The organism is Serratia sp. 2C06, assembly GCF_050037615.1.
GTDB lineage: Bacteria > Pseudomonadota > Gammaproteobacteria > Enterobacterales > Enterobacteriaceae > Serratia > Serratia ureilytica.
In genome coordinates this window covers 57,672-115,342 of sequence record NZ_CP188299.1, presented here as the reverse complement: position 1 = coordinate 115,342, position 57,671 = coordinate 57,672, and the positions used below count along the sequence as shown (strand labels likewise).

The following is a 57,671-nucleotide window of genomic DNA, read 5'->3' as shown; positions in this document are numbered from 1 at the left end:
CGGCGACAGGCGATGGCTCCAGTTGGCGGAGGTGTCCAGCCAGCGCTGCAGGTGCTTCAGGCGGCAGTTTTCCAGCACCCGCATCAGCTGCGCGTCGCTGTATTCCGACGCCAGGCTCGGGTAGCTCAGCGCTTCGCGCAGCGTGCCGATCGGAATGTAGCTGCGCTGCGGCAGGAACAGCATGTTGGCGTTGCCCTCTACCCCGATGGCGCCCGCGCCGTAAGGCCAGATACCGGCGATGGCGCGCAGCAGCGTCGACTTGCCGCAGCCGGAAGGCCCGACGATCAGCAGGCGATCGCCGCGTTGCAGCGTCATCTCGGCGCCGGTCAGCAGCGGCTGGCCGTCGGGCAAGTGCAGGCTGAGGTTGTCCAGCGTTAACGGATGGGCGGTCTCCTCCCGCAGTTGAATGCCGCGCGGCTGATGGTGAACCTGATCGACGGCGGCGTTGAAGCCGGCCAGACGGTTAACGCAGGCTTTCCAGGTCGCCAAATCGTTAAATGCGTCGATAAACCACGACAGCGCGCCCTGCACCTGGCCGAAGGCCGAGGCGATCTGCATCAGGCCGCCCATCTGGATGGCGCCGGAGAAGTAGCGCGGCGCCGCCACCAGCAGGGGAAACACGATGGCGAACTGGCCGTAGAAGTTGGTGGCGATGTTGAGCCGCCGGGTGATGCGCATGATCGCCCACCAGTTGCTGCGAATGGTGTCGAAACGGTCGCCCAACTGCTGCGCCTCGCGCGGTTCGCCGTGGTACAGCGCAATGGCGTCGTTGTTTTCGCGGATGCGGATCAGGCCGAAACGGAAGTTCGCCTCATACCGTTCCTGGTTGAAGCCCAGCATGACCAGCGGTTTGCCGACCCACCAGATCAGCAGCGATCCCAACACCGCATACAGCAGCGCGAACCACACCATATAGCCGGGCAAGGTGATGGCGTGTTGCCCGAGCGCGAAGGTCATCGGCCCGCTGACGTGCCATAAAATGTCGATAAAGGAAAACAGCGTCACCAGGCTGGAGAGCAGCCCGAGCGACAGCGACAGGGTATATTGGGTCAGCACGTTGAGATCTTCAGCGATACGCTGATCGGGGTTATCGACGATCTGCTGCTGCTCGGTGTGGTAATACGCCTGGTGCGCCAGCCATTTTCCCATGAACCTTTCCGTCATCCAGCGCCGCCAGCGCATCTGCAGCCCCTGAGTCAGGTAGATCTTGTAGACCGCCAGCACGATGAAGATCAGCGCCAGATAGGTAAAGCGCCACAGCTGCGCCTTGAATACCGGGTAGTTTTTGTTCTGCAGCGCGTCGTAGAACACCTGGTTCCACTGGTTGATCTGCACGCTGATATAGACCAGGCCGAGCGACAGGACGACGATGGCGATCAGCATCATCCAGGCGCGCCATCGTTCCTCCGACACCCAAAAAGGTTTGATCAACTGCCAAATGGCGTGTTTCTGCAAGGGGGTTGCGTTCATAACGGCTCGATAATTGCGGTATTTTGTTCAGCATGGGCTGCGGGCCGGTAACAAACAAACCGCGACTGTAAGCAGTTTTGACTCCGCTAACCGTTTGAAATAAGGCGGCTGAATCGCCGGCGGCGCGCAGGTGAGCGCAATTGCGGCATACACTCCGGCGCCGGGCGGTTATACTGGCGCCGAATTTTTGCAGAAAGGATAAACGATGAAGGCTTGGTTTCCCCTGTTGCTGACCTGCGGCGTCTTCGCCAGCGCCCGGGCCTGGGCGCACATTGACGAGCCGGACATCGCCGCCGACTGCCAAAAGGTGGCGAGCTACGCCGAACTGGGAAAAAAGGCCTATCAGCGCCAGGATTACGCCAAAGCCGCCGACATTTTTCGCGATCAGGCGGCCTGGAGCGAGTTTTGCGGTCTGAGCGAGCTGGCTGTCGCCACGGCTTACAACAACGTGGCGCTGTCGCTGATGCACGCCGGCGAATTGCTCAAGGCGCAGGCCTATCTGGCGCTGGCGCCGCACGATGACAAATCGCAGCACAACATGAGTCTGTTGCGCCAACGCCTGGCGCAGCGGCCGCAGCCGCAGGGGCCGGGCGGCGTGTACTGGCAATACGCCGGGCGCGGGGTGTGGAGCGAAGTGGTGGTGAAGCCGCAGGGCGAGCGCTGGCTGATCGATTTTTCCGGCTACGCCATGCCGCAGATGGGGCTGTATTACGGCCCGAACATGGGCGACTTCACCGCCGAGCTGCCCATTGAGCACGGCAAGGCCGTCTACCATCAACATGACTCGGAAAGCGCGCAGGTCTGCGACGTGACGATGGCGTTTGGCGAGCAAGCGCTGGAGATGCATACGCGGGGGGATTGCGGGTTCGGCCACAATGTGCGGGCGGAAGGGCGGTTCGTGCGGGTCGAATGACCCGCCCCGGTGGCCGGGGCGAGAAGGGTTACGCCAGCGCGGCGGCGCCCAACAGATTCTTCCAGGCTTCCACATTGCCCAGATAATTGCCGGCCGGCAGCAGATGCAGCTGGCCCTCGCTATCCTGCAGCGCAAAGGTCGGGAAGCCCTGGCCCTGCACTTTGGCCAGCAGCGCCCGGCTTTCCGCGATGTGTTGCGCGGTCGGCGCACCGCTGTTGAAGCGCATTTCGGCGATAAACGCCGCCGAAGGCAACCCCAGCTCTTTCGCCAACGCTTCCAGCACCGGCGTGTCGGCGATGCGTCGCCCTTCCTGATAGTGCGCCTGCTGAATGCGGTGCAGCATGTCCAGCCCGCGTCCCGCCAGTTTTTCCGCCGCCAGGATAGCCGTGATCGGCGGCTCGGAATCCATCACCGCCGTGGTGTCGCGCAGCAGGCCGTTGAAATAGGCTTCGCCGAAAGGCTGGCCCGTCATCTCGGCGATGCGCTTGTCGTGCGGAATGACGTAGTTGCGCCATTCGTCGGTAATCTGACGGCGGTTGTTGCCGGTCATCATGCCGCCGGCGTGCGGCACGACCTTCAGCCCGGGGAGGCTCTGAGCCGCTTTCACCAGCGGTGCGGCGCCGTAGCACCAACCGCACAGCGGATCGAAAATGTAATGCAGAGTGGTTTCGGTCATTTTTACTCCTCGCTTGGCGCGCGGCAAGCCGCCGCGGCGCCAGGGCTGGTTCAATCACGCACGGGCGCTTATTGCGGCCACTTCATCTCGCCTTTCAGCACTTTCGCGCTCAGTTCCAGGCTCGATTCGTCTTTCAGCGTCGGGTAGTGCTTTTTCATCGCTTCAATCAGCGCGGCGGAATCCTTGGCTTTTGGCAGTTCGGCTTCCAGCGTGGTCAGGTATTTTTGGGTAAAGTGCACCGATGCCAGTGTCTGTGCGGCACCCGGCAGGAAGTGGCCCGGCACGACGACCTGCGGCTTCAGCGCTTCGATGTTTTTCAGCGTCTGCTGCCAGTGCTGGCGCGATTCTACGCTCTGGTTATCGGCGATCCACGGATGGATATTGTCACCGGCGACCGCCACGCCGCCCACGACCGCTTTCAGCGCCGGGATCCACACGAAGGTGCGATCGGGAGTCGGGCCGTTCAGGCCTTTCACTTCCACTTTTTGACCGTCGATGGTGAAGCTGTCGCCCTGCAGCGGCTGCGGCACGATCACGGTTTTCGGCGCGTTGTCTTTCAGGATTGGGCCCCAGTAGGCGATTTTGCCGTCTTTGGTGGCGTTAATGTCCTTGATGGTGCCAGGCGAAGCGATGATTTTCGCCTCCGGGAAAGCGGCCTTAATCACGTCCAGACCGAAATAGAAATCCGGATCTGAGTGGCTGATGTAGACGGTGGTCAGTTTCTTGCCGGTCGCCTTGATCTTTTTCACCAGCTCTTCGGCATCGTTGCGCTGGAACTGTGCGTCGATCAGCGCCACTTCGTGTTTGCCGCTGACGATTTCGGAAGACACCGGGAACACGCTTTTCTCGCCCGGGTTATACACTTCCATGGTCAGGGTATCGGCAGCGGTGGCGTAGGTGCTCAGGGTGGCGACGCCGGTGAAGGCCAGAGTTAACAGTGATTTCTTAAACATGGGCAGAGGTCCTTAGGTATCGGTTAATGTTGTAATGATGTTAGGTTGCATAAAGCGATAGAAAAACCGGATAATAAGCAATTATTCGTTGCATAAATCGGACTAATCATGGATCGCATTACCGCCGCTGAGGTTTTTGTCACCATCGTCGATCGCGGCAGCATGATCGCCGCTGCGGAAACGCTGGAGATGTCGCGCGCGATGGTCACTCGCTACCTGGCCCAGATGGAGCAATGGGCCGGGGCGCGTTTACTGCACCGTACTACCCGTAAGCTTAGTCTGACCGACGCCGGTGAGCGTACTTTGGAGCGCTGCCGACAAATGTTGGCGCTGGCGGGGGAAATCGATCTGGTGGAGGAAGGGCAGAGCGACGAACTGCGCGGCCTGCTGCGCATCACCTGTTCGCAATCGCTCGGACAAACGGCGCTGGTGGGGGCCGTCGCCCAGTATCTGAAGCGTCATCCGCAGGTGGCGGTCGATCTGCAGATGAACAACCGGGCGGTGAACCTGGTGGAAGAGCGCATCGATCTGGCGCTGCGCATCACCAATGAGCTGGATCCCAACCTGATCGCCCGGCCGCTGTCCACCTGCGCGTCGGTGGTGTGCGCCGCGCCCGCTTATCTGGCGGCGCACGGCACGCCGCGCCAGCCGCAGGATCTGGCGTTGCACAACTGCCTGACTTATTCCTATTTCGGCAAAAGCCTGTGGCATTTCGACGCTCAGGGGGTGAAATCGGCGGTGGCGGTCAGCGGCAACCTGAGCGCCAACGAATCGGTGGTGCTGATGGCCGGTACGGTGCAGGGCGCGGGCATTTCCCTGCAGCCCTACTATTCGGCGGCGCCGCTGTTGGCCAGCGGCGAACTGGTGGAGCTGCTGCCGGGTTACCGGCCGCAATCGATGGGTATCTACGGCATCTACACCTCACGCCGACAAATGCCCGCCACCTTGCGCACCATGCTGGACTTTCTGGTGGAATGGTTCGCCAGCGATCCGCAGTGGCAGGCGACGCTGCGCTAAGGCCGCGGCAACATTCCCACGCCGTTTTCAGCGCCTGACGGCGGCGGCCAGGCGGGCGGAGAACAGTGCCGCCTGTTGATGCAGATGGTCGATAAAGGCCGTCACCAGCGCCGATGAAGGGCGGTGCAGCGGCCGTATCAGGCTGACGGTGAACGGCACGTCGATGCTGAATGGCCGCACGTGCACGCCGCTGCCGGCATAGTCGAGCGCCGTCAGCGGGTTGACGATCGAGACCCCCACGCCGGCTCTCACCATGGCGCACACTGACGCCGCGCTGTGCGTTTCCATCACCATGCGGCGCTCGACGCCCTGCTCGGCGAACAGCGCATCGAGCAAGTGGCGATAGCTGTCGGTGTTCGACAGGCTGATAAAGTTCTGCCCGGTGAAGTCCTGTGGCGTCAGAAGGTCTTTTGCCAGCAGGGGGTGACCCGTCGGCAGCACGCAGACTTCATTCAACGTCATCAGCGTCACCCGCTCGGTGCCCGCCGGCGTCAGGGTGGTTTCCGTCAGCCCCAGATCGTGGCGCTGGGCCGACAGCCACTCTTCCAGCAGCGGCGATTCTTGCGGGATCACGCTGAAGCTGACTTCCGGGTAACGTTCGATAAAGGGCCGGCACACCGCCGGCAGCAGCGATTGGGAAAATACCGGCAGGCACACGATCGACAGCTGCGCCTGCTGAAACTGGCGAATGCCGGCGGCGGCGTTGACGATGCGATCGAGGCCATAATAGGAGCGTTGCACCTCTTCGAACAGCCGTAGGCCCTGCACCGTGGGGGACAAGCGCCCGCGAACCCGATCGAACAGCTGCAGCCGAATCAGCTTCTCAAAGCGCGCCAGCTCACGGCTGACGGTGGGTTGCGAGGTTTGCAGCAGGGCCGCCGCCTCGGTCAGGTTGCCGGTGGTCATCACCGCCCGAAAGATTTCTATCTGCCGCAAAGAGATGCTGTGCATGACGAGGCTGCTCGATTGTAGAGAAAGCTATATCATAAATGAATAGACTACGGCTAAATAGATATTTTCCACCCGATTCAGCGTGCGGCACTATGGGCTTATCTGCCGTCACTTTCGAATTGGGAATATCGCCATGCCACGCCCGTTGCACGACACCTCCACCGCGTTGAACGCCGCTAACCTGCTGGCCTTGCCGCAGCGCTTCGGTTGCCCGGTCTGGGCTTATGATGCCGACATCATCAGCCAGCGCATCGCTCAGCTGCGCCACTTCGACACTATCCGTTTCGCGCAGAAAGCCTGTTCGAACATTCATATTTTGCGCCTGATGCGCGAGCAGGGCGTGAAGGTGGATTCGGTGTCGCTCGGCGAAATCGAGCGGGCGCTGCAGGCCGGTTTTCAGCCGGGCGGCGAGCCGAGCGATATCGTGTTTACCGCGGACGTATTGGATCACGCGACGCTGGCGCGCGTCAGCGCATTGAAGATCCCGGTCAACGCCGGTTCCATCGATATGCTGGATCAGCTCGGCCAGGCTTCCGCGGGGCATCCGGTGTGGCTGCGCATTAATCCGGGGTTTGGCCATGGCCACAGCCAGAAAACCAACACCGGCGGCGAGAACAGCAAACACGGCATCTGGTATGCCGACCTGCCGCAGGCGGTGGAGAAGATCCGCCGCTACGGCCTGAAGCTGATCGGCGTGCATATGCATATCGGCTCCGGCGTCGATTACCAGCATCTGGAGCGCGTCTGCGATGCGATGGTGCAGCAGGTGATCGATCTCGGTCATGACATCAGCGCCATTTCCGCCGGCGGCGGTCTGTCTATCCCGTATCAGTACGGCGAAGAGGCGATCGATACCGAACACTATTTCGGTTTGTGGAACCGGGCGCGTGAGCGCATCGCCGCGCATCTGGGGCACCCGGTGCAGTTGGAGATTGAACCCGGACGTTTCCTGATGGCGGAGGCGGGCGTATTGGTGGCCGAGGTGCGGGCGGTAAAAGACATGGGCAGCCGCCACTTTGTGCTGGTGGATGCCGGTTTTAACGATCTGATGCGCCCGGCGATGTACGGCAGCTATCACCATATTTCGCTGTTGCCGGCCGATGGGCGCGACACCTCGGAACAACCGCTGCGCGACACGGTGATCGCCGGGCCGCTGTGCGAATCCGGCGACGTCTTCACCCAGCAGGCGGGCGGCGGCGTGGAAACCCGCGAGCTGCCGCCGGTGCAGATCGGCGATTATCTGGTGTTTCACGATACCGGCGCCTACGGCGCATCGATGTCCTCCAACTACAACAGCCGTCCGCTGTTGCCTGAAGTGCTGTTCGAAAACGGCGAGCCGCGTTTGATCCGCCGCCGCCAAACCATCGAAGAACTGATCGCGCTGGAACTTATCTGATAAGCGGGCGGGCGCCTTGCGCCCGCTTCACAGCGTCATGCGGCGGTGCTGGCCATTGGGCAATTGCACATCCAGCGACAGCGTGCCGCCCATCGCCTCGATATAGCGTTTGAGCGACGACAGCTTTATTTCGCTGCCGCGCTTTTCCAAATTGGCGACGGAGGGTTGGCTGATGCCGAGCCGCTTCGCCAATTCAACCTGAGAGACCGCCAGCTCTTCCCTCAGCATCGCCAGCCGCAGTTCGAAAATTTCCTTGTCCGCTTTTTGCCTGGCTGTGGCAACGACGGCGGGATCGAGCTTGTCGATCAGTTGGGATAACGGTTTGGCCATCTGCACTACCTCCGGGTTGCCAGATAATGTGAAAATTCCATGGCAGCGATGGGCAACATGCGCTGGTAAAAGCGTTTGTCGCCGGTTTTATCGCCACCGCACAGCAATACTGCTTGCCGCTGTGGGTCAAAGGCGAAAAACACCCTGAAAGGGCGCCCGCGATGTTGAACGCGCAACTCCTTCAACTGCCGGGCCGCTTCGGAAAAATGCAGCGTATCGGCGTGCGGCCGCGCCAACTGCGGGCCGAACGTCTGTAATTTGAAGATCGCCGCCAGTATGCTTGTTTGCTGGGCGTTGTTCAGCGCCAAAAACCAGTCGTCGAATCGTTCGACGGTCACCACTTGCCACATGATGCGCTTCGAATATAGCGTTTATGCTATATAGCGTAAAGGTTATTGTGCCAACAATCTGCACGAACGCAGGGAGCGGAAAAAATCCAAAAGCGAGAAATGCGGCGGGCTGCGCAATCTGAGCGCATGGGTGACGGCTCACCCATGCGGCGGCATGATTACGGCTGTTCGTGCGCGTTGTTGAGGGTGGCGACCGAGTGGCGGCGCACCAGCGTTGGGCTGAACATGTTGGTGATTTCCGGCAGCGGTTGCCGGTTGGCCAGCGCCAGCGCCAGCTCCGCCGCCTGGGTGGCCATCGCCACGATAGGGTAGCGAATGGTGGTCAGGCGTGGGCGCAGGTAGCGCGAAATCAACACGTCGTCGAAACCGATCAGCGAAATTTCTCCCGGTACGTCGACGCTGTTATCGCTCAGCACCGACAGCGCGCCGGCGGCCATCGGATCGTTGTAGCAGGTAATGGCGGAGAACGAACGGCCGCGGCCGAGCAATTCGGTCATCGCCTGTTCGCCGCCGATCTCGTCCGGTTCGCCGTAGGCGATCAGCTTTTCATCCACCGCAATGCCGTGTTCCTGCAGCGCGTCGAGATAGCCTTGCAGACGATCGGTGGCGTCGGAAATCTGGTGAGTGGAGCAGATGATGGCGATGCGCTGGTGCCCTTGCTGGATCAGATGTCGGGTCGCCAGCCAGGCGCCGTAGCGATCGTCGAGCGCCACGCAGCGCGTTTCAAACCCCGGCAGCGTGCGATTGATGAGCACCATGCCCGGGATCTGTTGCATCCAGCCGAAAAGTTCCTGATCGCTTAGCCTTTTGGCGTGCACCACCAGCGCTTCGCAGCGGTGCCGCACCAGCTGTTCAATCGCCTGACGCTCTTTTTCGGCGTCGTGGTAACCGTTGCCAATCAGCAGAAAATTGTGGGTGGCGTAGGCCACCTGCTCGACCGCCTTGACCATCGCGCCGAAGAAGGGATCGGAAACGTCGGAGACGATCAGCCCCAGCGTCTCGGTGGATTGCTGCGCCAGCGCTCGTGCGTTGGCGTTAGGGTGATACTGCAGCTGTTCCATGGCGGCCTGCACCGCAGTGCGCGACCCTTCGCTGGCCTTGGGGGAATTGTTTATCACGCGGGATACCGTGGCCACGGAAACACCCGCCAGCCTGGCAACATCCTTTATCGTAGCCATATCAGTCAACACATCCTGGGTAATCGCTTACATCCCCCAGTTTTGCGGAAAAAAACCGGGGCTGCAAGCGGTCTCGTGCGCAACTTGTGGTGGCGGTTGCAGAATCTCTTCGCGTCTGTACGCATAACCGACTGCTACCGAACGATAGCGCAATTTGTACGTTGGCACTGGCGGCGGGCTGAGGTAACGTCTGTGCATTCCGATTTGCGCCGAGAACGCCATGTCCATTAAACGCTATCCGCAGCTCGCCCATTGGGGCGCTTATACCGCCGTGGTTGAAGACGGCCGGCTTATCCGTTGTGAACCCTTCGTCGACGATCCTGATCCTTCGCCGCTGCTCGATTCCATCGTCCCGATGGTCTACTCCGACAAACGCATCCGCAAGCCGGCGGTGCGCCGCTCGTGGCTGCAAAAGCGCGAGGGCAGCGACCGTACGCTGCGCGGCAGGGAAGATTTCGTCGAGGTGGACTGGGAATTGGCGCTCGATTTGGTGGCGCAAGAGAATCGCCGGGTGCGCGAGCGTTACGGCGCCTCCGGGTTGTTTACCGGCTCTTATGGCTGGTCGTCGGCCGGGCGGCTGCACCATGCCCGCTCGCTGGTGCGGCGGTTCTACTTCAGCGGCGGCGGCGGCGTCGATCAGCAGGGCAACTACAGCTGGGGCGCGGCGCAGTTCTTTCTGCCGTATGTGATCGGCACTTTTTCGCCCTTGACCGGGCGCGTCACCAGTTGGCCGAGCGTGGTGGAGCATTGCGAGCTGTTTGTGGCGTTTGGCGGATTGGCGCTGAAAAACGCTCAGGTCTCTTCCGGCGGCGCGGCGGAACATGCGCTCAAGCCCTGGCTGCAAAAGCTGGCGCGCAAGGGCACGCCGGTTATCAACATCAGCCCGATGCGCGATGATTGTCCCGAGTTTGTCAATGCGGAATGGATCCCGATCCGGCCGAATACCGACGTGGCGCTGATGCTGGCGCTGGCTTACGAAATCCAGCGGCTGGACGCGCAGGATGAAGCCTTCCTGCACAGCCACTGCGTGGGCTATCAACAGCTGGCGGATTACCTGAACGGCGCCGGTGACGGCGTGGCGAAAACCCCCGTTTGGGCTAGCGCTATTACCGGCATTCCGGCGGCGCGCATCGCGCTGCTGGCGCGGCAACTGATCGGCGTGCGCAGTTTCATCACCTGTTCCTACTCCGTGCAACGCGCGCATCGGGGGGAGCAACCGTATTGGATGATGATCGCGCTGTCGGCGATGCTGGGCCAGGTGGGGCTGCCGGGCGGCGGTTTCTCGTTCGGCCACGGCTCGATGAACGGCGTCGGCAATCCACGCGTGGACACGCCTGCGCCGACCATGCCGGTAGGCGAAAATCCGGCCGGGCAGGCGATCCCGGTGGCGCGCATCTGCGACATGCTGTTGCACCCCGGTGAGGCCTATCAATTTTGCGGCGAGACGCGGCATTATCCGGATATCCATTTGGTGCACTGGGCTGGCGGCAACCCGTTCCATCATCATCAGCAGTTGAATCGGCTGGTGGAGGGCTGGCAGAAGCCGGACACGGTGATCGTTCAAGATATCTGGTGGACGGCGGCGGCCAAAATGGCAGACATCGTGCTGCCGGTCACCAGTTCGCTGGAGCGTAACGATATCGGCGGCTCGTCGCGCGATCGCTACGTGTTGGCGATGCATCAGGCCATTGCGCCGCAGCATCAGGCGCGCAACGATTTCGATATCTTCGCCGATCTGGCGGAGCGTCTCGGCTATCGTGAGCGCTTTACCGAGAATCGCGACGAGCGGGCCTGGATCGAAGCTATCTACCGGCAATGCGGCACAGCGCAGCAGCGCGCCGGCGTCGCCTGGCCCGAGTTTGAGGCCTTCTGGCAACGGGGCTATGTCGAGCTGCCCGCGCCGGCTAAAGAGTTCGTATTTTTTGACGCATTCCGCGCCGATCCGCAGGCTAACCCGCTGCAAACGCCCAGCGGCAAGATAGAGCTGTTCAGCGAGCGGATCGCCGGCTATCGCTACGAAGATTTCGCTCCGCATCCGCAGTGGCGGCCGCCGGTGGAGTGGCTGGGCGCGCCGCAGGCCAAAAACTGGCCGCTGCACCTGATCTCCATTCAGCCGAGCGATCGCCTGCATAGCCAGATGGATCCGGCGCCGCTGGCGCAGGGCAACAAGACCGCCGGGCGAGAAACCTTATACATGCATCCGGACGATGCGGCGCCGCGCGGTGTGGCGGACGGCGCCGAAGTGCTGGTCAGCAACGCGCGCGGCAGCTGTCTGGCGGGGGTATCGCTCACCGATGGCGTGACGCGCGGCGTGGTGCTGATGGCGACCGGTGCCTGGTTCGAGCCGGGTTTCGACGCGCAGCGCCGGCCGGTCGAGCAGGCGGGCAACCCGAACGTGCTGACGCTGGATATCGGCACCTCGCCGCTGACGCAGGGGCCGAACGCCATGAGCTGCCTGGTCGAGGTCAGCGCACGATGAGCGAAGATGTCACGTCTGGGTCACTGGCTCGTCGTTGTTATATTTATTTTCGTCGCTGCGGGAAGGTTTAAGTTTCATTGAGTTATTACAGCAGATCGTGGGAAATTTACAGCTGGTTGCATTTGGAGCAGAACTCTTGCGATTCGCCGGTAGTTTCCTGCACGCCATCTCTCTAGAGTAGGTGATCCCAGAGGTATTGATTGGTGAGAAATCAGCGTGCCTTGCATGCTGAAGCCATTTTCAATTGCACCAACCTACGCGGATGCGTAGGTTTTTTTTTGCCTGCCATATAGTATTCTTTTCCCTACAACGATTTACGCCTCCATGGCCAAGGGAGAAGGGCATGATCTTTTCACTGCTGCGCGCGCTGTTTCGCCTGTTGTTTCGGGTACGGGTCGAAGGGGACGTCCAGCACTTCGAACGGCAAAAATTACTGATTACGCCGAACCACGTCTCTTTCCTCGACGGCGTACTGCTGGCGCTGTTCCTGCCGATAAAACCGGTGTTTGCGGTCTATGCCAGCATCGGCGAGAGCTGGTTTATGCGCTGGCTGCGGCCTTACATCGATTTTGTCTCGCTCGATCCCACCAAGCCGATGGCCATCAAGCAACTGGTGCGCATGGTCGAGCAGGGACGGCCGATCGTGGTGTTCCCTGAAGGGCGCATCACCGTGACCGGTGCGCTGATGAAAATTTACGACGGAGCGGCGTTTATCGCCGCCAAATCGGGCGCGACCGTGGTGCCGGTGCGGATCGATGGCCCGGAGTTCAGCCCGTTTGGCCGCATGGCCGGGGTGTTCAAGATCCGCTGGTTCCCGCAAATCAGCATCCGCATCTTGCCGCCGACCACGCTGCCGATGCCGGAAGCGCCGCGCGCGCGTGAACGCCGGGCGCTAGCGGGCGATCGGCTGATGCAGATCATGATGCGGGCGCGGATGGAGACGCGCGAGCCGCAAACGCTGTTCCATGCCTTGCTGGCGGCGCAGCACCGCTATGGGCGCCGCAAGCCTTGCATCGAAGACATCGCTTTCAAAGAGGACAGTTACCAGACGCTAGTCAAGAAATCGCTGGGCGTCAGCCGCATTCTGCAGCGCTTTACCGCCGAGGGGGAGCACGTTGGGCTGCTGTTGCCCAACGCCACCATTACCGCGGCGGCAATCTTCGGCGCTTCGCTGCGCAATCGCATCCCGGCGATGCTCAACTACACCGCAGGCGCCAACGGCCTGAACAGCGCGATGACGGCCGCCGGCATCAAGACCATCGTCACCTCGCGCCAGTTTCTGGAGAAAGGCAAGCTGACCCACCTGCCGGAACAGGTGCCACAGGCTAACTGGGTGTATCTGGAAGATCTGAAAGAGACGGTCACGCTGGCGGATAAGCTGTGGATCCTGCGTTACTTGCTTCAGCCGCAGCGCGCGGCGTTGCCGCAACGTCCGGAGGACCCGGCGCTGATCCTGTTCACGTCCGGATCCGAAGGCCATCCCAAGGGCGTGGTGCATTCGCACGCCAGCCTGCTGGCCAACGTAGAACAAATCCGCACCATCGCCGATTTCACGCCGCGCGACCGCTTCATGTCGTCGCTGCCGCTGTTCCACTCGTTCGGCCTGACGGTGGGGCTGCTTACGCCGCTGATCACCGGCAGCCGCATTTTCCTCTACCCCAGCCCGCTGCACTATCGCGTGGTGCCGGAGCTGGTGTATGACCGTAACTGCACGGTGCTGTTCGGCACGGCGACCTTCCTTAACAACTATGCGCGCTTCGCGCATCCATATGATTTTGCCCGCCTGCGCTATGTCGTGGCCGGCGCGGAGAAACTGGCGGACAGCACCAAACAGATCTATCAGGACAAATACGGCATCCGCATTCTGGAAGGCTATGGCGTGACCGAGTGCGCGCCGGTGGTCTCGATCAACGTGCCGCTGGCGACCAAGGTGGGCACCGTCGGCCGCATCATGCCGCAGATGGAGGCGCGTCTGATCGCGGTGCCGGGTATTGATAACGGCGGCCGTCTGCAGCTGAAGGGGCCGAATATCATGAAAGGCTATCTGCGGGTTGAACGCCCCGGCGAACTGGAGCCGCCGGCGGCGGAAGATGCGAACGGCGTGCTGCAGCCGGGCTGGTATGACACCGGCGATATCGTCAGCCTGGATGAGCAGGGTTACTGCACCATTCGCGGGCGCGTGAAGCGCTTCGCCAAGCTCGCGGGCGAGATGGTGTCGCTGGAGAGCGTCGAACTGCTGGCGCAACGGCTGTCGCCGGATAAACTGCATGCCGCCACGGTCAAAAGCGACAGCAGCAAAGGCGAGGCGTTGGTGCTGTTCACCACCGATCCCGCCATTACCCGCGAGGCATTGCTGCGGGTGGCGCGCGAACTGGGCAGCCCGGAGCTGGCGGTGCCGCGCGATATTCGCCTGTTGAAAACGCTGCCGGTGCTCGGCAGCGGCAAACCTGATTTCGTCACCCTGCGTCATATGGCCGAACAGCCGGAGAGTGCCTGATGAATCCTTCGACCGAATCCCCTTTGTTGTCACGCGGCATGATCGCGGTGATCAGCGCGCAGTTCCTTTCGGCGTTCGGCGACAATGCGTTGCTGTTCGCCACGCTGGCGTTGATCAAGCAGCAGCTGTATCCGGACTGGAGCCAGCCGATCCTGCAGATGGCCTTTGTCGCCACCTATATCATTCTGGCTCCGTTCGTCGGCCAGATCGCCGACAGCTTTGCCAAAGGGCGGGTGATGATGTTCGCCAACGCCCTGAAATTGGCGGGGGCATTGGTGATCTGTTTTGGGGGTAATCCGTTTCTGGGTTACAGCCTGGTCGGCGTGGGAGCCGCCGCGTATTCACCGGCTAAATACGGCATTCTGGGCGAGATCACCAGCGGCGAGAAACTGGTCAAGGCTAACGGCCTGATCGAGGCTTCGACCATTGCGGCCATTCTGACCGGTTCGGTGGCCGGTGGTATTCTGGCGGACTGGCACGTGGCGGCGGCGCTGGCGGCCTGCGCGTTGGTTTACGCGGGAGCGGTGGTCGCCAACCTGTATATTCCGCGTTTGGCGGCGGCGCGTCCTGGCGCTTCGTGGCGTCCGCAGGCCATGACGCACAGCTTCTTTGCTGCCTGCGTTACGCTGTGGCGCGATGGACAGACGCGTTTCTCATTGATTGGCACCAGCCTGTTTTGGGGGGCCGGCGTGACGCTGCGTTTTCTGCTGGTGCTGTGGGTACCGGTGGCGCTCGGCATCGCCGATAACGCCACGCCAACGCTGCTGAACGCCATGGTGGCCGTCGGCATCGTGGTGGGCGCGGGTGCCGCCGCGCGCTTCGTCACGCTTAAAACGGTGAAACGCTGTATGCCGGCCGGGATCCTGATCGGCGTCGCGGTCGCGGTGTTTGCGCTGCAAACGACCATGCTCAATGCCTACGTCTTGCTGGCGCTCATCGGCATGCTGGGGGGCTTCTTCGTCGTGCCGCTCAATGCGTTGCTGCAGGAGCGGGGCAAACATTCGGTCGGCGCCGGCAATGCGATCGCAGTGCAAAACCTGGGTGAAAACGCCGCGATGTTACTGATGCTGGGCCTGTATTCTTTGGTCGTGAAGCTGGGCGTGCCGGTGGTGGGCGTCGGCGTAGGGTTTGGCGTGGTGTTTGCGCTGGCGATTAGCGCGTTGTGGTGGTCGCAGCGGCGGTGAAACGGGGCGCAGCCAGGCTGCGCCCTCAGGCTATCAAGGCGCCGGAATGGTAAACCGGGTGTGGATTTCTTCGAGCGCCTGCAGCACGTCCTCATCCAGAATCACGTCGAGGCTGTCGAGGTTGATTTTCAACTGCTCCACCGAGGTGGCGCCCAGCAGGGTGCTGGCGACGAACGGCTGCTGACGCACGAAGGCCAACGCCATCTGCGAAGGATCCAGCCCGTGTTTTTTGGCCAGCGCCACGTATTCGGCGATCGCCCGTTGGGTTTGCTGCCCTGAATAACGGTTGAAGCGGGTGAACAGCGTATTGCGCGCACCGGCCGGTTTAGCGCCGTTGAGGTATTTACCGCTCAGCGTGCCGAACGCCAGGCTGGAATAGGCCAGCAGTTCTACCCCTTCGTGCTGGCTGATTTCGGCCAGGCCAATCTCAAAGCTGCGGTTCAGCAGGCTGTACGGGTTTTGAATCGACACGATGCGCGGCAGCTCGTGTTTCTCCGCCAGTTGCAGATAGCGCATCACGCCCCAGGGCGTTTCGTTGGAGACCCCGATATAGCGAATTTTACCGGCGCGCACCTGCTCGGTCAGCGCCTCCAGGGTTTCCAGCAGCGTGACCGTGGCTTTGTCATCGGTATATTGATAGTTGAGTTTGCCAAAGCAGTTGGTGGCGCGCTGCGGCCAGTGCAATTGGTAAAGATCGAGATAATCGGTGTTCAGCCGCTTGAGGCTGGCGTCCAGAGCGGCGCGGATGTTTTTGCGATCGAGCGCCTGCTGCGGGCGGATGCTGCTGTCAGTGCCGCGCACCGGGCCCGAGACTTTGCTGGCCAGGACGATTTTTTCGCGATTGCCGCGCGCTTTGATCCAACTGCCGATATAGCTTTCGGTCAGGCCCTGGGTTTCCGGGCGGGGCGGCACCGGGTACAGTTCGGCGGTATCTATCAGGTTCACGCCTGCGGCCAATGCATAGTCCAGTTGCGCATGGGCGTCGGCTTCGCTGTTCTGTTCGCCAAAGGTCATGGTGCCCAGTCCCAGCACGCTCACTTCTAAAGAACTGTGGGGAATACGGTGGTATTGCATTAACGGCCTTCCTTTCTTGTTAGCGCTGACGGACCGTGCGGCCCGGTGAAACAGGAGCCCAATTCAGAAGACGGCGCAAAGTCCGTCGGGCGGCGATGTCGCCTTTCCTGACTATAACCAAGCGGTGAAGATGGGGGAAGCGGATTCCGTGCGGACACGAATGAGGGCTACCGCGCTCGAGCGGGCGATAGCCGGCGTGCGGTGATTAGCGTTCGATAACCTGGGAAACCTGATCGCCGTTGATCTGGCGGTGATTGCCTTTCTCATCTTTATAACTGATGAGCCCGGTGTCTGTGTCGATCTCCGGTTTGCCTTGCGTCAGGATCATGTTGCCGTCTTTGGTCGCCATGACGTAGTCGCTGGAACATCCCGCCAAACCGGCGGCCATAACCAGCGCAGACACTGCCATTACCCACTTTTTCATCCTGCGGATCCTCGATTATGCAGAAAACAATGTTCTTTCAAGATTAGCAAACTCTTGGCAGAGAGCGTCTCAGATAAGTCTTTATCTGATAAGAAAAACTGAAATGAGGGGGCAACGAAACGGCGGAAGCCGCCGATGGCGGCCTCCGCGTAGGGTTATTCCGGCGAACGGTTTTTCTTGCTGCGCATCAGATTGAGCGCTTCTACCGACATGGAGAAGAACATGGCGAAGTAGATGTAGCCTTTCGGCACGTGCACCTGGAAACTTTCCAGCATCAGCGTGAAGCCCACCAGGATCAGGAACGCCAGCGCCAGCATTTTCACCGACGGATGGCGATTGACGAATTCGCCGATCGGCCGTGCGGCGAACATCATCACGCCGACGGCAATCACCACCGCCGCCATCATGATGAACAGGTGATCGGAAAGGCCTACGGCGGTAATCACCGAATCCAGGCTGAAGATGATATCCAACAGCATGATCTGTACGATCGCGCCGAAGAAGCTGTGCACCTTGGTGTGGTGCTCTTCTTCCGTGCCTTCGATGGTTTCGTGGATCTCTTTGCTGGCTTTCCAGATCAGGAACAATCCACCGAGCAGCAGGATCAGATCGCGGGCGGAAATGGCGTGATCCAGCACGGTGAACAGCGGGTGCGTCAAGCGGATCACCCAGGCGATGGAGGCCAGCAGCGCCAGGCGCATCAGCATGGCGGCGGCCAAGCCCATTCGGCGAGCTTTGTTCTGTTGCGCTTTGGGCAGCTTCGCCACCACCAGCGACAGAAAAATGATGTTATCAATACCCAGTACGATCTCAAGAATGGTTAGCGTACCTAACGCTAACCAGGCATTGGGATCCATAATCCATTCGAACATTGCCCGACACACCTTAATACTTAATAAATGCAAAGGGTGAATTATACGCGTTTATCGTGGCGCTGACAGGGCTAGCTAAACCAGAGTTAAACGAAATCGCCTAGATTGAGAAATGTCTTGCCAGCAGCGCGCCGGTAAAACCCTTTTTCAGATAGAAACCGCGCGGCAGCGTCATGATAGGTTGCCCCTGTTCGCCGATGGCTTCGGTGAGCGCCTTGTTGTTGGCCGCTTTGGGGCGCAGTTGCAGCACTTCGCCGTGGCGTGCGGTGATGCGTTCTACGTGACCGAGCACAATCAGATCCATCAGCTCTTCCCAATCGCGGCGCAGCATCTCTTCTTCTGCAGCGCTCGGGCTCCACAGCAGCGGCGAACCGACGCGGCGCTGCGCCAGCGGGATTTGCCGTTCGCCCTCTACCGGTATCCACAACACGCGCGCCAGCTTGTGGCGAACGTGGCTGCTGGCCCAGGTGACGCCGCTGTTGCCGGTGAGCGGGGCCACGCAGACGAAAGTGGTCTCCAGCGGTTTGCCGGCGGCGTCGACAGGAATGGTTTTCAGCTCAATGCCCAGCTCAGGAAAATCCTGTTCCGGTTTGCTGCCGGCCATGGCACCGAGGTACAGCTCCAGCAGCATGCCCACCCAGCCTTTATCGCGTTTCAGATCCTTGGGGATCGGCAACTGCGCGCGGGCGGCCAGTTCGCCAAAACTGAAGCCGGCCAGCGCCTGAGCGCGCTCGAACAGCTGCCGTTCATTTTCCGGCGGGGGTGGCAGAGGGGATAAAAACGCCATAAATCAAGCCTGTCGAATTTGGTTGAAAAACGTACTGCAAAGATACACGGGAAACGGTAACCCCAGTCGCCTGGGGAAAAGAATAATAGTAGCATGATTTTACATGACTTTTTTTCTTTCCTTGCGCGGGCGACAATGCTCCCGCGAGGCTTGTTCACCTGAAGCCACCGACAATAAACAGGATCTTACACCTATTTATCCACAGATTTATGGGATAACCCAAATTTTTACCGATCACTGGTTCAATTTACAGCCTTGACTCGGGCGGTTTTTTACGAATTTGTCCGTTTTGTGCGTAACTTGCCCGGATAATCTGTGGATAAAAACGGCGTTGGTGGATCTTTCGCCAGGGTAAGATCCTTACCGTGCATAGATCACATTTTTGCCCTGTACATAACTGTGGGATATTGGTTAATTATATGTTTTTAGGAGTAATATTGTTTTTTCGGTGTGAGGAGGGAATTTCGGGGACGAGAGTTTTACCGGCTTATCCCTCGAGTTCTACACACACCTATCCACAGAAAAAGTGAATAAAACCGGTCTGAAATGCCGATGCATGTTTATAACTTTGCCTATATCTGTGAGTTATCCCAATGTTATCCGGCCCGCAGCGCCGTAAAGCAGTGGTTTACCGCCTGTAGCTTGTGTGAAACAATCAGGACATCTATGCGAATTTAAGCTTATCGAGGTAGTCCGGTGATCGATGATGATGGCTACCGCCCGAATGTTGGTATCGTAATCTGTAATCGTCAGGGGCAGGTCTTATGGGCCCGCCGTTACGGTCAGCACTCCTGGCAGTTTCCCCAAGGTGGGATTAACCCTGGCGAAACTGCGGAGCAGGCGATGTACCGTGAGCTGTTCGAAGAAGTGGGGCTGAGTAAAAAGGATGTGCGCATCCTGGCTTCGACCCGCAACTGGTTGCGCTATAAATTGCCGAAACGTTTGGTGCGTTGGGACACAAAGCCGGTTTGTATCGGCCAAAAGCAAAAATGGTTTTTGTTGCAGCTACTGTGCAATGACGCTGATATCAACATGCAGCGCAGCAGCACACCGGAGTTCGACGGTTGGCGCTGGGTGAGCTTCTGGTATCCGGTGCGCCAGGTGGTGTCGTTTAAACGCGACGTCTACCGCCGGGTGATGAAAGAATTCGCCGTGACCGTGATGCCGATGCAAGAGCAGGCGGCGCCGCGGCAGGCCCCCGCTTATCGCCGAAAGAGAGGTTAAGTTAAGCCGACTATGCTCACGCGCTTGCGAGAAATTGTAGAGAAGGTGGCCGCGGCGGCCAGTCTGACGGATGCGCTGGATCTGCTGGTCAATGAAACCTGTCTGGCGATGGACACCGAAGTGTGCTCCATTTACCTGGCGGACAACGATCGCCGCTGTTACTACTTGATGGCCACGCGCGGGCTGAAAAAGCCGCGCGGGCGCACTATCGCATTGGCGTTTGACGAAGGTGTCGTCGGGTTGGTCGGCCGCCGGGCCGAACCCATCAACCTGGCCGATGCCCAAAGCCATCCCAGCTTCAAGTACGTTCCGCAGGTCAAAGAGGATCGTTTCCGATCCTTCCTCGGGGTACCGATCATTCACCGGCGCCAGCTGTTGGGGGTGTTGGTGGTGCAGCAGCGCGAGCTGCGCCAGTTCGACGAAAGCGAAGAGTCGTTCATGGTCACCCTGGCCACGCAGATGGCCGGGATCCTTTCACAGTCGCAGCTTAATGCCATTTTCGGCCAGTATCGCCAAACGCGCGTGCGCGCGCTGGCGGCCTCGCCCGGCGTAGCGGTGGCGGAAGGGTGGCAGGACAGCAGCCAGCCTTCGCTCGATCAGGTTTACCGCGCGTCGACGCTGGACACCGCCAGCGAGCGCGAGCGCCTGACGTTGGCGTTGGAAGAGGCCGGCGCGGAATTTCGCCGCTTCAGCAAGCGTTTTGCCGCCAGCTCGCAAAAAGAGAGCGCGGCGATCTTCGATCTTTATTCTCACCTGCTAAACGACGCCCGCCTCAAGCGCGAATTGTTCGCCGAAATTGACAACGGCTCGGTGGCGGAATGGGCGGTGAAGCAGGTGATAGAAGCCTTTGCCGAACAGTTCGCCAAACTGCAGGACACCTATATGCGCGAGCGCGGCAGCGACCTGCGCGCGCTGGGTCAGCGCCTGCTGTTCCACCTCGACGACACCACTCAGGGCGCCACCCAGTGGCCGGCGCGTTTTGTGCTGGTGGCGGATGAACTGACCGCGACATTGCTGGCCGAAGTGCCGCAGGATCGCCTGGTTGGCGTGGTCGTGCGCGACGGCGCCGCCAATTCGCATGCGGCGATTTTGGTGCGGGCGATGGGGGTGCCGACGGTGATGGGCGCCGACATCCAGCCTTCTCTGCTGAGCCAGCGGCTGCTGATCGTTGATGGGTATCGCGGCGAACTACTGGTCGATCCTGAGCCGGTGCTGGTGCAGGAATACCAACGGCTGATCAGCGAAGAACAGGAACTGAGCAAGCTGGCGGAAGACGACGTCGAACAGCCGGCGCAGTTGAAAAGCGGCGAACGCGTTCAGGTGATGTTGAACGCCGGCCTCAGCCCGGAACATGAACAGCTGTTGGGCGGCCGGGTGGACGGCGTGGGGTTGTACCGCACTGAAATTCCGTTCATGTTGCAAAGCGGTTTCCCTTCTGAAGAAGAACAGGTCGCGCAGTATCAAGGCATGCTGCAGCTTTACCCCAACAAACCGGTCACGCTGCGCACGCTGGACATCGGCGCCGACAAGCAACTGCCCTACATGCCGATCAGCGAAGAAAATCCCTGCCTGGGCTGGCGCGGCATTCGCATCACTCTGGACCAGCCGGAGATTTTTTTGATACAGGTGCGCGCCATGCTGCGCGCCAATGCCGGCACCGGCAACCTGGGCATTTTGCTGCCGATGGTCACCAGCCTGGAAGAGGTCGATGAGGCCAAGCGCTTGATTGACCGCGCCGGGCGCGAGGTGGAAGAGGTGCTTGGCTACGCGATCCCGAAACCGAAAATCGGCGTGATGCTGGAAGTGCCGTCGATGATTTTCCTGATCCCGCATTTGGCCGGGCGCGTCGACTTCATCTCGGTAGGCACCAACGATTTGACCCAGTACCTGCTGGCGGTGGATCGCAACAACACGCGGGTAGCCTCGCTGTACGACAGCCTGCATCCCGCGATGCTGCAGGTGCTGAAGCTGATCGCCGAACAGGGGAAAGCGGCCGGGCTGCAGCTTAGCCTGTGCGGTGAACTGGCCGGCGATCCGATGGGCGCGCTGTTGCTGGTAGGCATGGGCTATCGCAATCTGAGCATGAACGGACGCAGCGTGGCGCGCATCAAATACCTGCTGCGGCATATCGATCTTGCCGACGCCGAAGTGTTGGCGCACCGAGTGTTGAACACCCAAATGACCACGGAAGTGCGCCATTTGGTGGCGGCGTTTATGGAGCGACGCGGCATGGGCGGGTTGATTCGCGGCGGCAGATAATCGCCGCGCGATGTGATTTTTTTACAGAACTTTTCCCGCGCTGCCGGCCCGGACCGCGCTAAGCCTATGTTATGATGCGCAACCTCAGCGCGACGCATGTTCGTCGTCTTGCAAACCGCAGCGGCCAACGCTGCCGTTTGAAAGGCGTGTGACAACCTGCGCCGACGTTTGGCACCTGCCGCCCCCGCATGGGGAAAAATAACAGACATGTTGTGGTGATAGATGAGCAATAGCTATCTGGCGTTTCCTAAATTTGATCCGGTCATTTTCTCCATTGGCCCGGTTTCTTTGCATTGGTACGGCCTGATGTATCTGGTCGGCTTCGTTTTTGCCATGTGGCTGGCGGTGCGCCGCGCCAACAAGCCGGGCAGCGGCTGGACCAAAGACGAAGTGGAAAACCTGCTCTACGCCGGTTTCCTAGGCGTATTCGTCGGCGGCCGCGTGGGCTATGTGCTGTTCTACAACCTGCCGTTGTTCCTGGATAATCCGCTATATCTGTTTAAAGTCTGGGATGGCGGCATGTCGTTCCACGGCGGATTGATGGGGGTGATTCTGGTGATGTTCTGGTTCGCTCGCCGCACCAAACGCACCTTCTTCCAGGTTTCCGATTTTATCGCGCCATTGATCCCGTTCGGTTTGGGCGCCGGCCGCCTCGGCAACTTCATCAACGGTGAACTGTGGGGCCGCGTGACCACCGACACCCCTTGGGCGATGCTGTTCCCAAGCTCGCGCAGCGAAGACGTGGCGCTCGCCGCCGCCGATCCTTCTCTGCTGCCGCTGCTGAATCAGTATGGCGTGCTGCCGCGTCACCCGTCCCAGCTGTATGAACTGCTGCTTGAAGGCGTGGTGCTGTTTATCATTCTGAACCTGTTCATCCGCAAGCCGCGGCCGATGGGTGCCGTATCGGGCCTGTTCCTGATCGGTTATGGCGCATTCCGCATCATCGTTGAAGCGTTCCGCCAGCCGGATGCCCAGCTTGGCCTGTTCGACGGCGTGATCAGCATGGGGCAGATCCTGTCCATCCCGATGGTGGTGGCCGGTGTTATTATGATGATTTGGGCGTACCGTCGTCGCCCGCAGCAACAACTGTCGTGAGGGACAAATGAAACAGTATCTGGATTTGATGAACAAGGTGCTCGCCGAGGGCACTCCTAAAGCCGACCGTACCGGCACTGGCACGTTGTCGATTTTCGGCCACCAGATGCGTTTCAATTTGCAGGAAGGCTTCCCGTTGGTGACCACCAAGAAATGTCATCTGCGTTCGATCATTCATGAGCTGTTGTGGTTCCTGAACGGCGATACCAACATCGCCTATCTGCGTGACAACAAGGTCACCATTTGGGACGAGTGGGCCGATGAAAACGGCGATCTCGGCCCGGTGTACGGCAAGCAGTGGCGAGCCTGGGGGGCGGCGGACGGTCGTCAGATCGATCAGCTGAGCAACGTGCTCCAGCAACTGAAACAAGATCCGGATTCGCGCCGCATCATCGTTTCCGCCTGGAACGTCGGTGAGCTGGACCAGATGGCGCTGGCGCCGTGCCACGCGTTCTTCCAGTTCTACGTGGCGGACGGCAAACTCTCTTGCCAGCTGTACCAGCGTTCCTGCGACGTGTTCCTCGGCCTGCCGTTCAACATCGCCAGCTACGCGCTGTTGGTGCATATGATGGCGCAGCAGTGCGATTTGGACGTCGGCGACTTCGTCTGGACCGGTGGCGATACCCATCTGTACAGTAATCATATGGAACAGACGAAGCTGCAGTTGACGCGTGAACCCCGTCCGTTGCCGAAGCTGGTGATCAAACGCAAGCCGGCTTCGCTGTTCGATTACCGTTTCGAAGACTTCGAGATCGAAGGTTACGATCCGCACCCGGCCATCAAGGCGCCGGTCGCGATCTGACCTTAACCGCATCACACCAGGGGCGCAGCGATTGCGCCCCTTTTTTTATCCGCATTGCGCGCCGCGCCGCATTTTATTGTCGCCATTTGTCGCTATAGGGAAAACATTGCGCAGCTTGCCGCAAGGCTTGCGCATGCGGCTTTACCGCCTTGTTACGGCCCTTAAACTGGCCGCATGAAAGAAAATACGCTCTCGAACATCGATGACCGCCAGCGTGGCATGACGCTGATTGAGCTGTTGGCGGCGCTCCTGATCGCCGGCATGCTCACCGGCTGGGGCGTCGGTCAATGGCGCCACCATCAGCAAACGTTGCGCCTGGAACATACTGCCCAGCAGCTGCTGGCATTTTTACTGCGACTGCAGGCGGACGCCAACTGGCGCAACCGCACGACGCTGCTGTGGTTCAAGAACGGCACGCCCTGGTGCCTGGGCGGCGGTGTGCCGCCGCCGGATTGCGCTTCCGCCGAGGGTTCCGTTTTCTCACCGTCTTACCGCGACGTCGTTTTGAGCGGCTACACCGACAAAGAGATCGGGTTTTACGGCTTGCGCAATACCGCGCAGGCGGGGCACATCCTGCTCAGCAACGAGGCAGGCGGCCTGCGGCTGGTGCTGTCCGTCCGAGGGCGGCTGCGTTTGTGCAGCGAAGGGCTCCGGATAAGGGGGATCGCGCCATGCTGACTGTCGAACGCGGTTTTACCTTGCCGGAGGTGATGTTGGCGCTGGTGTTCGGCAGCGTGATCGCGCTCGGCGCCGCGAAAACCTACCCGCTGTTGCGCCAGCAAAACGTGGCCGTCGGCCAGCATTTTCGGCTGGAGTCAACGCTGCGGCAACTGGCGTTCGGCATCGAGAAAGACCTGCGCCGCGCCGGTTTCTGTGCCGGGCAGTGCGCCGGCCGCCCGCTGCTGATCGGCCAGGCGGCGGGAGAAGCGGCGGGCAGCTGCGTTATCGTCGCTTACGACATCACCCGCAGCGGGCAATGGCTCACCTCGGGCGAGGATGCAGGTTATTTCGGTTATCGGCTGCGCAATGGCGGCTTGGAAGGGCAGCGCGGCGTAAGCCAATGCGACGGCGGCGGCTGGGAGCGGCTGCTCGATCGTGACGAAGTGCAGATTGAGCGGTTTCATGTGGCGATAGAGCGCGGGGAGCATGGCGGTGCGCTGGCCCGTTTGACTCTGGCGGGGCGCTCTGTCGGCGATGCGCGTATCAGGCGCAGCCTGAGCGGGAACGTCGAAATGGCGGCGTTGCCATGAACCGGTGGAGCCAGCGAGGCGGCAGTACTTTGGCGGCGGTAATGTTGCTGTTGGCGTTGGGGTTGATGTTGCTCAATGCCCAGCACCGGCAATTGGATAACGCGCTGTTACTGGCCGCCGATCAGCAGCGCTACCTCCAGGCTTACAATCAGGCCGCTTCGGCGCTGAGTTGGGGCATGCTCCAGCGTTGGCCGCGCGCCGAGCTGAGTGCGGCGGCCTGGTTATGCAGGCAGCGCGCGGAACTGACGGCCTGCGCCCGGCTGTCTGCCAGAGCGGGCATCGTGACGGTACGCGGCCTTGGGGAGATGCGCGGCGGTGAGCCGCTTTGGCTGTATCAATGGGGCGCTTTTGATGGTGCGGAATCGGTCGGCAGGGTGCAAGCGCAGCCGGGCGGCCGGCTGGATTTTTGCCCCGAGAAAAGGCCGGCCGACTGTGAGGGTTAACGCTCGCGCAGGGCGGTTATCCCGTAACGGCTTCAGCCTACCGGAAGTGTTGGTGGCGGCATTGTTGTTCTCGGTGTCGCTGCTGGGCTTGTTACAGTATCATCAGGTGCTGTTGCAGTCGTTCCAGCGCCAGTGGCACTACCGGCAAGCCTGGGTGATGGCGCATCAGCAGTTGGAGGCGTTCGCCGTCACCGGTCGGCTCGATGCCGAATCGCTGCCGGGAGGCTGGCGACGCGAGACGGCGTTCGACGGCGAGGATGCGGATTGCCGCCGATTGACGGTCAGAGTACAAACTCCGCAACGGCAGTGGGCGACGCTGAGCCGCTGGTATTGCACCCGTTTTTGAGCCGGTACGTATCTTGTTTTAAAGGAGCCATCATGTTCACGGTTTATCATTCCAATCAGCTGGATTTATTGAAAACGCTGACCAGCGCGCTGATAGCCAGAGATCCGTTGGCCGATCCTTTTCAACAGGAAGTGGTGCTGGTTCAGAGCCCCGGTATGGCGCAATGGCTGCAAATGCAGCTGGCGGAGCAGTTCGGCATCGCCGCCAATGTCGCGTTTCCGCTGCCGGCGACCTTCATTTGGGACATGTTCACCCGAGTGTTGCCGGATATCCCGAAAGAGAGCGCCTTCAGCAAGGACGCCATGACCTGGAAGCTGATGTGGCTGCTGCCGGAGATGCTGACCCAGCCGGCGTTCGCGCCACTGCAGCACTATCTCACCGATGACGGCGACAAGCGAAAAATCCACCAATTGGCCGGCCGGGTTGCCGACCTTTTCGACCAGTATTTGGTTTATCGCCCGCAGTGGCTGGAGAGCTGGCAGCGCGGCGAACGCATCGACGGTCTGCCCGAGGCTCAGCAGTGGCAGGCGCCGCTCTGGGCGCGGCTGGTGGAGTACACGCGCGAATTGGGGCAGCCGGAATGGCACCGCGCCAATCTGTATAGCCGCTTTATCCACGCGCTGGAGCAGGCAACAACGTGTCCGCCCGGTTTGCCGCCGCGGGTGTTTATCTGCGGCATCTCGGCGTTGCCGCCGGTCTATCTGGAGGCGCTGCAGGCACTGGGGCGGCATATCGATATCCACCTGATGTTCACCAACCCTTGTCGTTATTACTGGGGCGACATTCAGGATTACGCTTTCCTGGCCCGCTTGCAGAGCCGCAAGCGCCGTCACTATCATCAGGCGCGCGAGCAAGGGCTGTTTCGCGAACCGGCTGACGCGGCGCGTCTGTTTGATGCTGAAGGGCAGCAGCAGCTCAGTAACCCGCTGCTGGCCTCCTGGGGCAAGCTCGGGCGCGATCACCTCTATTTGCTGTCGCAGATGGAAGGGGCGCAAGAGGTCGACGCCTTTGTCGATATCCCGGCGGATACCATGCTGCACGCCGTTCAACGCGATATGCTGGAGCTGGAAGATCACGCGGTGATCGGCATCACGGCAGAAACGCTGGAAAGCAGTTTCAGCAAGCGCAGGCTCGATCCGCAAGATCGTTCCCTCAGCCTGCACGCCTGCCACAGCCCACAGCGGGAAGTGGAGGTGCTGCACGATCAACTACTGACCATGCTCGCGCAGGATCCCGCGTTGACGCCGCGCGACATCATCGTGATGGTGGCGGATATCGATAGCTATACGCCTTATATTCAGGCCGTGTTCGGCAATGCTCCCGCCGAGCGCTACCTGCCGTTCGCCATTTCTGACCGTAAAGCGCGACAGGCGCATCCGGCTTTGCAGGCGTTCATCTCCCTGCTCGATCTGCCGCAAAGCCGCTTTACGTCGGAACAGGTGCTGGCGCTGTTGGAAGTGCCGGCCCTGGCCGCCCGTTTCGCCATTGGCGAAGAGGGGCTGCGCCTGTTGCGTCACTGGGTCGGTGAATCCGGCGTGCGCTGGGGGCTGGACGACGATAACGTGCGAGAACTGGATCTGCCCGCCACGGGCCAGCACACCTGGCGATTCGGCATTACGCGCATGCTGCTCGGTTACGCGATGGACAGCAACGCCGGCGATTGGCAGGGCATTTTGCCTTACGACGAGTCGAGCGGGTTGGTCGCCGAACTGGCGGGGCAGTTGGCGGATCTGCTGGCCCAATTGAGCCATTGGCGGCAAGTCTTGAGCGAAGCGCGCTCGCTCGAGGCATGGCTACCGCTGTGCCGACAGCTGCTGGATGCCTTCTTCGAAGCGGATAGCGATACCGAAGTGGTGCTGGCATTGATCGAGCAGCAGTGGCAACAGGCCATCAATTTTGGCCTGGCGGCGCGCTATCCGGATGACGTGCCCTTGACGATTCTGCGCGACGATTTGGCGGCGCGCCTCGATCAGGAGCGCATCAGCCAGCGCTTCCTCGCCGGGCAAATCAACTTCTGTACGCTGATGCCGATGCGCTCGATTCCGTTCAAGGTGGTGTGCCTGCTGGGCATGAACGACGGCGTGTATCCGCGCACGTTGCCGCCATTGGGTTTTGATCTGATGGCGCAGCAGGTCAAGCGCGGCGACCGCAGCCGGCGCGATGACGACCGCTATCTGTTCCTGGAGGCGATTCTGTCCGCGCAACAACGGCTGTATATCAGCTTCATTGGCCGTTCCATTCAGGACAACAGCCCGCGCTATCCTTCGGTGCTGGTTACCGAGCTGCTGGAGTATCTGGAGCAAAGCTATTGCCTGCCGGGAGACGAGGCGTGCACCGCAGACGACAGCGCCCGGCGAGTGGGCGAGCATTTGCTGAAGTGGCATGCGCGCATGCCGTTCGCCGCCGAGAATTTCTTGCCGGGCTCGGAAGCGCAAAGCTATGCCGCCGAGTGGCTGCCCGCCGCCGACGGGCGCGGGGCGGCGCACCCGGCCTTCAACCAGCTGCTGCCCGCCGAAACGCTGCAGCAAATATCGTTGGATGAGCTGCTGCGGTTTTACCGCCATCCTATTCGCGCCTTCTTCCAGCTGCGGTTGGGCGTCAGCTTTATCCTGGAAGAGACCGAGCTGCCGGACGAAGAGCCCTTCACGCTGGATAACCTCAGCCGCTACCAGTTCAACAGCCAACTGCTGAATACCCTGATTGACGGCGACGATCCCGAACGGTTGTTCCAACGGGTGCGCGCCGCCGGGGGGTTGCCCTATGGCGCCTTCGGCGAGATCTATTGGCAAAAGCAGCAGGAAGAGATGAGCGAACTGGCCGAGCAGGTGCGTGCGGAACGCGCAGAGAGCCACAGCCTGGAATTGGACATCGATATTGCTGGCGTGCGCCTCAGCGGCTGGCTGCATCAGGTGCAGGATGACGGCCTGTTGCGCTGGCGGCCCGCCACGTTGTCGGCGGTGGACGGCATATTACTGTGGCTGGAGCACCTGGTGTACTGCTGCGCCGGCGGCACCGGCGAGAGCCGCATGTATGGTCGCAAGAACTCCGCCTGGCGCTTTGCCGCGCTTGCGCCTGAAGAGGCGCAGGCGCAGCTGGCGGAACTGCTGGCGGGCTATCAGCGCGGTCTGTGTCAGCCGCTGTTGTTGCTGAACAAGAGCGGCTGGGCGTGGCTGAGTCAGTGCTATCAGCCGGAAACGCAGCAAATCGACTGGGAAGAAGAAGCGCAAACAAAGGCTCGCGCCAAATTGCTGCAGGCTTGGCAGGGCGATCAGCGCATTCCCGGAGAAGGGGAAGATCCCTATGTTCAGCGAGTGTTCCGCCAATTGGACAATGACTACCTGGCGCAAATACTGGCCGAAACAGAGCGTTATCTGCTGCCGGTGGCGCGTCATAACCTGGGGTAACAATCCCCCGGTGGTGCTGTGCGGCGGGAGGTGGTAAAAATAACGAAGGTTATATTCAACCATTGGGGTAATTCCCGGTCTTACATAACGTACAGGCATATACCCGCCGCGTTTTGGGGCGCCACATTGGCGAAGAACCCGGCGAGTACAGATTTGGTTATGTGGTTTTGATGTACGTCGCCAGCGTCAGGGAGTGGGCGTGGCGATGTCAGAATAGGGGTTTATTTTGGATATGCGCAGACAGTTGGCCCGCATCACCGGGCTGGTATTATTGGCTATGTGTTGGGCGCCGTTGAGCTGGGCCGCACAAGGATGGCAACCGCTGGCGGAGAAGATCAACAAGAGCGAGCACGATCCGCGTCAGTACGAGGCGATCAAGTTGGCTAACGGCATGACGGTGCTGCTGGTGTCCGATGTCCAGGCGCCGAAATCGCTGGCGGCGCTGGCATTGCCGGTCGGGTCGCTCGAAGATCCGAACAGCCAACTGGGCTTGGCGCACTATCTGGAACATATGGTGCTGATGGGCTCCAAACGTTATCCCGAGCCGGAAAACCTGTCCGAATTCCTGAAAAAGCACGGCGGCAGCCACAACGCCAGCACGGCTTCTTATCGCACCGCCTTCTATCTGGAAGTGGAGAATGACGCGCTGGAGCCGGCGGTCGATCGCATGGCCGACGCCATTGCGGAGCCGCTGCTGGATCCGGGCAATGCCGATCGCGAGCGCAACGCGGTGAATGCAGAATTGACGATGGCGCGTTCGCGCGACGGCATGCGTATGGCGCAGGTCGGTGCGGAAACCCTCAACCCGGCGCACCCGAGCGCGCGCTTCTCCGGCGGTAATCTGGACACGCTGAAAGACAAGCCGGGAAGCAAGTTGCACGATGAGCTGACGGGGTTCTATAAGCGCTACTACTCCGCCAATCTGATGATGGGGGTGCTGTACGGCAATCAGCCGCTGCCGCAGCTGGCTGACATTGCCGCAAAAACCTTTGGCCGCGTGCCGAATCATGACGCCAGCGTGCCGCCGATCACCGTACCGGCCGTCACGCCGGAGCAGCAGGGCATCATCATTCACTATGTGCCGGCGCAGCCGCGCAAGCAGCTGAAGGTTGAGTTCCGTATCGATAACAACAGCGCCGCGTTTCGCAGCAAAACCGATACCTACATCGGTTACCTGATCGGCAACCGCAGTAAAAATACCCTGTCCGACTGGTTGCAGAAGCAGGGATTGGCGGACGCCATCAATGCCGGCGCCGATCCGATGGTGGATCGCAACGGCGGCGTCTTCGCCATCAGCGTCTCGCTGACTGACAAAGGCTTGGCCCAGCGCGACCAAGTCGTCGCCGCCATTTTCAACTACCTGAAAATGCTGCGCAGCGAAGGTATCAAGCAGAGTTACTTCGACGAAATATCGCATGTTCTGAACCTGGACTTCCGCTATCCGTCGATCACGCGCGACATGGACTACATCGAATGGCTGGTGGACACTATGCTGCGCGTGCCGGTTGAGCATGCGCTGGACGCGCCTTACCTGGCCGATCGCTATGATCCTAAGGCGATCGCTGAACGTCTGGACGCCATGACGCCGCAAAATGCGCGCATCTGGTTCGTCAGCCCCGATGAGCCGCACAACAAGACGGCCTATTTCGTCAATGCGCCTTACCAGGTCGACAAAATCACGCCACAGCGCTTTACGCAGTGGCAGCAGTTGGGCAGCGGCATTTCCCTGTCATTGCCGGCGCTCAACCCGTACATTCCGGATGATTTCACCCTGACCAAACCGTCGCATGAATTCAAAAAGCCGGAAATGGTGGTGGATAAGCCCGGCCTGCGCGTGCTGTATATGCCGAGCCGTTACTTCGCCGATGAGCCGAAGGCCGACGTCACCGTCGCTTTCCGCAACGCCAAGACCATGGATTCCGCGCGCAACCAGGTGCTGTTCTCGCTGACGGATTATCTGGCCGGCCTGGCGCTGGATCAGCTGAGCTATCAGGCTTCGGTCGGCGGTTTGAGTTTCTCGACGTCGCCGAACAACGGCCTGATGTTTAACGCCAACGGCTTTACCCAGCGCTTGCCGCAGTTGCTGACGGCGCTGATCGAGGGCTATTCCAGCTTCACGCCGACGGAAGATCAGCTGGCGCAGGCCAAGTCCTGGTACCTGGAGCAGTTGGACGCCGCCGAGAAGGGCAAGGCGTTTGAACTGGCCATTCAGCCGGTGCAGATGGTTTCCCGCGTGCCGTATTCCGAACGCAGCGAGCGCCGCGAAGTGCTGAAAACGCTGACGCTGAAAGACGTGCTGGCGTATCGCGACAGCCTGCTGGCCGAGGCCACGCCGGAGCTGCTGGTGGTGGGCAACATGAGCAAGCAACAGGTCGATACGCTGGCGTCGACGCTGAAGCACCGTCTGGGCTGTACCGGTATTGAGTGGTGGCACGGCGAAGACGTGGTGGTGGACAAGAATCAGCTGGCCAACCTGCAACAGGTAGGCAGCAGCACCGACTCGGCGCTGGCGGCGGTCTACGTACCGACCGGTTACGACGAAGTGACCGGCATGGCCTACAGCTCGCTGTTGGGGCAGATTATTCAGCCGTGGTTCTACAGCCAGCTGCGCACTCAGGAACAATTGGGGTATGCGGTCTTTGCCTTCCCGATGTCGGTGGGCCGCCAGTGGGGCGTAGGCTTCCTGTTGCAGAGCAACAGCAAACAGCCGGCCTACCTGTACCAGCGCTATCAGGATTTCTATCCGAAAACCGAGAAACGCCTGCGTGAAATGAGCGAGGCCGATTTTGAGCAGTACAAACAGGCGCTGATCAACGAACTCAAACAGCGGCCGCAAACCCTCAGCGAGGAGGCCAGCCGGTTCGCCAATGATTTCGATCGCGGCAACTTCGCCTTTGATACCCGCCAGAAGCTGATCGCGCAGGTGCAACAGCTGACGCCGACCAAACTGGCGGATTATTTCCACCAGGCAGTGATCCAGCCGCAGGGGCTGGCGGTGTTGTCGCAGGTCAGCGGCAGCGGGCAGGACAAAGCGGATTACGCGGCGCCTAAGGATTGGGTCACCTATCCGAACGCGTCGGCATTGCAGCAGATCCTGCCGCGTAAAGTGGCTACGCCATGACGGAAGTCGCCCCGCAGAGGCTAGAACCGCTGACGCTGCCGCTGTTTGGCGAACGCCTGATCGAGGCGTCGGCGGGCACCGGTAAAACTTTTACCATCGGCGCGCTGTATCTGCGCTTGCTGCTGGGATTGGGGGGGGAAGCGGCGTTTCCCCGCCCGTTGACGGTCGAAGAAATCCTGGTGGTGACCTTTACCGAGGCCGCCACCGAGGAGCTGCGCGGGCGTATCCGTGACAATATCCACGGGCTGCGCATCGCCTGCGTGCGCGGCATCAGCGCTAACCCGCTGTTTTCGGCGCTGATGGAAGAAATTGACGATTTGTCTGACGCCGCTGCGCAGCTGCTGGCGGCGGAGCGGCAGATGGACGAAGCGGCGATTTACACTATCCACGGTTTTTGCCAACGGATGTTGACCCACAACGCCTTCGAGTCCGGCATGCTGTTTGAACAAACGCTGGTGCAGGACGAACTGCCGCTGCGGCGGCAGGCCTGCGCCGATTTCTGGCGCCGTCATTGCTATCCGTTGCCGCTGGGCGTGGCGCGTGCGATCAGCCAGGAGTGGAGCGGCCCGGAAGCGTTGCTGGCCGACCTTTCCGGTTATCTGCACGGTGAAGCGCCGGCGCTGCGGCGGCCGCCGAAGGACGAAGAAACCGTTCTGATGCGCCACGAGCAGATCGTCGCGCGCATCGACGCCATCAAGGCGCAATGGCGGGCGGCGGCGGGCGATCTTGAGGCGTTAATCGCCCAGTCCGGCGTCGATAAGCGCAGCTACAGCAGCAAACACCTGCCGAACTGGTTGAACAAGGTCGGCGAATGGAGCGGGCAGGAGACCCAGGATTACCAACTGCCGAAGGAGCTGGACAAGTTTCGCCAGTCGGTGCTGCTGGAGAAGACCAAGAAGGGCGAGCCGCCGCGTCATGCGCTGTTCACGGCGATAGACGAACTGTTCGATGAACCCTTGACGTTGCGCGACCTGATCATGGCGCGCGCGCTCAGCGAGATCCGCACCTCCATTCAGCAGGAAAAGCGCCAGCGCGCCGAGCTGGGGTTTGACGACCTGCTCAGCCGTTTGGACAGCGCCCTGCAAAGCGGCGGCGGCGAACAGTTGGCGCAGGCGATCCGCCAGCGCTATCCGGTGGCGATGATCGATGAATTCCAGGATACCGATCCGCAGCAATACCGTATTTTCCAAAAACTTTACGTCGGCCGGCCTGATTGCGGCCTGCTGCTGATCGGCGATCCCAAGCAGGCGATTTACGCCTTTCGCGGCGCCGACATCTTTACCTACATGCGCGCGCGTTCAGAGGTGAGCGCCCACTATACGCTGGAGACCAACTGGCGCTCGTCGCCGTCGATGGTCGCCAGCGTCAATCACCTGTTTTCTCAGGTAGAAAAACCTTTCCTGTTCGGCCAAATCCCCTTTATTGAGGTTAACGCGGCGGAAAAGAACCAAGGGCTGGCGTTTGAATTGCACGGCAAGCCGCAGCCGGCGATGCAATTCTGGCTGCAGCAGGGGGAAAGCGCGGGTGTAAGTGATTACCAACAGCTAATGGCGCGCCTGTGCGCCACGCAAATTCGCGACTGGCTCAGCGCCGGGCAGCAAGGCCAGGCGTGGCTGCAGGGCGGCAAGGATCCAAGGCCGGTACGAGCCTCAGATATCACGGTGCTGGTGCGCAGCCGCAACGAGGCGGCGTTGGTGCGCGATGCGCTTAGCGCTTTGTCCATTCCGTCGGTGTATCTGTCCAACCGGGACAGCGTGTTCGACACCCCGGAGGCCAAAGACCTGCTGTGGTTGTTGCAGGCGGTGTTGGCGCCGGAACAGGAACGCACGCTGCGCAGCGCCATGGCCACTGGGCTGATGGGGCTGGACGCGCCGACGCTGGACGGCCTGAGCCGTGACGAGCGCGCCTGGGACGCGCTGGTTAATGAATTCGACAGTTACCGCACGCTCTGGCTGCGCCGCGGCGTGTTGCCGATGCTGAGCGAGGTGATGAAAGCGCGCCAGCTGGCGGAGAACCTGTTGGCCAGCGCCGGCGGCGAGCGGCGCTTGACCGATGTGCTGCATCTGGGGGAGCTGTTGCAAGAGGCGGCAGCGCAGCTCGACAGCGAACATGCGCTGGTGCGCTGGCTGGCGCAGCAGATCGCTCAGCCTAATCGCCAGTCCGACAATCAGCAGCTGCGGCTGGAGAGCGACCGGCATCTGGTGCAGGTGATCACGATCCACAAGTCCAAGGGGCTGGAGTTCGATCTGGTGTGGCTGCCGTTCGTCGGCAACTTCCGCCAGCAGCAGCAGGCGCTGTATCACGATCGCCACAGTTTCCAGGCGTTGCTGGACCTCGACGCCAATGAAGAGAGCCAGGCCTGGGCGGAGGAGGAGCGGTTGGCGGAGGATCTGCGTCTGCTGTATGTGGCGCTGACCCGCTCGGTGTACCACTGCAGTATCGGCATTGCGCCGCTGTTCCAGGGCACGCGCAAGAAACAGGGCGATACCGACCTGCACCGCAGCGCATTGGGCTATCTGGTGCAGGGCGGGCAGCCCGGCGATGCCGTGTATCTGCAGGAGCGGCTGCAGCAATTGGTGGGTGGCGGTATCGCGCTGTCGCTGGTTGAACCGCCGGATGCAGAACCCTGGCAACCCCAGGCGTCGCTGGCCGAAGCGTTGGCGGCGAAAAGCTTTACCCGGCGGATCCAGGATTTTTGGCGGGTGACCAGCTATACCGGTTTGCAACAGCACGGCGCGAGCCTGATGCAGGATCTGCTGCCGCGTCTGGATGTCGACGCGGCCGGTGAGCGCGGGGAAGAAAGTGAGCCAGCGCTTACACCGCATACCTTCCCACGCGGCGCAACGCCCGGCACCTTCCTGCACAGCCTGTTTGAAACGCTGGACTTCACCCAGCCGCTCGACGAACAGTGGCTGCTGGAACAGCTGCAGCAGCAAGGGTTTGCCGAACACTGGCAACCGATACTGCTGGCGTGGATGCAGGTGCTGCTCAATACGCCGCTCGATGACAGCGGCGTGACGTTGGCGGCGCTGACGCCGCAGCATAAGCAGGCAGAGCTGCAGTTCTATTTACCGATTAACCGGCTGTTGCAGGCGAAGGAGCTCGATGCTCTGGTGAAGCGTTACGATCCGCTTTCCGCCCGCTGCCCGGCGCTGGATTTCCATCAGGTGCAGGGCATGCTGAAAGGCTTTATCGACCTGGTGTTCTGCTGGCAAGGCAAATACTACCTGCTGGACTACAAGTCCAACTGGCTGGGGGAGGACAGCAGCGCCTATACCCGGCCGGCGATGGAGCAGGCGATGGCGGAGCATCGTTATGATCTGCAATACCAGCTGTATACGCTGGCGTTGCATCGTTATTTGCGCCATCGGTTGCCGGATTATGATTACCGGCGCCATTTCGGCGGGGTGATTTATCTGTTCCTGCGCGGCGTGGATGCGGCGCACCCGGGCAACGGCATTTTCACCTGTCTCCCCGCGTTTGAGCTGGTGGCGGGAATGGATAGCTTGTTCAGCGGCGAAGCTGCGGCGACGGAGGAAAAATCATGATCGCACTGCTGGAGCAGGCGGTGGCGCTTGGCGCGCTGCGCCCGCTGGACGTGCAGTTCGCCCGCGTGGTGGCGAGCGAAGACGAGCCTGATATTTTACTGGCCGCCGCCTGTCTGAGCGCAGAGGCGGGGGCGGGGCATGTTTGCCTGATGCTGGAGCAGCTGCAGGCGGACACGCTGTTTGAAGGGCGCCAACCGGCGCTGGCGCTGGCGCTGTGGGAGGCGGCCGGGCGACCGGATAGCGCACGTTGGCAGCAGCGCCTGGCGAGCAGCGCGGCGGTTGGGGACGGCAGCGGCGCTACGCCGCTGGTGCTGCGTGGGCAGCGCTTATATCTGCAACGCATGTGGCAAAACGAAGGTGAAGTGGCGGCGTTTATCGGCGGTGAAGGTGAATCGCTGACGGTGCCGGAGGAGGCGTTGCGCGCCATTCTCGACCGCTTGTTCGGCGCGGCGAGCGATGAACCCGACTGGCAGAAGATCGCTGCTGCGGTGGCTGCCACGCGGCGCATCGCGGTGATTTCCGGCGGACCGGGCACCGGTAAAACCACCACCGTCGCTAAACTGCTGGCGGCGCTGGTGCAGCTGGATGAAAGCGCGCGCTTGCGGATTCAGCTGGCGGCGCCAACCGGCAAGGCGGCGGCGCGCCTGACGGAGTCGCTTGGCAGCGCCAGCCGTCAGCTGGCGTTGACCCCGGCGCAGCAGGCGTTGTTCCCCACGGAGGCGGCGACGTTGCACCGTTTGTTGGGGGCGCAACCCAACAGTCAGCGCATGCGCTATCACCGCGGTAACCGGCTGCATTTGGATGTGTTGGTGGTGGATGAGGCCTCGATGGTCGATCTGCCGATGATGGCGCGCCTGATTGCGGCGTTGCCCGATCGGGCCCGGGTAATTTTCCTCGGCGACCGCGATCAGCTGGCCTCGGTGGAGGCCGGCGCGGTGCTGGGGGATATTTGCCGTTTTGCCGAGCAGGGATACAGCGAGGCGCGCGCCGCAGAGCTGAGCCGCCTGACCGGTTGTTCGATCGCTGGGCAGCGGGCCGACGCGCAAGCGGCGGTGCGCGACAGCCTGTGCCTGTTGCGCAAGAGCTATCGCTTCGACGCCCGTTCCGGCATCGGTCAACTGGCGTTGGCGGTCAACGCCGGTGCGGGGGATGGTGCGCTGGCGGCATTAAACGGCCGTTTCGGCGATGTCGCGGGCTATGCGCTGGCGACGAGCGAAGAGTATCTGGCGCTGCTGGACGCGTGCGTGGCGGGCTATCGCGACTATCTGCGGCTGACTGCCGAAGGCGCGGATGCGGCGGTGGTGCTGGCCGCCTTTAGCCGCTTCCAGGTGCTGTGCGCGCTGCGTGAAGGGCCGTTCGGCGTTGCCGGCCTGAATGAACGTATTGAACTCGGGCTGCAGCGCGCCGGTCTGATCGACCGCAAACCGGGTGTGCTCGGCCGCTGGTATCGGGGGCGGCCGGTGATGATCGGCCGCAACGACAGCGCGCTGGGGTTATTCAATGGGGATATCGGCATTACTCTGCCGGATGAGCGCGGCGAGCTGCGCGTGCATTTCCAACTGCCGGACGGCAGCATCAAGTCGGTGCAGCCGAGCCGTTTGCCGGCGCATGAAACCGCTTACGCCATGACGGTGCACAAGTCCCAGGGATCGGAGTTTGAGCATACGGTTCTGGTGTTGCCGAACCATTTCCTGCCGGTGCTGACGCGTGAACTGGTCTATACCGCGATCACCCGTGCGCGTCAGCAGCTCTCGCTGTACGCCACGGACGCGGTGCTGCTGCGGGCCATTCGCACGCCGACCCAGCGTCGCAGCGGATTGGCTGAACGGCTGCAGACGACGGAATAAGCGATGAAGGGGCGCGGTAGCGGCCGCGCCCACAGGGATTACAGATCCGCCAGCAGAATTTTGGAGCGGCGTTGGTAGTTGTACAACGCCTGTTTCTGCATCGGCAGCACGTCGACCTCCGCCGGGGTGAAGCCACGCTCCTGGAACCAGTGGATGCTGCGTGTGGTCAGCACGAACAGCTTCTTCAATCCCATCTGCCGCGCCTGATTTTCCACCCGCTGCAGCAGCATCTCGCCGCGCGAAGAGCTGCGGTAATCGGGATGCACCGCCACGCAGGCCATCTCGCCGATTTTTTCCTCCGGGAACGGGTACAGCGCCGCGCAGGCGATGGTCAGGTTATCGCGTTCGATAATGGTGAACTTGTCGATCTCCATCTCCAGCTGTTCACGCGAACGGCGCACCAGAATACCCTGCTGTTCGAGCGGCCGGATGAGCTCCAGAATACCGCCGATGTCGTTGATCGTCGCCCGGCGCACCTGTTCGGCGCTTTCCATCACGATTTGGGTGCCGATGCCGTCGCGTGAGAACAGTTCTTGCACCAGCGCGCCGTCCTCCTGATAGCTGATCAGGTGGCTGCGGCGCACGCCGCTGCGGCAGCCTTTCACCGCGCCGCGCAGGAAGCGCACGGTGCCGGAATGGTAATCACCGCCTTCCTCCAGCTCTTCAAGACGCTTTTGCGCGTCGTTGGGGAACAGCTCGGAAAGGATGTTGCCTTCCGCGTCGGTCACGCCCTGCGAGGAGCAGAAACCGATCATTTTTTCCGCTTTCAGTTTGATCGCCAGCTGAGTCGCGACTTCCTCCGAAGTCAGGTTGAAGCTCTCGCCGGTCACCGAGACGGCGACCGGGCCGATCAGCACGATGGCGTTGCTGTCGAGCTGACGATGGATCGCTTCTTCATCGATGCGGCGAATGCGGCCGCTGTGGCAGTAGTCGATGCCGTCATCGACGCCCAGCGGCTGCGCGATGATGAAGTTGCCGCTGACCACGTTAATGTGCGCGCCCTGCAGCGGCGTGTTGTTGAGGCTCATCGACAGCCGGGCGGTGATGTCCAGCTGCAATAAACCGGCCGCCTGCTTGACTAACTCAAGCGTATGGGCGTCGGTCACGCGCGTATGCTTGTGGTAGATCGGTTCATAGTTGTGCTGCGCCAGATTGGCGTCGATCTGCGGCCGTGCGCCGTAAACCACCACCAGGCGAATGCCCAGGCTATGCAGCAGCCCGATATCATTGACGATGTTGGAAAAATTCTCGTGTTCGATGGCTTCCCCACCGAGCATGATGACAAACGTCTTGCCGCGGTGGGCGTTGATATAGGGGACGGAGTGACGGAATCCTTGCACCAGCTCTGTACTACGTTCCTTCACGGGCAAACCTCTTTGCATATTTATACGATATTTTTGTATTTTTATTCTTTTATTGCGCCAATGGCAAGTGGGAAATCGTCATGAAGAGCGAGCTAAGGGCGCTAAATCGTTAATAAATTGAAAAACCATAAAAAGATTTTCTGATGACAGGGCTGGAATGATTGGTTAAAGTTTTCGGCATTCCCAAGTCATTGGTGTTTTTTTCATCTGTTGTAAACAGTTATTACTGCCGGAGCCGCATGCCAAACGCTAATCACAATCTGGGCCGCCGTCGTTTATTACAGGGCGTTGCCGCCAGCTGGTTGCTGAGTGTGAGTCGCACGGGCTTCGCCGCGTCATCGCACGTGATTGCCGTGCGCGTCTGGCCGTCCTCCACTTATACCCGCGTCACGCTGGAATCCAACGTCGAACTGAAATACAAGCAGTTCGCCCTGACCAATCCCGATCGCGTGGTGGTGGATATCGAAGGCGTGCATCTCAACAGCGTGCTGAAGGGCATCGCCGGGCAGGTGCGCGCCGACGATCCTTATCTCAAGCAGGCGCGCGTCGGCCAGTTCGATCAGAATACCGTGCGGCTGGTGCTGGAGCTCAAGCAAAGCGTCAGCCCGCACATGTTCTCGCTGGCGCCGGTGCCGGAGTATCGCAACCGTCTGGTGATGGATCTCTACCCGACTAAAGGCGGCAGCGGCGGCGAGGAGTATGATCCGCTACTGGCGTTACTGGAAGATTACAACAAAGGCGATCTGGAGCGCACGCTGCCGCCCGAAGCGCCGCAGGCCGGCAAGGCGGGGCGTGATCGGCCGATCGTCATCATGCTGGATCCTGGCCACGGCGGCGAAGATCCCGGTGCGATCGGCAAGTATAAGACGCGCGAGAAAGACATCGTGCTGCAGATTGCCCGCAAGCTGAGCGCCATGATCAAGCGCGAGCCGAACATGAAGGTGTTCATGACGCGCAATGAAGACGTGTTTATCCCGCTCAAGGTGCGCGTCGCCAAGGCGCGCAAGCAGCGCGCCGATCTGTTCGTTTCGATTCACGCCGACGCCTTCACCAGCCGCGCCGCGCGCGGGTCATCGGTGTTCGCGTTGTCCACCAAAGGCGCCACCAGCTCGGCGGCCAAGTTCCTGGCGCAGACGCAGAACGCCTCGGACCAAATCGGTGGCGTCAGCAAGAGCGGCGACCGCTATCTCGACCACACCATGTTCGATTTGATCCAGACCGCAACCATCAACGATAGCCTGAAGTTCGGCAAGGAAGTGCTGAACCGGATGGGTAAAATCAACCGGTTGCACAAGAATCGCGTCGATCAGGCCGGTTTTGCGGTGTTGAAGGCGCCGGATATCCCGTCGATCCTGGTGGAAACGGCGTTTATCAGCAATATCGAAGAGGAGCGCAAGCTGCGCACCAGCCATTTCCAGCAGCAGGTGGCGGAGTCGATTCTGGCGGGCATCAAGGCTTATTTCGCCAACGGCGGCGCGTTAGCGAGCCGATAGCGGCAGGGCCGGGCGCAAGTCCGGCTGTTTTTGCGGATTGCAGATACAAAAAAACACCCGTCAGGGTGCTTATCTGTTGTCATCAAGAGTTGGTTGCGGGGGCCGGATTTGAACCGACGACCTTCGGGTTATGAGCCCGACGAGCTACCAGGCTGCTCCACCCCGCGTCCGTCTTGATGCGGTATTACGACGAAACCACCGTTCATGTTATGCCGCTGGTACGGCATTCGGTTGGTTGCGGGGGCCGGATTTGAACCGACGACCTTCGGGTTATGAGCCCGACGAGCTACCAGGCTGCTCCACCCCGCGTCCGTGTAATACTTTGTTATCGAACCCAAACGCAAAATACCGCCACTGCGGCATCGGTTGGTTGCGGGGGCCGGATTTGAACCGACGACCTTCGGGTTATGAGCCCGACGAGCTACCAGGCTGCTCCACCCCGCGTCCGATGGATGCGCACTATACTCTCCATGCGTTTTGTTGCAAACCCTTTTTGCATTTTATTGGCCTAAACCCGTTTTTCTGCTGAATTTGCCCGCAATTTGCCTTCTTTTTCATCACCATCCTCCGTGCGGCTTTTTTTATTTGCAGCGATTCCTTTATCAATGAGCGTTTGTTATCGTTCAGCCGGTAGATCATATCAGTTTGAGAGTGTGCGCGATGAAAGGACGTTGGGGCAAATACCTGCTGGGCGGGTTGATGGTGGCGGTATTGGCGGGCTGTTCGTCCAAGCCGACCGATCGGGGTCAGCAATATAAGGACGGCCGTCTGGATCAATCGCTGGAGCTGGTCAATCAGCCCAACGCCAAAGGTTCGCCGGTCAACGCCAAGGATTATTCGGATCAGCTGATGGAGATCAAGTACGCGTCGCCTTCGCTGTTTAACCGCAACAACAGCACCTATCAGGCGGTGCAAAACTGGATGGCGTCCGGCGCCGACACGCGCATGCTGAGCCAGTACGGCCTCAGCGCTTACCAGATGGAAGGCGTCGACAATTACGGCAACGTGCAGTTTACCGGCTACTACACGCCGGTGGTGCAGGCGCGTTATACCCAACAGGGCGAGTTCCGTTATCCGCTGTACCGCATGCCGCCGAAGGGTAGGGGCCGCTTGCCGGATCGCGCGGGCATTTATTCCGGCGCGCTCGACGATCGCTATATCATCGCTTACACCAACTCGCTGATGGACAACTTCATGATGGAAGTCCAGGGCAGCGGCTACGTCGACTACGGTAACGGTCAGCCGCTGGTGTTCTTCGGCTACGGCGGCAAGAACGGCCACGCCTACCGCAGCATCGGCAAAGTGCTGATCGATCGCGGTGAAGTGGCCAAGGCGGACATGTCGATGCAGGCGATCCGTCAGTGGGCGGATACCCACAGCGCCGCAGAGGTGCGCGAGCTGCTGGAGCAGAACCCGTCGTTCGTGTTCTTCCGCCCGGAAGCTTTTGCGCCGGTGAAAGGCGCCAGCGCGGTGCCGCTGATCGCCAAAGCGTCGGTGGCCTCCGACCGTTCACTGATCCCGGCAGGCACCACGCTGCTGGCCGAAGTGCCGCTGCTGGACAACAAGGGTAAATTCACGGGAAAATACGAGATGCGTCTGATGGTCGCGCTCGACGTGGGCGGCGCCATCAAGGGCCAGCATTTTGACATGTATCAGGGCATCGGGCCGGAAGCCGGCCACTCGGCGGGCTACTACAACCACTATGGCCGCGTCTGGGTGCTGAAGAACAACGGCGGCGGCCAGCTGTTCAGCGCCAATCAGTCAAACGGCGGCGGTTCGTTGCTGGTCACCCGCTAAACGCGCACGGCGTGAAAAGATTGACCCGCAAGGGCCGGATTTTCCGGCCCTTATCATTTGCATTACGAAGGTAATTAAAGCGTTATGAGCACAGCTTATTCGGAAGCCTATCTGCAGCGTTTCGGCGGCACGGCGCGGTTATACGGCCAGCAGGCGCTGGCGGTGTTCGCGCAGGCGCACGTCTGCGTGATCGGCATCGGCGGCGTGGGTTCCTGGGCGGCTGAGGCGCTGGCGCGCACCGGCATCGGCGCCATCACTCTGATCGACATGGATGATGTTTGCGTCACCAATACCAACCGTCAGATCCACGCGCTGCGTCAGCATGTCGGGCAATCGAAAACCGAGGTAATGGCGGAGCGTATCCTGGCGATCAACCCGGAATGCCGGGTGACCTGCATTGACGATTTCATTACCCCGGACAACGTCGCCGAGCTGCTGGACCATAACTTCAGCTACGTCATCGACGCAATCGACAGCGTACGGCCGAAAGCGGCGCTGCTGTCATACTGCCGCCGCTTCAAGATCCCGGTGGTGACCACCGGCGGCGCCGGCGGGCAGATAGATCCGACCAAAATCGAAGTGGCCGATCTGGCGAAAACCATTCAGGATCCGCTGGCCGCCAAGCTGCGCGAGCGGCTGAAGCACGATTTTAACGTGGTGAAAAACGGCAAGGGCAAGCTGGGCATCGACTGCGTCTTTTCCAGCGAGCCGCTGGTTTATCCGCAGCCGGACGGTTCGGTATGCGCTTCGCGCAGTACGGCGGAGGGGCCGAAAAGAATGGATTGCAGCGCAGGTTTCGGCGCGGCGACCATGGTCACCGCCACCTTCGGCTTCGTCGCCGTGTCGCACGCGCTGAAAAAGATGGTGGCGAAGGCGGCGCGTCAGGCGTAACGGGCGGCGATCGCCTGCACGGCGGCGGCTAACGCCGCCAGCCCGCTGGCGCGAGTGGCGCTCAGCTGAGCGCGCAGCGCCAGGCGGTCGAACAGCGCCAGCGGATCCAATTCGGCGATCTGCTGCGGCGTTTTCCCTTCCACTTCGGTCAGCAGCACCGCCAACAGGCCACGCACGATGCGGCCTTCGCTGTCGCCATAAAAGTGCAGCGTGCCGTCTTCCAGCAACTGGTGCCCCAACCAGACGCGGTTTTCACACCCGCTTAACGCCATTTCTTCACTGCGCAAGGCCTCCGGCAGCGACGGCAGCCGTTTTGCGAGCATAATCAGTTGTCGGTAGCGGTCTTCCCACTGTTTCAGCGCGCTGAAGGTGGCGATTAACGCTTCGGCGGTGATCTCTCGGCCAAAAGGATGGGGGGCGAGCATAGCGTCTCCGGGAATCAAGTCAGTCGGCCAGCAGGTCGAGGGCGTGGGTCAACGCGCTGACCAGCGTATCGACGTCCTGTTGAGTATTGTAGGGGGCGAACGACGCGCGCAACGTACCGCTGACGCCTAACGCCGCCATCAGCGGCTGCGCGCAGTGCTGGCCGGCGCGCAGCGCAATGCCTTGCTCCGCCAGCAGCGTGACGATGTCGCTGTGGTGTACGCCGGCGATATCGAACGCCAGCAGGCTGGAACCGGAACTGCGGAAGCTGCGAAAGCCCGGCAGCTGCGCCAACCGCTGTTCTGCCCGATCCGCCAGCTCGCGACTGTAGCGCTCCGCCGCCGCCATGTCCTGTTCGCGAAGCCAGGTGAGCGCGGCGGCCAACCCCAGCACGCCGGCGATGTTTGGCGTGCCGGCTTCGAAGCCGTGCGGCGGTTTTTGCGGGATAAAACCGTCGAACGACGCCTGGGTCAACATCTTTCCCCCTCCTTGCCACGGCGCCATCTGCGCCAGCAGCTCGGATTTGCCGTACAGCGCGCCGATGCCGGTCGGGCCATACAGTTTGTGGCCGGAGAAGGCGTAGAAATCGATATCGAGCCGCTGTACGTCGGCCGGGTCGTGAACCACGCCCTGTGCGCCGTCGATCATCACGCGCGCGCCGGCGGCATGGGCCAGCGCGATCGCCGGCGCCAGATCCGGGCAGCCGCCGGTGACGTTGGACATTTGCCCCAGCGCCAACAGGCGGGTTCTATCGTTGAGCAGGGCGGGCAGCTGCGCCAGGTCCGGCAGACGGTCGGCGCCGATCGGCAGTTTCACTACCCGCGCGCCGGTTTGATCCGCCACCATCAGCCAGGGGATCAGGTTGGCGTGGTGCTCCGCTTCGCTCACCAGAATTTCATCCCCCGGCTGCAGACGCGGACGCAGATAACTCTGCGCCACCAGGTTGATCGCCTCGGTGGTGCCGCGCGTCCAGACGATGTCGTCGGCCGACGGCGCATGGATAAGTTGCGCGACCTGGCCGCGCGCCTGCTCGAAACGGGCGGTCAGATCCTGCGCCGCCCGATGCTGGCTGCGGTGCACGGTGGCGGCGTCGTCGCGATAAAACTGCTGCGTGGCGTCGATCACCGCCTGCGGCTTCAACGCGGTGGCGGCGCTGTCCAGATAGATGCCGTCCTGCGCGAGCGCGGGAAACTGTTGGCGAAAAAGGCTGGGGTTAAAAGGCGTCATACCCTGATTGTCACTGGCTTGAGTCGATGGGTGATCCTGTCCTATTTTGCCGCCGGAGACAAGCGTTCGCGCCGATTAGGACTTATCGCCTGGCAAAATTGGGAAAGTTTGTTATGCTATTAAACGTGCGCTTGTTAATCGCATCTATACGCATAAAAGGTATTTATCAGCATTTAAAACTAAAAAGGAGTCCTCAATGAAGAAAACAGCCGCAGTTCTCTCTGCCCTGATGCTTACGTTCACCCTGGCCGCCTGTTCCAGCAACTACGTGATGCATACCAATGACGGACGCACCATTGTCGCTGACGGCAAGCCTAAAGTGGATAACGATACCGGCATGATCAGCTATAAAGACGCCAACGGCGTCGAACAGCAGATCAACCGCGCCGATGTGAAAGAGATGGTTGAAAGCAACCAGTAACCGTCAGGCAAAAAAAAAGCACCGCAAGTTTTGCGGTGCTGCATAAAATCACTATGGACAGACAGGGTAAATGTACAGGAAGTGAAAAAACAGTAGCCTAGCTACCATGTCCGGAATCGCCGGACAATTTGCAAACACAACATCACAACCACAAGCCAAAAGTTCATCGGCGTCCTCGACACCCACTCCCTTTTCGTTCCGGCCCGGGAAGTGCCGCCACTATAGGTATTTGCTGGCGCATCCTCAACGGACAAATTATAATGGCTCGGATTAAAAAAACTAATGGCAATGCGCCGTTAGCGTTTGTCCATGGCTTGCCACACAAAGCCGCCCGATTTTCGGCGCCGAATCATTCGGATTAATGTTACACAAAAGTAGCTAATTTAATGTCTAAACGCTTACCTCCCCTCAATGCGCTGCGCGTGTTCGATGCGGCCGCTCGCCACCTGAGTTTCACCAAGGCGGCGGAAGAGCTGTTCGTGACTCAGGCCGCGGTGAGCCACCAGATCAAGTCGCTGGAGGACTTCCTCGGGCTGAAGCTGTTTCGCCGGCGCAATCGCTCGCTGCTGCTGACCGAAGAGGGGCAAAGTTACTACCTTGATATCAAGGAGATCTTCTCTTCGATCAACGAGGCGACGCGCAAGCTGCAGGCGCGCAGCGCCAAGGGGGCATTGACCGTCAGTTTGCCGCCGAGCTTCGCCATTCAGTGGCTGGTGCCGCGTCTGTCCGGCTTTAACTCAGCTTATCCGGGCATCGACGTGCGCATCCAGGCGGTGGACCGTGAAGAGGACAAGCTGGCGGACGACGTCGACGTGGCGATTTTCTATGGCCGCGGCAATTGGCCGGGGCTGCGCGCCGAGCGCCTGTATGCGGAATATTTGCTGCCGGTTTGTTCGCCGAGCCTGCTGACCGGCGATCATCCGCTGAAAACCGCAGACGATCTGGCTTATCATACGCTGCTGCATGACGTTTCACGTCGCGACTGGCTGGCCTATACGCGCCAGCTGGGGTTGCAGCACATCAACGTGCAGCAGGGGCCAATCTTCAGCCACAGCGCCATGGTGGTGCAGGCGGCGGTGCACGGTCAGGGCGTGGCGCTGGTGAACAACGTGATGGCGCAAACCGAGATTGAAGCCGGTCGTCTGGTGTGCCCGTTCAACGATGTGTTGGTCAGTAAAAATGCTTTTTATCTGGTATGTCATGACAGCCAGGCAGAACTGGGTAAAATAGCCGCCTTCCGGCAGTGGATCCTGGCGCGTGCCGCCAGCGAACAAGAGAAGTTCCGCTTCCGCTACGAACAATAAGGCCGGCCGCCGCCTTGCCGCGGCCGGTGATTTTTAATGGGATAGATCACGATGAGCAGCCGTTCCATGCTGGTTTTCGCCGCTATCAGCGGCTTTGTGTTTGTCGCGCTGGGCGCATTCGGCGCGCATGTGTTAAGCGGCACGCTGGGCGCCAACGAAATGGCCTGGATCCGCACCGGGCTGGAGTATCAGGGGTTCCACACCCTGGCCATCCTGGCGCTGGCGGTCGCGATGCAGCGCCGCGTGAGCCTGTGGTTTTACTGGAGCGGAGCGCTGTTGGCGTTCGGCACCGTGTTGTTCAGCGGCAGCCTCTATTGTCTGGCGCTGTCGCACCTGAAGGTCTGGGTATATATCACGCCGGTTGGCGGCGTGTGCTTCTTGATCGGCTGGATATTGATGTTGATTGGCGCTTTGCGTCTGAGGAAAAAGGCCGAGCGCCATGAATAAGATTGCGTTGTACTGCCGCCCCGGCTTCGAAAAAGAGTGTGCGGCGGAGATCACCGATAAAGCCGCCCAGCTGGAGATTTACGGCTTTGCGCGGGTAAAAGAGCACAGCGGTTACGTGTTGTTCGAATGCTATCAGCCGGACGATGCCGACCGCCTGGCGCGGGAGATTCCGTTCCGCGAACTGATTTTCGCCCGCCAAATGATCGTAGTGGGTGAGCTGCTGCGCGATCTGCCGCCGGAAGATCGGGTATCGCCGATCGTCGGCATGCTGATCGGCGTGGTTGATCGCGGCGGCGAGCTGCGGGTGGAAGTGCCGGACACCAACGAAAGCAAGGAGCTGATGAAATTCTGCCGCAAGCTGACGGTGCCGCTGCGCGCCGCGATGCGTGAGCAGAAGGTGCTGATGGCGCGGGAGAACCCGACTCGCCCGGTGGTGCACGTGTTCTTCATCGCGCCGGGCTGCTGTTACGTCGGTTACTCCTACAGCAACAACAACTCACCGTTCTATATGGGCATTCCGCGTCTGCGTTTCCCGGCCGATGCGCCGAGCCGTTCGACGCTGAAGCTGGAAGAAGCGTTCCATGTGTTCATCCCCGCCGACGAGTGGGACGAGCGCCTGGCCAGCGGCATGCATGCGGTCGATCTGGGCGCTTGCCCAGGCGGCTGGACCTATCAGCTGGTGAAGCGCAGCATGATGGTGCATTCGGTGGATAACGGCCCGATGGCGCCGAGCCTGATGGAAACCGGCCAGGTGACGCATCACCGCGCCGACGGCTTCAAGTTCGAGCCGAACAGCAGCAAGATCTATTGGTTGGTGTGCGACATGGTGGAAAAACCGGCGAAGGTGACCAGCCTGATGATTCAGTGGCTGGTGAAAGGCTGGTGCCGCGAAGCGATCTTTAACCTCAAACTGCCGATGAAAAAACGCTACGAGGAAGTGTCGCAAAACCTGATGAGCATCCGCGAAGCGCTGAGCGCCGCCGGCATCAGCGCTGAAGTGCACGCCAAACAGCTGTATCACGACCGCGAAGAGATCACCGTACACGTGCGCCGCATGTGGTCGGCGGTGCCGGGCCGCCGCGACGAGCGCGATTAATCGCGTTAAACCTGATGAAGGGCGCTGCTTGCAGCGCCCTTATTGTATCGGCAGTCGCAGCTGCTGCAGGTTGCCGTCCAGCGACAGATCGGTGCGCAGCGTGGCGACTTGTTTGCTGACGTAGGCCAGCTCGCGGTGCTGCTCCAGCTTGCCGCGCCATTTCTCCGGCACCTGCTCCAGGTGCTGATAGATCCCGTCCAGACTGCCCGACTGCTGCAACAGCAGCACGGCGGTTTTCGGCCCGATGCCGGCCACGCCGGGGATCTTGCTGCTGCCGATCCCCGCTAACCCCCAGTAGTCCGGCAGTTGCTGCGGCAGCACGCCGAATTCCTGCTGCACGAAAGGCATATCCAACCAGCGTTTCTGGAAGTAATCGCGGATCTGTACGTTCGGCGCCAGCAGTTGGCAATAGCCTTTGTCGGTGGAGACGATGGTCACCTGGTGGCCGCCGCCGGCGACCTTCGCCGCCAGCGTGGCCGCCAGATCGTCTGCCTCGTTGCCGGGTGAATGCCAGCTGGCGACGCCCAGTTCGGCGAAGGCCTCACGCAGCTGCGGCATCTCCTGTTGCAGGTTTTCCGGCATCGGCGAGCGCCCGGCCTTGTAGTCCGGCAGAATTTTGTGACGCCAGCTTTCGCTGCGGTCGTCCTCGTCAAATACCGCCACCGCGTGGGTCGGGCGGCTGTGCTGAAGCAACTGCTGCAGCGCGTGGCGACAGGCGTTGACGCAAGGGGAGCCCTGTACGGCGTGAATGCGGCGGATGAGGTTCAGGGCGTCGACAATCAGTAGGTGTATCATCATGGGCGGCAAGGTCAGAAAAAACAGGGCGGCCGTTACGCCGCCCGGGATTGAGGATCAGGCGACGATTTCGTAGCAGGGCACATAGGCGCTGCCCGGCAGCTTCATGCGGTGCTGGGCGACAAAGCCCTGCAGCAGGCTGTCCATCTGCTTCATCATCTGCGGTTCGCCGTGCAGCTTGTACGGGCCGAACTGCTCAATGGCGTGGATGCCGTTTTCCTTCACGTTGCCGGCCACGATGCCGGAGAAGGCGCGGCGCAGCGCGGCGGCCAATTGCTCCGGCGGCTGGTTCGGATACAGATTGAGGTTTGCCATGTTCTCGTGGGTCGGCTCGAACGGCAGCTGCAGATCCGGTGCGATGCGGATCGACCAGTTGAAGCTGTAGGCGTCGCCGGTGTTGCGGCGGTTCTCCTTCACCAGCGGCATGGCTTTTTTCATTTGCCGTGCCACTTCCGCCGGATCGTCGATGATGATGGTGTAGTGACGGCGCGCGGCGTCGCCCAGCGTGTTCATGATGAACTCGTCCAGCACGCGGAAGTAATCGGCGCTCTCTTTTGGCCCGGTCAGGATCAGCGGCAGCACCTGCTCGCTGTTCTCCGGGTTCATCAGGATTCCCAGCAGGTACAGCAGCTCTTCGGCAGTGCCGACGCCGCCCGGGAAGATGATGATGCCGTGCGCGATGCGCACGAACGCTTCCAGACGTTTTTCGATGTCCGGCATGATCACCAGCTCGTTCACCAGCGGGTTAGGCGGCTCGGCGGCGATGATTGACGGCTCGGTCATGCCGATGAAGCGGCTGTTGCGGTAACGCTGCTGCGCGTGGCCGACCGCCGCGCCTTTCATCGGCGCTTCCATGGCACCCGGCCCGCAGCCGGTGCAGATGTTCAACTCGCGCAGGCCCAGCTGGCTGCCGACCTTACGCGCGTACAGGTATTCGTTCTCGTTGATCGAGTGCCCGCCCCAGCACACCACCATGTTGGGATCCTCATCCAGATGCAGCGTGCGCGCATTGCGCAGGATCGAGAACACCAGGTTGGTGATGTGGGCCGAGTTTTCCAGGTTCAGGTGTTGGAAACGGCCGGCGCTGGCGATTTGGCCGTGCACGAACAGAATGTCGCGCAACACGGCGAACAGGTTGGCCTGCAGTGAACGGATGATGCGGCCGTCGACGAACGCCTCTTCCGGCGGATTGACCAGCTCCAGCTTCACGCCACGCTCGCGGCGCAGCACGTTGATATCGAAGGTTTCATAGCGCGACAGCAGCTGTTTGCTGTTGTCGGTTTGGCTGCCGGAGTTCAACACGGCCAGCGAACAGTTGCGAAACAGGCGGTACAGGTCGCTGCTGGCGGTGCGCTTCAGCATGTCTACTTCCAGCTGCGACAATAAATCCATAGAGCCAAGCGGGCTGATGTGTGTAATCAAGGTAACTCCTTTGCACCCGGTGTGGGGCGGTAGTAATCCATACGCAGCAAAACAGCATCTCGTTATGGTTGGCGTGCTGCGGCGAAGCGGGCGCTCTGCCCGGCCGCAGCCTCGTTTTAACCTTACCGCCGTCCCTGCGCTTTTACCAACACAAACCGCTCGTTAGCTCAGTTGTTGAGCAATGTTTCGCACTTATTGGCGCGCCAGGCGGCCGTGCTCGGGAGCGAACGCGACGTTGCTGCGCCACGGGTTGATATCCAGTCCGCCGCGGCGGGTATAGCGGGCGTAAACCGTCAGGCTTTGCGGCCGGCAATAGCGCATCAGATCGTTGAAGATGCGCTCGACGCATTGCTCGTGGAATTCGTTGTGGTGGCGGAAGGAAACCAGATAGCGCAGCAGCGCTTCGCGATCGAGCTTGCCGCCGCGGTAGCTTATCTGCACCGAGCCCCAGTCCGGCTGATGGGTGATCAGGCAGTTGGACTTCAGCAGGTGGCTGACCAATTGCTCTTCCACTACCTCTTCACCGGCGGCGTTCTGCAGGTAGTCGGCGTTGAACTCATAATTGTCGATGCGAATATCCTGCTGGTCGATGCAGTCGCCGGCCAGACGAGCGATCGGGCTGCCTTCCAGTTGGTCGACGCTGAACAGAGTGACGCTCACCTCGCCTTGGGCGCAGGCGGACAAATCGCGTTGCAGCGTGCTGCGCACCGTTTCCCAATCGGCGAACGGCGTTTGGTTGAAGCTGTTGAGATACAGCTTGAAGCTTTTCGATTCGATCAGGTTCAGGCTGTCGGCGTTGAGGCCGATCTCGCCCACCGCCACCTGAGGCAGCCCGTTGGCGTTCAGCCAGGAGAGTTCGTACAGCGTCCAGATGTCCGCGCCGTGGAAGGGCAGGTTGTCGGGATACAGCCCCAGCGGCTCGCGGTTCATGCTGCGCGGCACCGCCTGCAGCAGCGTGGCGTCGTAGCGATCGCGATAGGCGGTGGGTTTGCCCAGCGTCAGCCCTGACAGGGCCTGGTGGTCTTGATATGAGGACATCTGCTGTCACCTCGGTCAGAGATAGGTACAATGGCCGTCAGTTTAACGTATGCGAGAAAGAATATGGACCATGATGTATCGCACGCTCTGCGTGAATTCACTCAACGCTATGTCGAGTTGTGGCAGCAAGAGCGCGGCCACGCGCCGGCCAGCGAAGCGCTGTACGGCGTGCCGTCGCCCTGCATCGTGGAGAATCGCGAGGACGACGTGCTGTGGTTGCCGCAGCCTTTCGAACCGGCGGCGACGCTGGAGAAGGTAGAGGCCGCGCTGGAGCTGCGTTTGCAGCCGGATGCGCACCGTTTCTACACGCAGCAATACGCCGGTGACATGAGCGCGCAATTTGGGGAGCATCGCCTGAGCCTGCTGCAGGTATGGAGCGAAGAGGATTTCATCCGCCTGCAGGAGAATCTGATCGGCCATCTGGTGACGCAAAAGCGCCTCAAATTGTCACCGACCCTCTTCCTGGCGACCACCGAATCCGAGATGACGATGGTGTCGCTGTGCAACGTCAGCGGCAACGTGGTGCTGGAGCAGTTCGGCAGCGATAAGCGCACCTTGTTGGCGGCGACGCTGGGGAATTTCCTCGATGCGCTGCGCCCAGTGCTGGACTGAAGCGCGGCGGATTCGCCGTCGGTCGTGTAAGAGATCTCTCACACGGGCTGTGAGAGATCGCTCTTAATTTTTTTCACCTCTCTTTGGACCATGAGATTATTGTTATCCAGATCAATTGGTTAGAATTTCTTTAGGATAACTCTTAGTCTTAATTTAGTGTGAGACACCTCTCAAACCCTTGTGATTCCGGGAAATTTGAGCGATCTTATCATTACCGGCACGGACCCGGCGGAGCAGGAAAGCATCAGGATGATGCAGCTTCAGGAAGAAGAAAGGGATGCGCTCAGGCAAGAGCGAGGGATGGCGTCAGGAGATGCCCAGGATGTTTCAGGATTGAAACCAAGGACACCTCCAGGACGGAGATTGAGAGCCGGCGCAGGACTGTCGGCGGGTCAGGAAGGCTGAGGAACCGCGTCAGGACGATGCTGCAGGATGATGCAAGGACCACTTGGTCAGGATGGCCGCAGGAAAAGTTTTCAAGGATTGAGCAGGGAGCATGCTGTGTAGCGGGATGGCTATAAAACGAACCGGGGGCACTGTTAACGCAGTGCCCCCAACTTTTTGTTCTATTCCGCCGCGCGTGCGCCCCGTCTCAATCCTTCTTCCGCGTTAACCAATCGCGCCCAGCGTATCGCCTGCGCCCTGTTTTTTCGGCAGCAGGAACAGCGTGGCGTAGATATCCAGCAGGTAAATCGCCGCCAACAGGCTGATGGCGGCGGTAAACGACACCTGCGTCACCAGCGCGCCGATCACCAATGGCCCCAGGCCGCCGACGCCGCGTCCCAGATTGAACAGGATGTTTTGCGCGGTGGCGCGTGCTTGCACCGGGTAGGTATCGGAAATCAACGCGCCGTAACCGCCGATCATGCCGTTGACGAACATGCCCATCACTGCGCCGGCGAACAGCATCAGCATCGGATCGCTCAACTGGGCGTAGCCGATCACCATCACCACCGCGCCGACCTGATACAGCACGAAAATCTTCCAGCGGGCGAAGCGGTCGGCCAGGACGCCGAACAGCCAGATGCCGAACGTCATGCCGACCACCGTCACCGCCGTCCACAGGCCGGACTTGGTGAGCGAGAAGCCGAAGTTTTTCGCCAGATAAGTCGGCATCCAGATCATCAGCCCGTAGTAGCCGAAGTTCTGCACCGAACAGAGAATGAAGATGCCGATGCTGGCCTTGCTGGTGGCGCGATCCTTAAACAGCAGGCGCAAACGCTGAAGGAAGGAGAGCGGCTGCCCGGCGTCTTTCTGCCGCACGAATTCCTCCGGTTCGCCCAGCGTGCGGCGGATCAGGAATGACGCCAGCGCCGGCAGCAGGCCGACCAGGAACATGCCGCGCCAGCCGATATGTTCCAGCAGCAGCGGCGTCAGGAAAGCGGCCGCCAGCACCCCCAACTGCCAGCCCATGCCGACGTAGGCCGAAGCGCGGTTGCGTTTCTCCGCCGGCCAGGCTTCGGCGATCAGCGCCATGCCGATGCCGAACTCGCCGCCCAGCCCGATGCCCGCCAGCGTGCGATAGGCGAGTAGATCCCAATAGCCTTGCGCCACGGCGCACAGGCCGGTGAACAGGGAAAACATCAGGATGGTGATAGTCAGCACCCGGATGCGGCCGAAGCGATCGCTGAGATGGCCGAAGATCACGCCGCCCAGCACTGCGCCGATCAGCGTCCAGGTGACCAGCGAACCGGCGGCCGATGAGGTTAATCCTAATTCGATGCTGATGGCCGGCAGCATAAAGCCGAGGATCAGCAGGTCAAACCCGTCCATGGCGTAACCGGTGACCGAGGCCAGCATGGCCTTACCGGGCGTCGCGTGATTTTTTTTCTCTGTTATTACGGACATGAATCTTTATCTGTGTGGTGAATTCGGTGGGCCTATTGTGCCGCGCGGCGGCGCACGCCACCAGATAAAAACGGCAGCCGGTCTCGGGCGCGCCAAATTTGGGCTATAAAAATGCTATGCTTTGCCGCCTCTCAGCCAGCGAGCTGAATATCATGATGAAAAGAGATCGGGAATGCAGATGAGTATACATAATCAGGTTCGCCGCAGTTTGCAGGCGATTGAACAATCCATGCGCGATTTGGCCTTGTGGCAGGCCGCGCCGCCCGAGCCTGAGGCTTTCTCCAGCACCGAGCCGTTCTGCATCGACAGCATGTCGGCCGAGGCTTGGCTGCAGTGGGTGTTTCTGCCACGCATGTATGCGCTGTTGGACGCCGAAGCGCCGCTGCCGACGCGTTTTGCCATCACGCCTTACTTCGAGGAGGCGTTGAAGGAGCGTGAGCCGAGCAGTCTGCCGCTGTTGGTGCTGCTGCAGCAGTTGGATTTGATGTTGAATAAAGAGCCGTAATTCGCCGGCGGCGCGCAGATTTTTGCCGCCCGGCAGTGTAGAGTACTCGCGCGGATGCCGGGCAGGAGAGCCGACGGCGTCTTTCGGCTCGGTTAAACCGCGGCGGTTGACCGGGGGCTGCATTAGGATGATGAGGTGTTGCAATAATGGATTTATTAAGGTTTATCCTTCGTTTGCCTTTTACCCTGGTTAAGGGCGTTTGCCGCCTGTTGGGTGGGGTCTTGTCGCTGTTGGGGCGGTTGCTGAGACCGCTGGTCGGCAACCTCAGCTGGCGCGCGCCGGCCTGGTGGGCTGCGCTGCCGCGCGGTTTTCTGCGGCTGGAAAGCGGCGTGGATAAACATCCGAAAGCGATCGGTCTGGGCCTGCTGCTGCTGGCAGGCGCCGCGGGCGGCGCGTTTTACGGTTGGCACTGGTGGCAAAATCGGCCTCAGCCGATCGAACCGGCGCCGATGGTGGTTCAGGAGGTCAGCGCATCGCTGGCTAACCCCGCGCCGATAGATTACACCGCCGCCCGGCAAGCGCCACAAACGGTGAGTCTGGCCTTCAGCGGCTCGGTCGCGCCGATCGCCGCGGTGGGCAAAACCGTGAGCGCCGGCATCACCCTCAAACCGACGGCGGAAGGGCAGTGGGCGTGGAACAATGAATCGACGCTGGTGTTCACGCCGAAAAAGCCGCTGCCGATGGGCGCGAAATATGACGTGACCCTCGAGCCCGCTACCTTGCTGGCGCCGCAGGTCAAACTCGCCAAAACCCGCTATGCCTTCACCGTGCCTGCGTTCGGCTACCGTCTGGGGCAGGCCGAGTACTACCGCGATCCGCAGAATGCGCAGAAACGCAGCGCGATTTTCAATCTGCAGTTCAACGCGCCGGTCGACGTCGCCAGCTTTGAAAAACAGATTTCGCTGGGATTGAAAGAAGGCAGCGCCACCTCCGAGAAGAAGCTGAATTTCTCTCTGGTATATGACGAGAAAAAACTGAACGCCTGGGTGCATTCCGAGCCGCTGCAGGCGCTGGATCAGGGCGGCGCGGTACATCTGACCGTCGGCAAGGGCGTTAAATCGACGGCGGCCGGCAACGCGGTCGAAGAGGCGAAAAGCAACTGGGTCAAGGTTCCCACCCTGTACAGCCTGGCGCTGAGCGACGCCAGCGCCCAGGTGGTGGACACCGACGGCGGCAAAGGGCAGCGTGCGCTGGTGGTTGGTTTCAGCGATGCGGTGAAGGATAAAGAGCTGGCGCGAGCCGCGAAAGCCTGGCTGCTGCCGCAGCACGATCCGAGCGATGCCGAGGCCGCCAATGATGCTGAAGACTTTTACCCATGGACGGTAGACAGCGTCGGCAAGAACGTGCTGGCGCAGGCGACGCCGCTGCCGTTGACGCTTAACGAGGCGGAAGAGGCCTATCAGCCGCAGTTCAGCTTCCGTTTTGACGCCCCGGCGCACCGCTTTATGCTGCTCGAGATCGATAACCAGCTGATCTCCGCCGGCGGTTACAAAATGCCGAAGAAGGTTTATCGGGTGGTCGAAGTGCCGGAGTTCCCGAAATCGCTGCAGTTCATGTCGCAGGGCTCGCTGCTGTCGGTCAACGGCGACAAGCAGATCAGCGTGGCGGCGCGCAACGTGGCGGGCCTGCGGCTGGACATCAAGCGGGTGATCCCGAGTCAGCTGCAGCACATTGTTTCCTTCAAAAGCCGGGAATACTCGTCCACGGAATTCAACCGGCTCAACGATGAGTATTTCACCGAGCATTTCAAATACCAGACGGCGCTCAACAACGAGCGGCCGGGGGAAGTGAACTATCAGGGCATCGATCTTTCCCGCTATCTCTCCACCAACGCCAGTTCCCATCGTGGGGTGTTTCTGTTGACGCTGTCGGAATGGCAGCCGAATCGCAAACCGGCGGCGGAAGAGGCGGGCGCCGAGCAGGAGCAGGAACAGAACGAGAGCGCAGGGGAAGAGCAGCCCGACGTCGGCGATTCGCGTTTTGTGGTGGTGACCGATCTGGGCATCGTCGCCAAGAGCTCGCAGGATAAGACGCGCGACGTCTTCGTGCAGTCGATCCAAAGCGGTGCGCCGGTCAGCGGCGCCAACGTATCGGTGGTGGCCAAAAACGGCGTGACGCTGCTCAGCCAAACCACCGGCGCCGACGGCCACGTGCGTTTCCCGGCGCTGGATGTGTACACCAACGAGCGCCAGCCGGTGATGTTCCTGGTGGAGAAAGAAGGGGATGTCTCCTTCCTGCCGACCGGCAGCTATAACGATCGCGGGCTGGATTTCTCGCGCTTCGACGTTGCCGGTGAACAAACGCCGACCGATCCGCGCACGCTCAGCAGCTACCTGTTCTCCGACCGCGGCGTGTATCGGCCGGGAGACACCTTCAATATCGGCCTGATCACTCGCGCCGCCGACTGGCGCGTTGGCCTCGCCGGTGTGCCGGTGCGCGCAGAAATTCGCGATCCGCGCGACAAGCTGATGTCCACCGTGCCGCTGACGCTGGGCGCCAGCGGTTTCAACGAACTGAGCTATACCACCGATGAAAACTCGCCCACCGGCGAGTGGAACGTTTATCTGTATCTGATCGGCAAAAACAACGACACCTCCACGCTGCTCGGCCATACCGCAGTCAATGTGAAGGAGTTCGAGCCGGATCAACTGAAAGTGAAGCTGGCGTTGACGCCGGACCGCCAGCAAGGCTGGGTCAAGCCGTCTGAGCTGAAGGCCAGCATCGATGTGCAGAACCTGTTCGGCACCCCGGCGCAAGATCGCCGTGTGACCACCAGGCTGACGCTGCGGCCAATGTATCCGAGCTTCGATCGCTTCCCGGATTATGCGTTCTACGAAAACCGACAAAACAGCGACGGGTTCGAAACCGAGCTGGAAGATCGCACCACCGATGAACACGGCGCGGCTGATATTCCGCTCGATCTGAAATCTTACGCCGACGCCACTTATCAGCTGCAGCTGTTGTCGGAGGCGTTCGTTGCCGGCGGCGGTCGCTCGGTGGCGGCTACCGCCCGTACGCTGGTTTCGCCTTACGATTACCTGATTGGGGTGAAGGCCGACGGCGATCTGGGCTACATCAATCGCGATGCGGAGCGGCAT

At 60.8% G+C, this 57,671-nt stretch carries 46 protein-coding genes and 3 tRNA genes (2 of these 49 cut by a window edge); 28 read left to right on the top strand and 21 right to left on the bottom strand.

Annotated elements, in window-relative coordinates; genetic code table 11:
- Positions 1-1,470: the 5' portion of an ABC transporter ATP-binding protein/permease gene (locus ACP3TA_RS00990; RefSeq protein WP_046687736.1), read on the bottom strand. The gene continues 258 nt to the left of window position 1, outside the view; 1,470 of the gene's 1,728 nt are visible here — the first part of the coding sequence; it begins with the start codon at positions 1,468-1,470; its stop codon lies beyond the left edge, outside the window.
- Positions 1,471-1,675: 205 nt separating this feature from the next.
- On the opposite strand from ACP3TA_RS00990, the gene ACP3TA_RS00985 reads away from it, so the two are divergent.
- The gene (locus tag ACP3TA_RS00985) at positions 1,676-2,383 is read left to right on the top strand and encodes a tetratricopeptide repeat protein (protein ID WP_206196284.1); all 708 of its coding nucleotides are present in this window, start codon (positions 1,676-1,678) and stop codon (positions 2,381-2,383) included.
- A gap of 28 nt (positions 2,384-2,411) precedes the next feature.
- Here ACP3TA_RS00985 and ACP3TA_RS00980 read toward each other — a convergent pair whose 3' ends face one another.
- A complete protein-coding gene (locus ACP3TA_RS00980; protein WP_033644834.1) occupies positions 2,412-3,059 on the bottom strand; it encodes a DsbA family protein in 648 nt (215 codons plus the stop codon).
- A gap of 68 nt (positions 3,060-3,127) precedes the next feature.
- A complete protein-coding gene (locus ACP3TA_RS00975) occupies positions 3,128-4,012 on the bottom strand; it encodes an MBL fold metallo-hydrolase (protein ID WP_047026616.1) in 885 nt (294 codons plus the stop codon).
- A 108-nt stretch (positions 4,013-4,120) separates the two neighbouring features.
- Here ACP3TA_RS00975 and ACP3TA_RS00970 point away from each other — a divergent pair, with 108 nt between their 5' ends.
- Positions 4,121-5,029 (top strand): LysR family transcriptional regulator, encoded by a 909-nt coding sequence (locus ACP3TA_RS00970; protein ID WP_033644836.1) that lies wholly within the window; start codon positions 4,121-4,123, stop codon positions 5,027-5,029.
- A 27-nt stretch (positions 5,030-5,056) separates the two neighbouring features.
- Here ACP3TA_RS00970 and ACP3TA_RS00965 read toward each other — a convergent pair whose 3' ends face one another.
- Complete coding sequence (locus ACP3TA_RS00965; RefSeq protein ID WP_046687734.1) at positions 5,057-5,980, bottom strand: LysR family transcriptional regulator; 924 nt, start codon at positions 5,978-5,980, stop codon at positions 5,057-5,059.
- A gap of 133 nt (positions 5,981-6,113) precedes the next feature.
- Here ACP3TA_RS00965 and lysA point away from each other — a divergent pair, with 133 nt between their 5' ends.
- Entirely contained in the window at positions 6,114-7,376 is a 1,263-nt protein-coding gene (lysA, locus tag ACP3TA_RS00960; protein WP_033644838.1) for a diaminopimelate decarboxylase, read from the top strand.
- 27 nt (positions 7,377-7,403) lie between these two features.
- Here the strand turns inward: lysA and ACP3TA_RS00955 are convergent, their stop codons facing one another.
- From ACP3TA_RS00955 to galR, 3 genes are all read right to left on the bottom strand, one after another.
- Entirely contained in the window at positions 7,404-7,706 is a 303-nt protein-coding gene (locus ACP3TA_RS00955; protein ID WP_038878665.1) for a helix-turn-helix domain-containing protein, read from the bottom strand.
- A gap of 5 nt (positions 7,707-7,711) precedes the next feature.
- On the bottom strand, positions 7,712-8,056 hold the full coding sequence (locus ACP3TA_RS00950) for a type II toxin-antitoxin system RelE/ParE family toxin (protein WP_033644839.1): 345 nt from the start codon (positions 8,054-8,056) through the stop codon (positions 7,712-7,714).
- Positions 8,057-8,214: 158 nt separating this feature from the next.
- Positions 8,215-9,234 carry an HTH-type transcriptional regulator GalR gene (galR, locus tag ACP3TA_RS00945; RefSeq protein WP_033644840.1) on the bottom strand — a complete coding sequence of 340 codons (1,020 nt, stop codon included), beginning with the start codon at positions 9,232-9,234 and terminating at the stop codon, positions 8,215-8,217.
- 220 nt (positions 9,235-9,454) lie between these two features.
- Here galR and ACP3TA_RS00940 point away from each other — a divergent pair, with 220 nt between their 5' ends.
- From ACP3TA_RS00940 to lplT, 3 genes are all read left to right on the top strand, one after another.
- Complete coding sequence (locus tag ACP3TA_RS00940; protein ID WP_149542263.1) at positions 9,455-11,713, top strand: molybdopterin guanine dinucleotide-containing S/N-oxide reductase; 2,259 nt, start codon at positions 9,455-9,457, stop codon at positions 11,711-11,713.
- Between the two features lie 343 nt (positions 11,714-12,056).
- Positions 12,057-14,210, top strand: a complete 2,154-nt coding sequence (gene aas / locus ACP3TA_RS00935) for a bifunctional acyl-ACP--phospholipid O-acyltransferase/long-chain-fatty-acid--ACP ligase (RefSeq protein ID WP_060660307.1) — start codon at positions 12,057-12,059, stop codon at positions 14,208-14,210.
- Positions 14,210-15,394 carry a lysophospholipid transporter LplT gene (lplT, locus tag ACP3TA_RS00930; protein WP_033644843.1) on the top strand — a complete coding sequence of 395 codons (1,185 nt, stop codon included), beginning with the start codon at positions 14,210-14,212 and terminating at the stop codon, positions 15,392-15,394. Before aas ends, lplT begins: the two co-directional genes overlap by 1 nt.
- A 33-nt stretch (positions 15,395-15,427) precedes the next feature.
- On the opposite strand, the gene ACP3TA_RS00925 is transcribed toward lplT, so the two are convergent.
- The 4 genes from ACP3TA_RS00925 to mutH form a co-directional block, all read right to left on the bottom strand.
- A complete protein-coding gene (locus ACP3TA_RS00925) occupies positions 15,428-16,468 on the bottom strand; it encodes an NADP(H)-dependent aldo-keto reductase (RefSeq protein WP_033644844.1) in 1,041 nt (346 codons plus the stop codon).
- Between the two features lie 205 nt (positions 16,469-16,673).
- Positions 16,674-16,892, bottom strand: coding sequence for a YgdI/YgdR family lipoprotein (locus ACP3TA_RS00920; protein WP_016929923.1), 219 nt, complete (start codon positions 16,890-16,892; stop codon positions 16,674-16,676).
- 155 nt (positions 16,893-17,047) lie between these two features.
- Entirely contained in the window at positions 17,048-17,764 is a 717-nt protein-coding gene (locus ACP3TA_RS00915) for a TerC family protein (RefSeq protein ID WP_033644847.1), read from the bottom strand.
- Between the two features lie 100 nt (positions 17,765-17,864).
- The gene (gene mutH / locus ACP3TA_RS00910) at positions 17,865-18,551 is read right to left on the bottom strand and encodes a DNA mismatch repair endonuclease MutH (RefSeq protein WP_033644848.1); all 687 of its coding nucleotides are present in this window, start codon (positions 18,549-18,551) and stop codon (positions 17,865-17,867) included.
- A 696-nt stretch (positions 18,552-19,247) separates the two neighbouring features.
- Here mutH and rppH point away from each other — a divergent pair.
- The 12 genes from rppH to recD all read left to right on the top strand — a co-directional run bounded on the left by rppH (position 19,248) and on the right by recD (position 37,890).
- Positions 19,248-19,775, top strand: coding sequence for an RNA pyrophosphohydrolase (gene rppH / locus ACP3TA_RS00905; protein ID WP_004931849.1), 528 nt, complete (start codon positions 19,248-19,250; stop codon positions 19,773-19,775).
- A gap of 12 nt (positions 19,776-19,787) precedes the next feature.
- Positions 19,788-22,034, top strand: coding sequence for a phosphoenolpyruvate--protein phosphotransferase (gene ptsP, locus ACP3TA_RS00900; protein ID WP_033644849.1), 2,247 nt, complete (start codon positions 19,788-19,790; stop codon positions 22,032-22,034).
- A 222-nt stretch (positions 22,035-22,256) separates the two neighbouring features.
- Positions 22,257-23,129 (top strand): prolipoprotein diacylglyceryl transferase, encoded by an 873-nt coding sequence (lgt, locus tag ACP3TA_RS00895; protein ID WP_015378920.1) that lies wholly within the window; start codon positions 22,257-22,259, stop codon positions 23,127-23,129.
- Between the two features lie 7 nt (positions 23,130-23,136).
- The gene (thyA, locus tag ACP3TA_RS00890) at positions 23,137-23,931 is read left to right on the top strand and encodes a thymidylate synthase (protein ID WP_015378919.1); all 795 of its coding nucleotides are present in this window, start codon (positions 23,137-23,139) and stop codon (positions 23,929-23,931) included.
- 174 nt (positions 23,932-24,105) lie between these two features.
- A complete protein-coding gene (locus ACP3TA_RS00885; protein WP_206196283.1) occupies positions 24,106-24,609 on the top strand; it encodes a prepilin peptidase-dependent protein in 504 nt (167 codons plus the stop codon).
- Positions 24,603-25,181, top strand: coding sequence for a prepilin peptidase-dependent protein (locus tag ACP3TA_RS00880; protein WP_047573881.1), 579 nt, complete (start codon positions 24,603-24,605; stop codon positions 25,179-25,181). The genes ACP3TA_RS00885 and ACP3TA_RS00880 overlap by 7 nt, the downstream gene beginning before the upstream one ends.
- Positions 25,178-25,624 (top strand): YgdB family protein, encoded by a 447-nt coding sequence (locus ACP3TA_RS00875; RefSeq protein WP_206196282.1) that lies wholly within the window; start codon positions 25,178-25,180, stop codon positions 25,622-25,624. Before ACP3TA_RS00880 ends, ACP3TA_RS00875 begins: the two co-directional genes overlap by 4 nt.
- Positions 25,614-25,970: a prepilin-type N-terminal cleavage/methylation domain-containing protein gene (locus tag ACP3TA_RS00870; RefSeq protein WP_122016955.1), complete on the top strand. Its 357-nt coding sequence runs from the start codon at positions 25,614-25,616 to the stop codon at positions 25,968-25,970. The genes ACP3TA_RS00875 and ACP3TA_RS00870 overlap by 11 nt, the downstream gene beginning before the upstream one ends.
- A 32-nt stretch (positions 25,971-26,002) precedes the next feature.
- The gene (gene recC, locus ACP3TA_RS00865) at positions 26,003-29,374 is read left to right on the top strand and encodes an exodeoxyribonuclease V subunit gamma (RefSeq protein ID WP_047573884.1); all 3,372 of its coding nucleotides are present in this window, start codon (positions 26,003-26,005) and stop codon (positions 29,372-29,374) included.
- Between the two features lie 232 nt (positions 29,375-29,606).
- Entirely contained in the window at positions 29,607-32,495 is a 2,889-nt protein-coding gene (ptrA, locus tag ACP3TA_RS00860) for a pitrilysin (protein ID WP_033652194.1), read from the top strand.
- Positions 32,492-36,043, top strand: coding sequence for an exodeoxyribonuclease V subunit beta (recB, locus tag ACP3TA_RS00855; RefSeq protein WP_426784480.1), 3,552 nt, complete (start codon positions 32,492-32,494; stop codon positions 36,041-36,043). The genes ptrA and recB overlap by 4 nt, the downstream gene beginning before the upstream one ends.
- Positions 36,040-37,890 (top strand): exodeoxyribonuclease V subunit alpha, encoded by a 1,851-nt coding sequence (gene recD, locus ACP3TA_RS00850; protein ID WP_129993594.1) that lies wholly within the window; start codon positions 36,040-36,042, stop codon positions 37,888-37,890. The genes recB and recD overlap by 4 nt, the downstream gene beginning before the upstream one ends.
- Before the next feature lie 38 nt (positions 37,891-37,928).
- On the opposite strand, the gene argA is transcribed toward recD, so the two are convergent.
- Positions 37,929-39,254: an amino-acid N-acetyltransferase gene (gene argA, locus ACP3TA_RS00845; protein ID WP_015378910.1), complete on the bottom strand. Its 1,326-nt coding sequence runs from the start codon at positions 39,252-39,254 to the stop codon at positions 37,929-37,931.
- Positions 39,255-39,493: 239 nt separating this feature from the next.
- Here argA and amiC point away from each other — a divergent pair, with 239 nt between their 5' ends.
- Positions 39,494-40,747, top strand: a complete 1,254-nt coding sequence (gene amiC / locus ACP3TA_RS00840; RefSeq protein WP_033644859.1) for an N-acetylmuramoyl-L-alanine amidase AmiC — start codon at positions 39,494-39,496, stop codon at positions 40,745-40,747.
- Positions 40,748-40,837: 90 nt separating this feature from the next.
- Here the strand turns inward: amiC and ACP3TA_RS00835 are convergent.
- From ACP3TA_RS00835 to ACP3TA_RS00825, 3 genes are all read right to left on the bottom strand, one after another.
- Positions 40,838-40,914 (bottom strand) — tRNA-Met (locus tag ACP3TA_RS00835).
- A 65-nt stretch (positions 40,915-40,979) separates the two neighbouring features.
- Positions 40,980-41,056 (bottom strand) — tRNA-Met (locus tag ACP3TA_RS00830).
- 58 nt (positions 41,057-41,114) lie between these two features.
- Positions 41,115-41,191: transfer RNA gene (locus tag ACP3TA_RS00825), tRNA-Met, on the bottom strand.
- 216 nt (positions 41,192-41,407) lie between these two features.
- Between ACP3TA_RS00825 and mltA the strand changes: the two genes are divergently transcribed.
- Positions 41,408-42,544, top strand: a complete 1,137-nt coding sequence (gene mltA, locus ACP3TA_RS00820; RefSeq protein WP_033644860.1) for a murein transglycosylase A — start codon at positions 41,408-41,410, stop codon at positions 42,542-42,544.
- An 84-nt stretch (positions 42,545-42,628) separates the two neighbouring features.
- A complete protein-coding gene (gene tcdA / locus ACP3TA_RS00815) occupies positions 42,629-43,435 on the top strand; it encodes a tRNA cyclic N6-threonylcarbamoyladenosine(37) synthase TcdA (protein ID WP_004931886.1) in 807 nt (268 codons plus the stop codon).
- Here tcdA and csdE read toward each other — a convergent pair.
- Entirely contained in the window at positions 43,426-43,860 is a 435-nt protein-coding gene (csdE, locus tag ACP3TA_RS00810) for a cysteine desulfurase sulfur acceptor subunit CsdE (RefSeq protein WP_046687719.1), read from the bottom strand. The two genes, tcdA and csdE, sit on opposite strands and share 10 nt — an antisense overlap.
- A 19-nt stretch (positions 43,861-43,879) precedes the next feature.
- Positions 43,880-45,085 (bottom strand): cysteine desulfurase CsdA, encoded by a 1,206-nt coding sequence (csdA, locus tag ACP3TA_RS00805; RefSeq protein ID WP_426784479.1) that lies wholly within the window; start codon positions 45,083-45,085, stop codon positions 43,880-43,882.
- A 196-nt stretch (positions 45,086-45,281) separates the two neighbouring features.
- On the opposite strand from csdA, the gene ACP3TA_RS00800 reads away from it, so the two are divergent.
- From ACP3TA_RS00800 to rlmM, 4 genes are all read left to right on the top strand, one after another.
- Positions 45,282-45,506 carry a YgdI/YgdR family lipoprotein gene (locus ACP3TA_RS00800; RefSeq protein WP_025304050.1) on the top strand — a complete coding sequence of 75 codons (225 nt, stop codon included), beginning with the start codon at positions 45,282-45,284 and terminating at the stop codon, positions 45,504-45,506.
- Between the two features lie 386 nt (positions 45,507-45,892).
- Positions 45,893-46,810 carry a transcriptional regulator GcvA gene (locus ACP3TA_RS00795; protein WP_004931894.1) on the top strand — a complete coding sequence of 306 codons (918 nt, stop codon included), beginning with the start codon at positions 45,893-45,895 and terminating at the stop codon, positions 46,808-46,810.
- A gap of 51 nt (positions 46,811-46,861) precedes the next feature.
- Positions 46,862-47,257 carry a DUF423 domain-containing protein gene (locus tag ACP3TA_RS00790; RefSeq protein WP_004931896.1) on the top strand — a complete coding sequence of 132 codons (396 nt, stop codon included), beginning with the start codon at positions 46,862-46,864 and terminating at the stop codon, positions 47,255-47,257.
- Positions 47,250-48,353, top strand: a complete 1,104-nt coding sequence (rlmM, locus tag ACP3TA_RS00785) for a 23S rRNA (cytidine(2498)-2'-O)-methyltransferase RlmM (protein WP_069100475.1) — start codon at positions 47,250-47,252, stop codon at positions 48,351-48,353. Before ACP3TA_RS00790 ends, rlmM begins: the two co-directional genes overlap by 8 nt.
- A 39-nt stretch (positions 48,354-48,392) precedes the next feature.
- Here rlmM and xni read toward each other — a convergent pair whose 3' ends face one another.
- The 3 genes from xni to queF all read right to left on the bottom strand — a co-directional run bounded on the left by xni (position 48,393) and on the right by queF (position 51,608).
- Complete coding sequence (gene xni, locus ACP3TA_RS00780) at positions 48,393-49,151, bottom strand: flap endonuclease Xni (protein WP_046687718.1); 759 nt, start codon at positions 49,149-49,151, stop codon at positions 48,393-48,395.
- Between the two features lie 54 nt (positions 49,152-49,205).
- Complete coding sequence (gene ppnN / locus ACP3TA_RS00775; RefSeq protein WP_019455737.1) at positions 49,206-50,570, bottom strand: nucleotide 5'-monophosphate nucleosidase PpnN; 1,365 nt, start codon at positions 50,568-50,570, stop codon at positions 49,206-49,208.
- A 192-nt stretch (positions 50,571-50,762) separates the two neighbouring features.
- Positions 50,763-51,608 (bottom strand): NADPH-dependent 7-cyano-7-deazaguanine reductase QueF, encoded by an 846-nt coding sequence (gene queF, locus ACP3TA_RS00770; protein WP_033644864.1) that lies wholly within the window; start codon positions 51,606-51,608, stop codon positions 50,763-50,765.
- Positions 51,609-51,671: 63 nt separating this feature from the next.
- On the opposite strand from queF, the gene syd reads away from it, so the two are divergent.
- Complete coding sequence (gene syd, locus ACP3TA_RS00765) at positions 51,672-52,220, top strand: SecY-interacting protein (RefSeq protein WP_033644866.1); 549 nt, start codon at positions 51,672-51,674, stop codon at positions 52,218-52,220.
- 609 nt (positions 52,221-52,829) lie between these two features.
- Here the strand turns inward: syd and ACP3TA_RS00760 are convergent.
- On the bottom strand, positions 52,830-54,068 hold the full coding sequence (locus ACP3TA_RS00760; RefSeq protein ID WP_033644867.1) for an MFS transporter: 1,239 nt from the start codon (positions 54,066-54,068) through the stop codon (positions 52,830-52,832).
- Positions 54,069-54,246: 178 nt separating this feature from the next.
- Between ACP3TA_RS00760 and ACP3TA_RS00755 the strand changes: the two genes are divergently transcribed.
- Together ACP3TA_RS00755 and ACP3TA_RS00750 are read left to right on the top strand one after the other, a co-directional pair.
- On the top strand, positions 54,247-54,573 hold the full coding sequence (locus tag ACP3TA_RS00755) for a YqcC family protein (protein WP_033644943.1): 327 nt from the start codon (positions 54,247-54,249) through the stop codon (positions 54,571-54,573).
- Positions 54,574-54,719: 146 nt separating this feature from the next.
- A protein-coding gene (locus tag ACP3TA_RS00750) for an alpha-2-macroglobulin (RefSeq protein ID WP_206196276.1) crosses the window boundary here: on the top strand, positions 54,720-57,671 show its 5' portion. 3,024 nt of this gene lie beyond the right edge of the window; 2,952 of the gene's 5,976 nt are visible here — the first part of the coding sequence; the start codon lies at positions 54,720-54,722; its stop codon lies beyond the right edge, outside the window.

Bases quoted from the DNA above. Each gene is read 5' to 3' on its own strand.
- ACP3TA_RS00940 (WP_149542263.1), top strand. From the start codon at position 9,455: ATGTCCATTAAACGCTATCCGCAGCTCGCCCATTGGGGCGCTTATACC.
- ACP3TA_RS00885 (WP_206196283.1), top strand. From the start codon at position 24,106: ATGAAAGAAAATACGCTCTCGAACATCGATGACCGCCAGCGTGGCATG.
- ACP3TA_RS00955 (WP_038878665.1), bottom strand. From the start codon at position 7,706: ATGGCCAAACCGTTATCCCAACTGATCGACAAGCTCGATCCCGCCGTC.
- ACP3TA_RS00920 (WP_016929923.1), bottom strand. From the start codon at position 16,892: ATGAAAAAGTGGGTAATGGCAGTGTCTGCGCTGGTTATGGCCGCCGGT.
- aas (WP_060660307.1), top strand. From the start codon at position 12,057: ATGATCTTTTCACTGCTGCGCGCGCTGTTTCGCCTGTTGTTTCGGGTA.
- mutH (WP_033644848.1), bottom strand. From the start codon at position 18,551: ATGGCGTTTTTATCCCCTCTGCCACCCCCGCCGGAAAATGAACGGCAG.
- ACP3TA_RS00925 (WP_033644844.1), bottom strand. From the start codon at position 16,468: ATGCAATACCACCGTATTCCCCACAGTTCTTTAGAAGTGAGCGTGCTG.
- ACP3TA_RS00880 (WP_047573881.1), top strand. From the start codon at position 24,603: ATGCTGACTGTCGAACGCGGTTTTACCTTGCCGGAGGTGATGTTGGCG.
- syd (WP_033644866.1), top strand. From the start codon at position 51,672: ATGGACCATGATGTATCGCACGCTCTGCGTGAATTCACTCAACGCTAT.
- ACP3TA_RS00970 (WP_033644836.1), top strand. From the start codon at position 4,121: ATGGATCGCATTACCGCCGCTGAGGTTTTTGTCACCATCGTCGATCGC.
- lgt (WP_015378920.1), top strand. From the start codon at position 22,257: ATGAGCAATAGCTATCTGGCGTTTCCTAAATTTGATCCGGTCATTTTC.
- amiC (WP_033644859.1), top strand. From the start codon at position 39,494: ATGCCAAACGCTAATCACAATCTGGGCCGCCGTCGTTTATTACAGGGC.
- recB (WP_426784480.1), top strand. From the start codon at position 32,492: ATGACGGAAGTCGCCCCGCAGAGGCTAGAACCGCTGACGCTGCCGCTG.
- ACP3TA_RS00915 (WP_033644847.1), bottom strand. From the start codon at position 17,764: ATGTTCGAATGGATTATGGATCCCAATGCCTGGTTAGCGTTAGGTACG.
- queF (WP_033644864.1), bottom strand. From the start codon at position 51,608: ATGTCCTCATATCAAGACCACCAGGCCCTGTCAGGGCTGACGCTGGGC.
- ACP3TA_RS00965 (WP_046687734.1), bottom strand. From the start codon at position 5,980: ATGCACAGCATCTCTTTGCGGCAGATAGAAATCTTTCGGGCGGTGATG.
- tcdA (WP_004931886.1), top strand. From the start codon at position 42,629: ATGAGCACAGCTTATTCGGAAGCCTATCTGCAGCGTTTCGGCGGCACG.
- ACP3TA_RS00790 (WP_004931896.1), top strand. From the start codon at position 46,862: ATGAGCAGCCGTTCCATGCTGGTTTTCGCCGCTATCAGCGGCTTTGTG.
- ACP3TA_RS00975 (WP_047026616.1), bottom strand. From the start codon at position 4,012: ATGTTTAAGAAATCACTGTTAACTCTGGCCTTCACCGGCGTCGCCACC.
- ACP3TA_RS00795 (WP_004931894.1), top strand. From the start codon at position 45,893: ATGTCTAAACGCTTACCTCCCCTCAATGCGCTGCGCGTGTTCGATGCG.
- ACP3TA_RS00755 (WP_033644943.1), top strand. From the start codon at position 54,247: ATGAGTATACATAATCAGGTTCGCCGCAGTTTGCAGGCGATTGAACAA.
- galR (WP_033644840.1), bottom strand. From the start codon at position 9,234: ATGGCTACGATAAAGGATGTTGCCAGGCTGGCGGGTGTTTCCGTGGCC.
- mltA (WP_033644860.1), top strand. From the start codon at position 41,408: ATGAAAGGACGTTGGGGCAAATACCTGCTGGGCGGGTTGATGGTGGCG.
- lplT (WP_033644843.1), top strand. From the start codon at position 14,210: ATGAATCCTTCGACCGAATCCCCTTTGTTGTCACGCGGCATGATCGCG.
- ptrA (WP_033652194.1), top strand. From the start codon at position 29,607: ATGCGCAGACAGTTGGCCCGCATCACCGGGCTGGTATTATTGGCTATG.
- ptsP (WP_033644849.1), top strand. From the start codon at position 19,788: ATGCTCACGCGCTTGCGAGAAATTGTAGAGAAGGTGGCCGCGGCGGCC.
- ACP3TA_RS00985 (WP_206196284.1), top strand. From the start codon at position 1,676: ATGAAGGCTTGGTTTCCCCTGTTGCTGACCTGCGGCGTCTTCGCCAGC.
- thyA (WP_015378919.1), top strand. From the start codon at position 23,137: ATGAAACAGTATCTGGATTTGATGAACAAGGTGCTCGCCGAGGGCACT.
- xni (WP_046687718.1), bottom strand. From the start codon at position 49,151: ATGATGATACACCTACTGATTGTCGACGCCCTGAACCTCATCCGCCGC.
- lysA (WP_033644838.1), top strand. From the start codon at position 6,114: ATGCCACGCCCGTTGCACGACACCTCCACCGCGTTGAACGCCGCTAAC.
- csdA (WP_426784479.1), bottom strand. From the start codon at position 45,085: ATGACGCCTTTTAACCCCAGCCTTTTTCGCCAACAGTTTCCCGCGCTC.
- ACP3TA_RS00950 (WP_033644839.1), bottom strand. From the start codon at position 8,056: ATGTGGCAAGTGGTGACCGTCGAACGATTCGACGACTGGTTTTTGGCG.
- csdE (WP_046687719.1), bottom strand. From the start codon at position 43,860: ATGCTCGCCCCCCATCCTTTTGGCCGAGAGATCACCGCCGAAGCGTTA.
- ACP3TA_RS00875 (WP_206196282.1), top strand. From the start codon at position 25,178: ATGAACCGGTGGAGCCAGCGAGGCGGCAGTACTTTGGCGGCGGTAATG.
- ACP3TA_RS00760 (WP_033644867.1), bottom strand. From the start codon at position 54,068: ATGTCCGTAATAACAGAGAAAAAAAATCACGCGACGCCCGGTAAGGCC.
- ACP3TA_RS00980 (WP_033644834.1), bottom strand. From the start codon at position 3,059: ATGACCGAAACCACTCTGCATTACATTTTCGATCCGCTGTGCGGTTGG.
- recD (WP_129993594.1), top strand. From the start codon at position 36,040: ATGATCGCACTGCTGGAGCAGGCGGTGGCGCTTGGCGCGCTGCGCCCG.
- rlmM (WP_069100475.1), top strand. From the start codon at position 47,250: ATGAATAAGATTGCGTTGTACTGCCGCCCCGGCTTCGAAAAAGAGTGT.
- recC (WP_047573884.1), top strand. From the start codon at position 26,003: ATGTTCACGGTTTATCATTCCAATCAGCTGGATTTATTGAAAACGCTG.
- ACP3TA_RS00800 (WP_025304050.1), top strand. From the start codon at position 45,282: ATGAAGAAAACAGCCGCAGTTCTCTCTGCCCTGATGCTTACGTTCACC.